Here is a 55,973-nt window from a genome sequence, read left to right as displayed (position 1 = left end):
GGTCACGGCCGTTGCCTCGCCAAAGCGGGTTCCGGTCATGACCAGGAACTCAGTGAAAGCCCTGTACCGCTCCCCCATACCCTCAAGGATCATGCCGAATTCAGCGTGCGTTAGGAACCGTGCCTCATCCTCAGCTTTTTCACCCGATGGGAGCTGAACGTGCCGACAGGGATTGTCTTTCCGGTAGCGCAGCATGACGGCGGTCTCCATGGCCGCGAAGATCAGGCCATGGTTGTTCTTGATGGTCTTCGGAGACCTGCCCTTTTTCTGCATCGTCTTGATCCAGTAGGTCAGGTGCCGGTAGTCGAGCTTGTCCACGGGAATGTGGCCGATGACGTCCGCGATGTGCAGCTTCAACATCGTCTGGTACGTGTGGACCGTCCCGACGGACGGGCGCACCAAGAGGTCGATGTGCTCCTGGATCACCGCAGCCACAGTCGGTGATTTGGTCTGGTTCTTGACCATCGCATGCTGGGCGATTTCGAAGGACTGATTGTTCGCGTCGAGGAGGCGCTTCAGCGTCTGGGCTTCAGCCGACGTAGCGAGGGTGATCCCCTCTTGTTTTCGCGTCTCGGGATTCCGCCAGCGGACCGTAAAGGACGTCGATCCATCCGATTTTTTTCGTTCCCAAACGCTGGCCATGCCCAAAATTCTAGGCTTCGTGTGCACAAAAAACGAGCTTTTGTGCACACTCTCGGGGTCGAAACCCCGCTGACCTGCGGAAACACTGTGCCCGAGGTGGGACTCGAACCCACACACCTTTCGATACCGCATTTTGAGTGCGGCGCGTCTGCCAATTCCGCCACTCGGGCGCGGATTACACGGAAGTAACAATCTTAGGCCCACAGCCAGGTTGTGAGCAACGCGATCGCCTCCAGTGCGCGGAATTACTCTACATGCAGATAGGCTGAATTCCAGAATCGCGCCAGTGAAGCCGCAACGAACCCAAGCAGTTCCAAGTACAACGGCGGGCACAACTAAGATGGACTAGTTCCCGCCGTACCTTTCAAGGAGTTCCCGTGTCAGAACAGACGGAGTCAAACCCCAACACCCAGCCGGCGCGCCGCGTTATTGTCGCCGAGGACGAGACCCTTATCCGCCTGGACATCATCGAAATCCTCCGGGGCGAGGGCTATGACGTCATCGGCGAAGCGGACAACGGCGAGAAGGCCGTCCAGCTCGCTGAGGAACTCAAGCCCGACCTCGTCCTGATGGACGTCAAGATGCCTGTCATGGACGGCATCTCGGCCGCTGAGAAGATCGTCAAGGCCCGCATCGCCCCCGTGGTCCTCCTCACGGCCTTCAGCCAGAAGGAACTCGTAGAGCGCGCCCGCGACGCCGGAGCCATGGCCTACGTGGTGAAGCCGTTCACCCCCGCGGACCTGATCCCCGCCCTGGAAATCGCACTCTCCCGCCATGAGGAGATCAAGGCCCTCGAAAACGAGGTCTCGGACCTCCAGGAGCAGTTCGCCACCCGCAAGCTCGTGGAGCGCGCCAAGAGCCTGCTCACCACCAAGATGGGCCTTACCGAACCCGAGGCCTTCCGCTGGATCCAGAAGACCTCCATGGACCGCCGCCTCAGCATGCGCGAGGTCGCCGAAACCATCATCAACCAGGTCAACTAAGCTCACGGCCCCGGCCGGCCACGTACGACGACGGCCTGCCGGGCGCCTGCCACCCGGCACCACCGGGTTAGCAGCAAGACAAAAAGGGAGGCTCCCCGCCAATCGGCAGGGAGCCTCCCTTTTGTTCTGCGTGCGACTCGCGCCGCACGCAGGGGACGTACTAGGCCTTCTTCTTCCTTTCCGGCCAGGGTCCGAGCTTTTCCTTGTTGCTAACGCCTTCGCCGGAGCGGCCGGTGTCGGTAAGGTCGCCCACCTTGTGCACCTTCAGCGAGTTGGTCGAACCGGCCTTTCCGGGAGGCGAACCGGCAGCGATGACCACCAGGTCGCCGTCTTCCACCAGGTTCAGTTCCAGAAGGCTGCGGTCCACCTGGGCGGTCATTTCGTCGGTGTGGTCCACCATGGGGACCAGGACCGGCTGAATGCCCCAGGTCAGTGCGAGCTGGTTCCACACCTGCTCCACCGGAGTGAACGCGAAGACCGGCCGGACCGGACGCAGGCGGGAGAGGCGGCGTGCCGAGTCACCGGACTGGGTGAACGCACAGATGTACTTGGCGTCCAGCTGGTCGGCGATTTCGACGGCGGCACGCGTGATGGCGCCGCCACGGGTCTTGGGCTTGGTGCCCAGCGGGGGTACGCGCTCCAGGCCGTGGACCTCGGTGGATTCGATGATCCGTGCCATGACCTTGACGGTCTCGATCGGGTACTTGCCCACGCTCGTCTCGCCGGAAAGCATAACTGCGTCGGCGCCGTCGAGCACTGCGTTGGCGCAGTCCGAAGCCTCTGCACGGGTGGGGCGCGGGTTGTCGATCATGGACTCGAGCACCTGGGTGGCGACGATGACCGGCTTGGCCCAGCGGCGGGCCAGTTCAATGGCGCGCTTCTGGACGATCGGCACCTCTTCGAGGGGCAGCTCCACACCGAGGTCGCCACGGGCCACCATGATGGCGTCGAATGCGTCGATGATCTCGTGCAGCTGGTCAACGGCCTGCGGCTTCTCGATCTTGGCGATCACCGGCACGCGGCGTCCCTCTTCGTCCATGATTTCGTGGACGCGCTTGATGTCCGAAGCGTCACGCACGAAGGACAGGGCAACCATGTCCACGCCGCGGCGCATGGCCCAGCGCAGATCGTCCTCGTCCTTTTCGCTCAGCGCGGGGACGTTGACGGCAACACCGGGCAGGTTGATGCCCTTGTTGTTGGAGACCATGCCGCCGACAGTCACCTGGGCGACCACCTTGACGTCGTCGACCTCAAGGGCCCGCAGGGCGACCTTGCCGTCGTCGATCAGCAGCGCATCTCCGACGTTTACGTCGTCGGTCAGGCTCTTGAGCGTGGTGGAGCAGATGTCCTTGGTGCCCGGGACGTCTTCCGTGGTGATGGTGAAGATGTCGCCGACGGCCAGCTCGTGCGGGCCGTCAACAAAGCGGCCCAGGCGGATCTTGGGACCCTGGAGGTCAGCCATGATGGCCACGGGCTTGCCGAGCTGCTTCGATGCCCTGCGGACGTTCTCGTACGTCACGTCGTGCACCGAGTAGTCGCCGTGGCTCATGTTCATGCGGGCAACATCCACGCCGGCTTCAACAACTGCGAGGGTGTTCTCGAAGCTGGAAATAGCCGGTCCGAACGTTGCCACGATTTTTGCGCGTCTCATATACCTACCCTATTGGTCTGTTTCTGGATTGAAGTTGTACCGCTGGTGAACTTCCGTGGTCCCCCGATTGTGACTGCAGAGTTGTGACTAGAGAACGGCGATCGCCCGATCGGTTGGGGCAACCGGGGCAGGCAGGATCGTGGTTCCCATCAGGAACTTGTCTACCGCCGCAGCGCAGGCGCGGCCTTCGGCGATGGCCCACACAATGAGCGACTGTCCGCGGCCGGCGTCACCGGCAACGAACACACCCTCGGTGTTGGTCATGTAGTAGCCGTCACGTGCCACGTTGCCGCGGCCGTCGAATTCGGCGTGGACCTGGTCGGTGATACCGGCAGGCTCCGCACCGGTGAAGCCCAGGGACAGGAACACCAGGTCCGCGGGAATGATCCGCTCGGTGCCTGCCTTGGGGAGCCGCTTGCCGTCCACGAATTCCGTCTCGGCAACCTTCACGCCGGTCAGCTTGCCGTTTTCGCCGACGAACTCGACGGTGGAGGCCAGGTACGTCCGCTCGCCGCCTTCTTCGTGCGCACTCGCCACCTCGAAGAGCGTGGGGAACGTGGGCCAGGGCTGGTTCGGGGTGCGTTCCACGGACGGCTGCTTGCCGATCGCCAGCGTGGTCACGGATGCGGCGCCGTGGCGGTGCGCGGTGCCGAGGCAGTCCGCACCAGTGTCGCCGCCGCCCAGGATCACCACGTGCTTGCCCTTGGCATGGATCTGGTCTTCGACCTGCTCCCCCGCCACCACACGGTTGGCGGGAACGAGGTAATCCATGGCGAAGTGGACGCCCTCAAGCTCGCGTCCCGGAATCGGCAGGTCGCGCGGCACGGTGGCACCGGTGGCAACCACCACCGCGTCGTAACGCCGGCGGAGCTGCTCCCAGGTCACGTCACTGCCCACGGCCACGCCGGTGCGGAAACGGGTGCCCTCGGCCTTCATCTGCTCAAGGCGGCGGTCAACCTGCTCCTTCTCCATCTTGAAGTCGGGGATGCCGTAGCGCAGGAGCCCGCCGATCTTGTCGTCGCGTTCGTACACGGCAACGGTGTGGCCCACGCGCGTCAGCTGCTGGGCAACTGCCAGGCCGGCGGGGCCGGAGCCCACCACTGCCACGGTCTTGCCCGTCAGGCGGGTCGGCGGCAGCGGATTAACCCAGCCATTGTCGAAGGCCTGATCGATGATGGAAACCTCAACCTGCTTGATGGTCACCGCAGGCTGGTTGATCCCCAGCACGCAGGACGCCTCACAGGGAGCCGGGCACAGCCGGCCCGTGAACTCCGGGAAGTTGTTGGTGGCATGCAGCCGCTCAATCGCTTCCTCGCCCTTGTCCCGCCATACGAGGTCGTTCCATTCGGGAATCAGGTTCCCCAGCGGGCAGCCCTGGTGGCAGAACGGCACGCCGCAGTCCATGCAGCGGCCGGCCTGGCTCTTCAGGACACCCTTTTCCTGGGCCTCATAGACTTCCTTCCAGTCCATGATGCGGACGGGAACGGGACGGCGCGGCTGGGTTTCACGCTGACGTACTTTCAGAAATCCGCGTGGATCAGCCACCGGTCACCTCCAGGATTCGAGACCATACTTCTTCGCCATCGGGGTCCAGGCCCTCTTCGATCGCGTCAAGACGTGTCTGCAATACGGCCGCGTAGTCGCGCGGCAGGACTTTGGTAATGCGGGCTGCGGTGTCGTCGAAGTTTTCGAGCAGCCGCTGCGCATGCAGCGATTCCGTCTCTTCAACATGCTTGACCAGGAGGCCATGGACGATGTCGCGGTCCTCGGCATCCAGTTCGCGCAGCTGCAGTTCGCCGGACTCCAGCGCCTGCTTGTTGACGCGGGTGGTCCGCAGGTCCAGCACGTAGGCCGTTCCGCCGGACATGCCGGCACCGAAGTTGCGGCCCGTCCGGCCGATGATCAGCGTCTGGCCGCCGGTCATGTACTCGCAGCCGTGGTCGCCGATGCCTTCGACAACTGCCGTGGCGCCGGAGTTGCGGACCAGGAAGCGTTCGCCCACTTGGCCCCGCAGGAACATCTCGCCGCTGGTGGCACCGTAACCGATCACGTTGCCGGCGATCACGTTGCTCTCTGCCTGGAACACGTTGGTGCGGTCCGGCCGGACGATGATGCGGCCGCCGGAGAGGCCCTTGCCCACGTAGTCGTTCGAGTCGCCGAACATGCGCAGGGTGATGCCGGCAGGCAGGAAGGCGCCCAGCGACTGGCCCGCGGTTCCGGTCAGCGTAATGTCGATCGTGTCGGTCGCCAGGATGTCCGTACCGAACGTCTTGGTGACGACGTGGCCCAGCATGGTGCCCACGGAGCGGTCCGTGTTGATGACGTCCACAGCGATCTTCACCGGGGTGCGGTCGGTCAGCGCCTCGGCGGCCATGGTGATGAGCCGCTGGTCGAAGTGCTTGTCCAGCTCGTGGTTCTGGCCGGTCAGGTTGCGCAGCGGGGCGTCGTCGTCGAACTCGAGTCCGTGCAGGATCGGATCCAGGTCCAGCCCTTCGGCCTTCCAGTGGCTGATCGCTTCACGGGTGTCCAGCATTTCGGCGTGTCCGATGGCCTCTTCGATGCTCCGGAAGCCAAGCTCCGAGAGGATCTCACGGACCTCTTCAGCCAGGAACTCGAAGAAGTTGACCACGAACTCCGGCTTGCCGCTGAAACGGGCGCGCAGCTCGGGGTTCTGCGTGGCCACGCCCACCGGGCAGGTGTCCAGGTGGCAGACGCGCATCATGATGCAGCCTTCAACCACCAGCGGGGCCGTGGCGAAGCCAAACTCCTCGCCACCGAGCAGCGCGGCGATCACGACGTCGCGTCCGGTCTTAAGCTGGCCGTCCACCTGCACCACCACGCGGTCGCGCAGGCCGTTGAGCATCAGGGTCTGCTGGGTCTCTGCGAGCCCCAGCTCCCACGGGACGCCGGCATGCTTGAGCGAGTTTAGCGGCGAGGCGCCGGTACCGCCGTCGTGACCGGAAACCAGTACGACGTCGGCCTTGGCCTTGGTGACACCGGCGGCAACTGTGCCGATTCCCACCTCGGAGACGAGCTTGACGTGCACCCGGGCCGAAGGATTGGCACGCTTCGCGTCATAAATCAGCTGGGCGAGGTCTTCGATCGAGTAGATGTCGTGGTGCGGGGGCGGGGAAATGAGTCCGACGCCGGGGGTCGAGTGGCGCGTGCGGGCAACCCAGGGGTACACCTTCTGCGCCATCAGCTGGCCGCCTTCGCCGGGCTTGGCACCCTGCGCCATCTTGATCTGGATGTCGTCGGCGTTGCTCAGGTACAGGCTCGTGACGCCGAAACGGCCGGAGGCAATCTGTTTGACGGCCGAACGGCGTTCGGGATCCAGCAGGCGGTCCACATCCTCGCCGCCCTCACCGGTGTTGGACTTTCCGCCCAGCCGGTTCATGGCGATCGCCAGGGTCTCGTGGGCTTCCTTGGAGATGGAGCCGTAGCTCATGGCGCCGGTGGAGAAACGCTTGACGATGCTGGAGACGGGCTCCACTTCCTCGAGCGGCACCACGGCACGTACACCGGTTTTGAACCTCAGCAACCCGCGGAGGGTCATGAGGTTCTCGGACTGGTCGTCCACGCCGCGGGTGTACTGCTTGAAGATGTCGTAGCGGCGTTCACGCGTGGCGTGCTGCAGCCGGAAGACCGTCTCAGGGTTGAACAGGTGCGGCTCGCCGTCGCGGCGCCACTGGTACTCGCCGCCGCCGAGCAGCGGGCGGTGCGGCTGCTCGATGCCGCCCTCCGGGTAGGCCATCTGGTGCCGCGCGGACACTTCAGCGGCGATGACGTCGAGTCCGACGCCGCCGAGCTGGGAGTGGGTGCCGGCGAAGAATTCGTCCACCAGTTCCTGGCCGAGGCCAAGGGCTTCGAACGTCTGCGCACCGGTGTAGGAGGCAACCGTGGAGATGCCCATCTTGGACATGATCTTCAGGACGCCCTTGCCGAGGCCCTTGATCAGGTTGTAGACGCCGTCCTGCGGGGTCACGCCAACAACGTCGCCGCTGCTGATGAGCTGTTCCACGGATTCCATGGCCAGGTACGGGTTCACGGCGGAGGCGCCGTAGCCGATCAGGACTGCCACATGGTGGGTCTCGCGGACGTCGCCGGCTTCGACCACCAGGGCGGTCTTGGTGCGGTTGGCGCTGCGCAGCAGGTGGTGGTGCACGGCGCTGACCAGCAGCAGCGACGGGATGGGCGCCCACTGGGCGTTTGAGTCGCGGTCCGAGAGCACCACGTACTGCACGCCGCGGTTGATGGCACCGGACACCTGCTCGCAGATTTCCGTGAGGCGGGCACGCAGGGCGTTTTCGCCGCCTTCGGGGCGGTACAGGCCGCGGACCTTCATGGCGATCCTGTCGCCGTCGGGCGTTTCGATGTTGGCGATCTTGGCGAGCTGGTCGTTGTTGATTACCGGGAACGGCAGCGAGACCTGCGGCTGCCGGACCTGCTTGGTGTCCAGCAGGTTGCCGTTCGGGCCGATGGCGCACATCAGGGACGTGACCAGCTCTTCGCGGATGGCGTCCAGCGGCGGGTTGGTAACCTGCGCGAAGGACTGCACGAAGTAGTCAAAGAGGAGCCGCGGGCGCTTGGACAGCACGGCCACAGGAGTGTCCGACCCCATGGCGCCGAGGGGCTCGGCACCGGTGCGGGCCATCGGACCCAGCAGGATCTTCAGCTCTTCAGTGGTGTAGCCGAAGGTCCGCTGGCGGATGTTCACGGACGCGGCGGTGTGCACCACATGTTCGCGTTCCGGCAGGTCGTTGAGGTCGATCAGGTTGTCCTTAACCCACTCCGCCCACGGGTTGGCGGCAGCGACTTCGGCCTTGACCTCCTCGTCGTCGATGATCCGGCCGGCTTCGGTGTCCACCAGGAACATCTTGCCCGGGGAAACCCGGCCCTTTTTGACCACCTTGGAAGGTTCGACGTCGATGACGCCCACCTCGGAGGCGAACACCACCAGTCCGTCTTCGGTGATCCAGTAACGGCCGGGGCGCAGGCCGTTGCGGTCAAGCGTTGCGCCCACCAGGCTGCCATCGGTGAAGGAAACGGCAGCAGGGCCGTCCCACGGTTCCATCAGCAGGGAGTGGTATTCGTAGAACGCCTTGCGGGCAGGATCCATCGTGGCGTGGTTTTCCCAGGCCTCCGGGATCATCATCATGATCGAGTGCGTGATGGGACGCCCGGAGAGCCAGAGCAGCTCTGCCACTTCATCGAACGACGCCGAGTCGGAGGCACCCGGGGTGCAGATGGGGTACAGCTCCTCGGGGGAATCACCCAGGAGCGGGTTGGCCAGCTGGGACTGGCGCGCGCGCATCCAGTTCCGGTTGCCCTTGACAGTGTTGATTTCACCGTTGTGGGCGATGGTGCGGAACGGCTGGGCAAGCGGCCAGGACGGGAACGTGTTGGTGGAGAAGCGCGAGTGGACGATCGCGAGTTTGGTCTTGAAGCGCTTGTCCGAGAGGTCCGGGTAGAACGGCTCAAGCTGGGCGGTGGTCAGCATGCCCTTGTAGACGATGGTCCGGGAGGACAGCGACGGGAAGTACACGCCGAACTTGTTCTGCGCGCGCTTGCGGATGCGCCAGGCCCGTGAATCGAGTTCGTTCCGCTCCAGCACTTCCCCGGTGGTGGAGGCAAAGAACGGCTGCGAGAAATAGGGCATGCATGCACGCGCCATGGCACCGACCAGATCGGCCACGATCGGGACCTCGCGCCAGCCGAGGACCGTAAGGCCTTCATCGGCTGCAAGGCCTTCGATGCCGGCTTTGGCGGCATCGGCTTCGCGCTGCTCGGCCGGCAGGAATGCCGTACCCGCTACGTACTGTCCGGGCGCCGGAAGCTCAAACTCGGTGACGGCGCGGAAGAACTCGTCCGGGATCTGCATCAGCAGTCCGGCGCCGTCGCCCGTTCCTTCGTCGGCGCCTACGGCACCGCGGTGCTCAAGGTTGCGCAGGGCGGTCAGGGCGGCGTCGACGATGTCATAGCCGGGCTCCCCGCGCAGAGTGGCAATGATAGCCAGGCCGCAGGCGTCCTTCTCCTGCTCCGGGTTGTAGAGCCCACCGGCCTCCGGCAGCGCCGCGAACCGCTTGAACGGCGACATGGCGGCTGCAGGCTGGTTCGGTTCGGACCAACTGGGGCTGTGAAGAGTTTGGGTCATGGGAGACGTCCTTCCTCCTGATCGAGCGTATGGAAGGGACAACGTTGGCCCCACTCGCGGTGCCTGTGTGATGGGCACAACAAAGTGTTACTTACTGGAAATTGTAGGTCAGCCCGGCCTGCTGAACTAACAGTTACGCAGGCCCTGACCCGGGCTTGACCCGTCGGCAGCTCTGTGCTGACGGGAACGGGGCCCTGGTGCCACGACGCTGTGGGAACGGGCGCTGCGGGCGGTAGCCCTGCTGCCCGGTTTGCCGGCCCTGACTACTTGGTGCGGTCAGTGTCCGGCGCGGATCCGGAGTCCTGGTGAGCGGAGTTGCCGGCTGCCGGCGGGCCCTGGGCGGGCCTGGTGCCGACGGCTGGATCCGTCACCGCTTCAGTTGGGGCGGAAGTGTGCCCCGGACCGCTTTGGTTATCAGGGAGATTATCACGGGACCCACTATCTGAGACACTCTTGTCCGAATGCCGGATGCTTTTGCCGTCCGCCGGAACAGCTGCCAGTTCGCCGTCTTCGCGGTCCCCGGCCGGGGCACCGTCGTTGTCAGCCGCAGCACCGCCCTCGCTATCGGTGTCGCCGTCCTTTGCGGCCGGAACATGGCCGGCAAGGTACGGGGTGTCCGGTTCATCGCGTTTGCGGAGCCCCAGTGCAATGAACACGATCAGCGCGGCAAGGAATACGAAGATGCTGGTCCAGACGTTGAGCCGGGTGGTGATACCGAACAGGTTGATCTGTTCGGCATCGTCGATCCGCATGGCTTCGATCCAGACCCGGCCCAGGGTGTAGTACATGGCGTAGAGCCAGAACAAACGCCCGCGGCGGAAGTTGAACTTCCGGTCGAGGGCCAGCAGGATCAGCACGCCCGCGATGTTCCAGAGGGACTCGTAGAGGAACGTCGGGTGGAAGAGCGTGTCGGCCGGCATGCCAGCCGGGAAGTTAGCATTGTCGGCGTCGATCTGCAGGCCCCAGGGAAGGGTGGTGGGACCGCCGAACAGCTCCTGGTTGAAGTAGTTGCCCCAGCGCCCCAATGCCTGGGCCAGCAGCAGCCCGGGAGCGGCGGCATCCAGGAACGCGGTCAGCTTGACGCCAGCACGGCGGCAGCCGATCCATGCGCCCACGGCGCCGAGCAGTACGGCCCCCCAGATCCCCAGTCCGCCGCGCTGGATCTGCGGAATCAGGGACAGGTCGCCGGTGCCGTCGAAGCCGGGGCCGAAGTAGGCGTCCGGGGATGAGAACACGTGGTAGAGGCGGCCGCCGATGATGCCGAACGGGATCGCCCAGATGGCGATGTCCCACAGACTGCCCTCCGGCGTGCCCCTCTTGGTCCAGCGGACCGACGTCAGCCACAGGCCAACAACGATTCCGGCCAGGATGCACAGCGCGTAGGCGTGGATGCGCAGGGACCCCCACGGCAGCGGGATATCGAACCCGGACCAGTCCGGGCTCGGAATGCTGGCGGGGAGCATGGCCGCCGCGTGGAGGACTGTCTGCATTGTTTAGGCTTCTTCCCTGGTCAGGCCGGTGCTGAGGTCTTTGGTCAGGGCGGCGACAGCGTCCACGCCGCCGTCGCGGATGGCGGCGACCAGTGCCGTGCCAACGATCACGCCGTCTGCGTAGGCTGCGATCTCGCGGACCTGGCCGGCATTGGAGACTCCGAGGCCCACGCATACACGTTCGGCACCTGCCGCATGCGCGGCGGCCACGACGCCTTCCGCTGCGCTGCTGACGGAGGTCCGGGCACCGGTGACGCCCATGATGGACACTGCGTAGACAAAGCCGCGGCTGGCATCCACCGTGCGCTTCATGCGCTCCGGGGAAGAGGACGGTGCCACAAGGAAGACCCGGTCCAGTCCGTACTTGTCCGAGGCAGCCATCCATTCGGAGGCTTCGTCGGGAATCAGGTCGGGGGTGATGAGCCCGGCTCCCCCGGCTTCGGCCAGCTGGCGGGAGAACTCATCCACGCCCATCCGGACGACAGGGTTCCAGTAAGTCATGACCAGGACGGCGGCGTCGGTCTTGCTGGTGATGCCGCGGACCACGTCGAACACCTGGCGGACGTGGAAACCCTTGGCAAGGGCCTCGGTGGTGGCAGCCTGGATGACCTGTCCGTCCATGACGGGGTCCGAGTAGGGGATCCCGATCTCGATCAGGTCGGCACCGTTCTCGGCCAGCGCGATGCCGGCTGCGATGGTGTCCTCCACGCTCGGGTAGCCGGCGGGCAGGTACCCGATGAGGGCGGCCCGTCCTTCAGCGCGTGCCTTGTCGATGGCGGCTGCCGATTTGCTGGTGCTGGTGATGTCCTGAACGCCGGTCACAGCTGTTCCCCTTCTTTGCCGATCTCGGCCTCAACGGAATCCTTGTCCAGCAGATCGAACCATTCGGCGGCCGTGGCCACGTCCTTGTCCCCGCGGCCGGAGAGGTTAACGATCACGATCTTGCTGTCCGCTGGCTTGCCTTCGGCGGCAGCCTCGGCTGCGAGGCGCTGACCCACCTTGATGGCACCCGCCAGGGCGTGGGCCGATTCGATGGCCGGGATGATGCCTTCGGTCCGGCACAGGACCCGGAAGGCGTCCATGGCTTCGGCGTCCGTGATGGGTTCGTAGCTGACGCGGCCGATGTCCGAAAGGTAGGCATGCTCCGGGCCGACGCCGGGATAGTCCAGGCCCGCCGAGATGGAGTGCGACTCGATGGTCTGTCCGTCGTCGTCCTGCATCAGGTACGAGCGCGCACCGTGGAGCACGCCAGGCTTGCCCAGGCTGATGGTGGCGGCGTGCCTGCCGGTTTCCACGCCGTCGCCGCCGGCCTCGAAGCCGTAGATCCGAACCGAAGGATCGTCCAGGAAACCGTGGAAGATGCCGATCGCGTTGGAGCCGCCGCCGATGCAGGCGCAGACGGCGTCCGGCAGCCGGCCGGCCTGTTCCAGGATCTGGGCGCGGGCTTCTTCGCCGATGACCTCGTGGAAGTACCGCACCATCGCCGGGAACGGGTGAGCTCCGGCGGCCGTGCCGAGCAGGTAGTGGGTGTGGTCCACGTTCGCCACCCAGTCGCGGAGCGCCTCGTTGATGGCGTCCTTGAGTGTCTGCGATCCGCTGGTCACCGGAATGACCGTGGCGCCCAGGAGCTCCATGCGGGCCACGTTCAGGGCCTGGCGCCGGCAGTCCTCGGCGCCCATGTACACCACGCACTCGAGGCCCAGCAGGGCGGCGGCCGTTGCGCTGGCCACGCCGTGCTGGCCCGCTCCGGTTTCGGCGATCACGCGGGTCTTGCCCATGCGCTTGGCCAGCAGTGCCTGGCCCAGGACGTTGTTGATCTTGTGCGAACCGGTGTGGTTCAGGTCCTCGCGCTTGAGGAAGATGCGGACTCCCCCGGCGTGCTCCGCGAAGCGTTTGGCCTCGGTAAGCAGGGACGGACGGCCGGAGTAGTTCTTGTTCAGGTCCTTGATCTGGGCGACGAATTCCGGGTCGGCCTTGGCCTTTTCGAAAGTGTCTTCCAGCTCATCCAGGGCCGCGATAAGGGATTCGGGCATCCAGCGCCCGCCGTAGGAGCCGAAGTACGGACCCGGCGCGTGGCGCAGGGACCGGTCTCCTTGCAGAAATGCGTCCGCGGTGCCCTCATCAGAGCCGGTTGTTGGCGCGTCGACCATCGGTCTCACCATCCTGTTCCACTGTTCATAAGAAAAATCGGGTGGCACCCGGCGTCAGCAGACTGATGCCGGGCGCCCCGGTCGTCAGACCCGTGCTGCGATGGCTTCCGCCCCGGCAGCGGTAAATTCGGCAATCCGCTCCCGCGGGGTTGCGTCGCTCACGAGCGCTTCACCCACGAGGACGGCGTTGGCACCGCTCGCGGCGTAATGCCGGACGTCGTCCACGCCGCGGACACCGGACTCGGCAACGATGACCGCCTCCGGAGGGATGCCGCCGGAAAGGGAGGCAAAAACGGAACGGTCGACGTCGAGCGTCTTGAGGTTGCGGACGTTGACGCCGATGATCCGGGCGTCCGCCGCTACGGCGCGTTCGATTTCTTCTGCCGTGTGCGTCTCCACCAAAGCGTTCATGCCCAGTTCACGGGTGAGCTGGCTGAAGTCGCGCAGTTCCGCATCGGTCAGCGAAGCGACGATCAGCAGGACCAGGTCCGCACCGTGCGCCCGCGCTTCCCAGATCTGGTATTCGTCGACGGTGAAGTCCTTGCGCAGCAGCGGAACGTCGACGGCTTTCCGGACGGCGTCGAAATCGGCGAGGGACCCGCTGAACCGGCGCTGCTCGGTGAGCACGCTAATAACGGACGCACCGCCGTCGGCGTATTGGACGGCCAGCTCGGCCGGATCGGCGATGCTCGCCAGATCGCCCTTGGAGGGGCTGCGCCGCTTGATTTCCGCTATGACCTTCAGCTGCTTCCGCGGCGAGGCATCCCCGCCGAGGGCTGCCCAGGCGTCACGCGCGGGTGCGGCCGCTGCGGCGCGCTCCTTCAGTTCGGCGAGGGACACCAGGCGCCGGCGGGCCTCCATGTCCTCCCGTGCACCGGCATTGATGTCATCGAGAACAGTCACTGCTAGTGGCCGGAGTTCTTCAGCTTGCTGCCGTCCACGCCGTAGCCGGCCTTCCGCATGATCCAGCCGAGCAGCAGGCCGATCACCATGACTGCCGCGCCGGCAATGAAGATCGGGGTGCTGGCGATGACAAAGGCGATGGACGCAATGAGAGCACCCACCAGCATAACGATCACGCACGTCCAAGCGGCCGGGCTGTTGCCGTGGCCGAGGTCTGCGCTGTGGTCGACGCCGGTGTTGACGTTCTGGGCAGCAGCGGATTTGGATGCGGAAACAGTGGCTTTGCTCATGGAAATCTCCTCAGGATGAATACTGCTTACATTCTGCCATTTTTTGGCGGCACCTTGGACATCGGCCGGGGACATCGGCGGTCCCGGCTTACGTGGGATCGTCGCCCCGCGACAGCCTGTCCCAGCTGTCGATCTCGTCCGCGGGGCCATCGGATGCACCGGCCGCTGCGGCGTCATATTTGGTCCGCGCTTTCCAGTGCCGGCCCGCCGGAATGATCAGCAGGGCACCCAGCCCCAGCAGGACGCCGGCGACGACGGCGAGTGCCGGGAAGGCTGAGACGCTCACCTGGACGCTGCTGCCGGTGATGCCGGTGGCGGCGGCGATGGACCCTTGGGCTGCTGCGAGGGGGTCCGCCATCACTGTCACGGCTGCGGCCACGATCCCTACCGATGCCAGGACGATGATCGCCGTGATGATCCAGCGGGCAATCCGGCCTGCGATCGAGGCGGCGAGGCCGCCGGCCAGCGCCACGAGTGCCAGCGCGGTCACGGTGGTGGCCGCTTTGCTGCCCTGTACCTGCAGGCCGTCCTGGCTGTTGACGGCCTGGCCCAGCTGGGCCGGGTCCAGGTGGACGGTCAGCCATGTCTGGGTTGTGGTGCCGAAGGCGGCCAGGGCCATCGCGGCTATGACGAGGACCAGCGTGGACTTCCGCGCCCACACCGGGGCACCGGCCCGTTTCCTGGCCGGTTGGCTTGCCTTATCGTCCATGACGCCCATCAACGGCCGGCTGTGTCTGTGCCAGCAGCATCGCCCGGCTCTGGAACGGAGTCGGCTGTGATGTTGTGCAGTGACCCTGCCGTGTGGACGGCGCGCAGCGGCGCGGCGGCCTTGTTGACGGTTTCCAGTGCCTCCGTCGGGTTCACCGAGTCGGCAACGATGCCGCCGCCGGCCTGGACGTAGGCACGGCCTTCGCGGAGCAGCGCGGAACGGATGGCGATGGCCATGTCCATGTCGCCGGCAAAGTCCAGGTAGCCCACCACGCCGCCGTAGATACCGCGGCGGTGCGGTTCCAGCTCGTCGAGGAGCCGCAGGGCGCGGGGCTTCGGGGCACCGGAGAGCGTCCCGGCGGGGAAGGTTGCCTTGAGGACGTCGTAGGCCTTGGCTGCCGGGGCGAGTTTGCCCACCACCGTGGACACCAGGTGCATGATGTGGCTGAAGCGCTCCACTTCCATGAACTGCGTGACATCCACTGTGCCGGCTACGCACACCTTGGAGAGATCATTGCGGGACAGGTCCACCAGCATGAGGTGCTCGGCGCGTTCCTTCTGGTCAGCCAGGAGCTCCTCGGCGAAAGCCTTGTCCGCCTCTAAGGTCTTGCCGCGGGGACGGGATCCGGCGATGGGGTGGGTGATGACTTCCTCGCCGGTGACCGTCACGAGGGCCTCCGGGGATGAGCCCACGATGGAGTACTGCCGGCCGGCGGCATCTTCAAGGCTGAAGATGTACATGTACGGGCTGGGATTGGTGTTCCTCAGCACCCGGTACACATCCAGCGGATCGGCGCCGCACTCCATTTCGAAGCGGCGGGAAATGACCACCTGGAAAACTTCACCGTCGACGATCGCTTCCTTGCCGCGGTCCAGGGCAGCAAGGTAGTCGGGTTCGTTCCAGCGTTCCTGGACGCTTGAGGCAAAGTCCAGTGCGGCCGGCTCCAGGACGGAAATCGGCTGTTCCACAGGGGTGCTGACCTTGGCCAGGAGTGCCTTGACCCGGGCCACGGCGTCGTGCCATGCCTCGTCCACACGCTCTGAGCTGTTGTCGAAGTTGATGGCGTTCGCGATCAGCAGGACGGTGCCGTCCATGTTGTCGTGCACTGCCATGTCCGTCACCAGGTTCAACGCCAGCTCCGGCAGTTCCAGGTCGTCTTCAGGCGGGCTGGTGAGTTTTTCCCAGTGCCGTACGGTTTCCCAGCCGAGGAAGCCAACCAGGCCCGAGGTGAACGGCGGCAGGCCCTCGAAGCGGTCCGTGCGCAGGGCTTCCACGGTGTCCCGGATGGCGTCAACCGGGTTCCCGTCGACCGGCACACCGGCCGGCGGCTCGCCCAGCCAGTGCGCCTGCCCGTCCTTGGTGGTCAGGGTGGCGCGTGACTTCGCGCCAATAAAGGAATAGCGGGACCATGAGCCGCCCACGGCCGCGGATTCCATCAGGAAGGTGCCGGGCTGGCCGTTCGCCAGCTTGCGGTAGAGCCCGATGGGCGTCTCGGCGTCGGCCAGGACCTTCAGCCGGACGGGGATGACGCGGCTGTGGCTGGCGAGCTCCCGGAATTCCTCGAGGCCCGGGCTGATGATTCCAAGGTCCTGCATGGCTATGGTTTTCCGCCTGTTCTTGAGTGGTGCCTGAATCGTGTGGTGGGTGCGCCGCACCCTGCCTGAACGGTGCTAGCTGGCGATGCCGGCGTCGCCGGCTACCACGGTAAGCCCGCGGCCGTCGAAGCAGGTGCGCGTGCCCGTGTGGCAGGCCGCTCCGACCTGGTCGACGCGCACCAGCAGGGCGTCGCCGTCGCAGTCCAGTGCAACGGATTTGACCCATTGCACGTGGCCGGAGGTGTCACCCTTGCGCCAGTACTCCTGGCGGGACCGGGAGTAGAACGTCACCCGCCCGGTGGTCATGGTGCGCCGCAGTGCCTCGTCATCCATCCAGCCGAGCATGAGCACCTCATTGGTGTCGAACTGCTGGACGATGGCGGCTACAAGCCCGGCGGCGTCACGCTTGAGGGCGTCCGCCACTTCGGCAGGCAGGACAGGTACTGGGGCGGGGGCGGGCTGCTCAGACATCAGACCAAGTCTAGTGCCTCACCGCAGTGTGACGATCAGGGTCAAAAACGGCGGCGCTTCCAGTGCGCAACTCGCCGCCTCTCGTGCTAGTTTCACAAGTGATGCATTTCGTCGATCCGTCCCGAGAAGTCCTGGCCGAAACCCTGTTGGCGGCCGGTCCTGACTCCCCCACGCTCTGCAGGGGCTGGCGCACGCGCGACCTCGCCGCGCACCTCTACCTGCGCGAACGCAAGGCAGGGGTCGGGCTTGGCCTGATTATCAAGAGCCTGGCCAAAGCCTCCGACGAGGCCACCGCGAAGCTCGCCGCAAAACTCAAGACCACCGAGGACTACACGCGGCTGGTCAATACCTTCCGCGCCGGTCCCCCGGCGTTGTCGCCGCTGCGGATCAAGGCCCTGGCCGAGAGCTCCAACCTCATCGAGTACTTTGTGCACACCGAGGATGTCCGCCGCGCCGTGGACCGTTGGGCACCGCGTGCCCTGGACGAGGCATACTCCGACGCCCTGTGGGATGAACTCATCAAACGCGCAGCCATTCTGTACCGCGGCGTGGACCTGGGCATCGTGCTGGTGCGGCCTTCCGGTCCGCGCCACGTCGCCAAACGCGCTCCCGTATCGGTGGCCATAGTGGGCGAACCGGGCGAACTCCTGATGCACGCCCATGGGCGCACCCGCCACGCGCTGGTGACCTTCGAAGGCCAGCCGGACGCCGTGGCGCTCCTCCAGTCAGCCGAAGTCGGACTGTAACAGCAGCCCGCTGATTGAGCTTCGGCCATGCCCGCCGGGTTCTCAACGACCGGAGAGTTCCAGGCTCAACCACCGGAGAGTTCCGCTAGCGGACTTCGAAGCCCGCTTCGCGGATGGCCGTCTTGACCTGCGAGATCATGTCCACCGGCCCGAAGTGGAAGATCGACGCAGCCAGCACGGCGTCAGCTCCTGCCGCGACGGCGGGCGGAAAGTGTTCGGGCTTGCCCGCCCCGCCGGAGGCGATGATGGGCACCCTGACGGCGGCACGGACCAGCCGGATCAGCTCGATGTCGAAGCCGTCCTTGGTACCGTCGGCATCAATGGAGTTGAGCAGGATCTCCCCGACGCCACGGTCCGCGGCTTCGCGCGCCCACTGGATGGCGTCGATTCCGGTCCCCTGCCGGCCGCCGTGCGTGGTCACCTCAAAGCCCGACGCTGTGGGCTCGGATCCGGGGCGGGTGCGCCGGGCGTCCACGGACAGGACCAGGACCTGGGACCCGAAATGCCGGGTGATTTCGTCGATGACATCCGGCCGTGCCACGGCCGCCGTGTTGATGGACGCCTTGTCCGCGCCGTAACGCAGGAGCTTGTCCACTTCGGCCACGCCGCGGACGCCGCCACCGACGGTGAGCGGAATGAAGACTTCCTCGGCAGTCCGGCGGACCACATCGAAGGTGGTTTCGCGGTTGCCCGACGATGCGGTGACGTCCAGGAAGGTGAGCTCGTCGGCCCCGCCGTTGTCATAGCGGTGGGCCAGTTCCACTGGATCGCCGGCGTCCCGTAGGCCTTCAAAGTTGATGCCCTTGACTACGCGGCCGGCGTCAACGTCCAGGCACGGAATAACGCGCACTGCTACAGCCATGATGTCTCCTGAGGATTTCGCTGGTGGAAGATGCGGTGGAGACCGCAGAAACGGGCAGGGCCTAAACGGTCAAGCTCAGATCCGGCAGGCGTGGATGCTGCTGACCAGGATTGCACGGGCACCCAGGTCGTAGAGCTCATCCATGATCCGGTTGGTTTCCTTCTTCGGCACCATGGATCGCACGGCCACCCAGTCGGAGTCGCGCAGCGGGGAAACCGTGGGCGATTCCAGGCCGGGTGTCAGCGCCGCCGCTTGCTCCACGAGTTCCTTGCGGATGTCGTAGTCCATCAGGACGTACTGCCGGGCCACGAGCACACCCTGCAGCCGGCGGATCAGGACTTCGATCTCCTTGGCCGTGCCGTTCGCTGCGCCTTCCTGGCCGGTGCGGCGGATCAGCACCGCCTCGGACTTGAGGATCGGTTCGCCGAAGATTTCCATCCCGGCCGCCTTGAGGGTGTTCCCGGTTTCGACGACGTCGGCAATCGCGTCCGCGACGCCGAGCCGCACCGAGGATTCCACGGCACCGTCCAAGCGGACCACCTTGGCGTTGATGCCTCGCTCGGCGAGGTAGCCGCGCAAGAGGCCGTCGTAGCTTGTGGCCAGGCGCTTGCCTTCGAGCTCTTCCACTTTGGTGAAGTCACCCACGGGACCGGCGAAGCGGAAAGTCGAAGCCGCAAAGCCCAGCGGCAGCAGTTCCTCAGCCTCCACCTCGGCGTCGAGGAGCAGGTCACGCCCGGTGATGCCGACGTCGAGCGTTCCCCTGCCGACGTAAACGGCGATGTCGCGCGGGCGGAGGAAGAAGAATTCAATGTCGTTGTCCGGGTCCACCATGACCAGTTCGCGGGTATCGCGGCGCTGGCGGTAGCCGGCTTCGGACAGCATGGCCGAAGCCGCTTCGGACAGGGATCCCTTGTTGGGGACGGCAACTCGCAGCATGGGGGTCTTTCTGGGTTAGGAAGTCTTGGTCACAGGCAATCGGCCACGCTCAGCATGGCTACAGATGCTTGTAGACGTCTTCCAGGGTCAGGCCTTTGGCGAGCATCAGAACCTGCAGGTGGTACAGGAGCTGGGAGATTTCCTCGGCGGCGGCCTCATCGGATTCGTATTCGGCAGCCATCCACACTTCGGCGGCTTCCTCAACGACCTTCTTGCCGATGCCGTGGACTCCGGACTCCAATTCTGCGACGGTGCGGGAGCCTGCCGGACGGGTGGCTGCCTTCTCACTCAGTTCTGCAAACAGCGTCTCGAAATTCTTCACGCCCTCCAGCCTACTTGCTCCGGGCCTGACCCCGCCTGTCGGGCCGTTCCATGACGGCGTCGATGTGAGGCAACGCACAGCAAACACGGCACCGGAGCAAGCAAGGCGAAGCCTAGCTGTACTGCTTCAGGATGACCGCAGTGGCCAGCGCGGCGGTGACGGCTTCGTGCCCCTTGTCCTCCTTGGACCCGGGCAGGCCCGCGCGGTCCAGGCCCTGCTGCTCGGTGTCGCAGGTGAGCACCCCGAAACCCACCGGAACGCCGGTGTTGACGCTGACGTCGGTCAGCCCCATCGTTGCCGCCTCGCAGACGTACTCGAAGTGCGGCGTTCCGCCGCGGATCACAACACCAAGCGCCACAACGGCGTCGAAGTGCTTGGCCAGCCGGGCGGCGGCCACGGGGAGCTCAAAGCTGCCCGGAACCCGCAGGACGGTCGGATCGCTGATTCCGGCGTCCTTCGCGGCACGCAGCGCGCCGTCCAGCAGCCCGTCCATAATCTGGGTGTGCCAGCTGGCGGCCACAATGGCCAGTTTCAGCTGGGACGTCTCCGCCGGGTTGAGGGTTGTCAGGTCAATCTCCGGTGCGCCGTGTCCACTCATCTAAAGTCTCCTGCTTCGTTCTTTTTCGTCAGTCTTATTCGTGCTGGTTCAGTCTTGTTCGTGCTGGTAGGGCCCCTGGCCGGCGGCCGGCAATGCCGTCACCGGTTCACCGCCCCGGGTGTCCAGGACGAGCCGGTGGTCCATCCGGTCTTTTTTGGTCTGCAGGTACCGGATGTTCTGTTCGCGTGAAGGGACCTCAGTGGGAACCATCTCGACGACGGTGACGCCGGCATCCGCCAACCGGTTCTGCTTGTCCGGGTTGTTGCTCAGCAGTCGCACTTCGTGCAGTCCCAGCTCGGCCAGGATCTGCGCGGCGGCGTTGTAGCAGCGTGCATCGACGGGAAGGCCCAGCTGTTCGTTGGCTTCGACCGTATCGAAGCCGGCTTCCTGCAGGGCGTAAGCCTTGATCTTGTTGGCCAGGCCGATTCCGCGGCCTTCCTGTCCGCGAAGGTACAGCAGCGTGCCGCCTTCCTCGTTGATCTTCTCGAGGGCGTAGGCCAACTGCTCTCCGCAATCGCAGCGGTAGGAACCAAAAACGTCCCCGGTGAGGCATTCCGAATGCAGCCGGACCAGCGGTGCCTTGCCATCCACAGGCGGAATCGGTGAACTCACGGCGAGGTGCTCGGCACCCGTCACCAGGTCGGTCCAGGCCTGGGCCACGAAGTCCCCGAATTCACTGGGCAGCTGGACAACTGGTCCGCCGCTGACCGGGTGCGGCCGGCGCCCGGCCTTAACGTCTTTTCGTGCCTCTGAAGCCGTCATCGTATCTCCTCATTCCCCGCCGGGACCGGCGCCTGTCCATCCCGCAGCCCTGCATCCAGGTACGCCACCAGATCCTCGATCGAGATCAGCGGGCATCCATGTTCTGCAGCGAAACCGCGAAGTCCGTCCAGACGCATCATTTCTCCGTTGTCGTGCACCACCTCGGCGATCACGCCCACCGGCTCCAGTCCGGCAAGCCGGCACAGGTCCACGGCCGCTTCGGTGTGGCCCGGGCGTTCACGCACTCCACCGTTAACGGCCCGGAGCGGGAAAACATGCCCGGGACGGGTGATCGATCCGGGGCGGCTCGCGGGATCCGCCAGCACGCGGGCGGTGAGTGCCCGGTCTGTTGCCGAAATTCCCGTGCTGACGCCAACGGCCGCATCGCAGGAAACCGTGTAGGCGGTGCCTTTGGAGTCTTCGTTGACTTCGACCATGGGCGGCAACAACAGGGCATCTGCCCGGGCTCCGTCGAGCGGCACGCAGATCACCCCGGAGCTGTAGCGGACTGTCCAGCCCATCAGTTCGGGCGTGGCGTGCTGGGCGGCGAAAATGATGTCGCCTTCGTTTTCACGGTCCTCGTTGTCCACCACCAGGACGGGGAGGCCGGCAGCCATGGCCCGGACGGCGTCTTCGATCGGGTCCAGTACCCTGCCCGTCGTCACTGCCACAGGGATGCCGGGTTCATCGTTGAGTTCATGGCGGCTCAGTTCATTGGTGTGCAGCTTGGGTGTGTTCTTGAGCTGGCTCACTTGGAGTCCCCCGTTCCGGTTGTGACATTCGCGGTGCCAGCGCCGGTGGCGGGGCCCCCGGCGAACGCGAGCAGGCGTTCGGTGTACTTGGCCAGCACGTCAACTTCGAGGTTGACCCTGCTGCCAAGGCTCTTCGCACCTAGGCCGGTTTCGGCCAGGGTGGTGGGAATGAGGCCCACTTCGAACCACGGCGCCGGTTCCGACGCGTCGCTGACTGCGGTCACGGTGAGGGAGACGCCGTCGACGGCGATCGATCCCTTTTCAGCGATGTACCGGGCAAGCCGCACGGGCACTCCGAACCGCAGGCGGTCCCAGTTGCCGAGGGCCTCGCGCTCGAGGAGCTCCCCGACGCCGTCCACGTGCCCCTGGACAACATGTCCGTCCAGGCGTCCGCCGGCCGGTACACAGCGCTCCAGGTTCACGGTGTCGCCCGCGTCGAGCTCGCCGATGGTGCTGCGGACCAGGGTCTCGCCCATGACGTCGACGCTGAAGTCCTGGCCGTCAATCGCGGTGGCGGTCAGGCATACTCCGTTGACGGCCACCGAGCCGCCCAGAGCCAGTCCTTCGGTGCTGCCGGGCGCATGGAGCCGCACCGTGGCGCTGACGTCGCCGTTGCGTTCGACGGACAGGACCCTGCCCTGTTCGGCAATAATTCCGGTAAACATCAGTTGCCTCCTGTGGCGGTGCCCGCGCCGGTGCGGTGCGGTAAGGATTCGGGTGAGCTGGTCAGGGATAGAGAGGGTTCGGGGGCAGCCGGTGCTGCCGGCAAGGGCGCCTCGGCCGATTCGGCGGGCCCGGCACTTCTTGCGGCTGGTTCGGCGCTCCCCGGAAACAGGTGGAGCCTGAGGTCCCGGCCCAGGCTCTGCACGGCTCCCCCGGAGGCCTGGTCCCAGTCCCAGGCCTGGGCGTCGGCGAGGGTCGTGATGCCGAGGTCGCCGAGTGCGGGAGTGCCGGATCCGAGCAGGGTGGGCGCCAGGTAGACGATCAGTTCGTCCACGAGGCCTGCGGCGAGGAATGCGCTCAGGATGCTGGACCCGCCTTCCACCATGACGTGGCGGACACCGGCGGTGAAGAGCTTCTCCAGTGCCTCGTGCGGATCCCGGGTGGGCAGGTGCAGGACACGGCCGTCGTCGCCGTGGATGGCGGCGTCGTCGGGAATTCCCCGGAGCCCCATGACCGCGCGCAGCGGCTGGCTCCCTGCCGGTTTGCCGGACGCGTCCCGGGCAGTGAGCCGGGGGTTGTCCACGAGGAGCGTTTGCGTACCCACCAGGATGGCATCGACCCGGCTGCGGAGTCCGTGGTTGTCCGCGAGGGACTCCGGACTGGAGATCCACTGGCTGGTGCCGTCCGACGCCGCGATGCGGCTGTCCAAGGTCTGGGCGATATGGAGGGTAACGAAGGGTCGCTGGCCGAGGACAGCCTCAAACCAGCGGCGGTTCAGCTCGAACGCAGACCGGGCGGCCAGGCCGGAACGAACGCTGACGCCTGCGGCCCGCAGCGTTGCGGCTCCGCCGGCGGCAGGGTCATGGGGGTCGTCCACGGCGTACACCACCGAAGCAATGCCGGCGTCGATAATTGCCTGGGCACAGGGGCCGGTCCGTCCGCAGTGGTTGCACGGCTCGAGGGTGACCACCATGGTTGACCCGGTCAGGTCGATGCCCTGCATGCCGGCCTGGGCAATGGCGTCAGCCTCCGCATGCGCCGTCCCGGCGCCGCGGTGGTAACCGGTCACCAGTTGCCGGCCATCAGGACCGACGACGACGGCGCCCACCAGCGGGTTTGCCCCGCGCGGCCCCAGGAGCGCAGCGTCGAGGGCCGCATCCATGGCATGGATCTCGGCAGCACTGAACCGTTCGGCAGTCTGCGGCGCTGTTGTCTTCGGCGTCAAAGCGTTCGTCGTTCCTTCCCTCGAGAACCGCGTGGGCTCCGGGGGTATACGACAGCGCAATGCCGCACAGCCCGAAGGGCAGTGCAGTAACAGCTGTACGTGCTTCTCTCATCCAGACTTTAACTGTCGGTACCGGAATTTCACCGGTTCAACCGTCCGCCGGAACAGTTCCTGGAGAGGATCTGTGCCGGCTCGCGGGTCGCGGACTGTCACCGCCGGTTCGGACTTACACCGACCCCGGAGCACGTATTGTGTGTTGTTATTCTGTCACAACTGAGTGACTGGTCCGTGTATTCCCGTCAGACTCCGTCATGATTCCGAAACAGTGTGTGCCACGCCCGGAACCGGGCGTGAGCCGGCTTCCCGGAGGCGGTCAATCGCTGCCGCCGGGTCATCAGCACCGTACACGGCCGAGCCTGCCACGAAGACGTTGGCTCCTGCCTCGGCCGCCCGGACAATGGTCTCCTCGGTGATCCCGCCGTCCACCTGCAGCGCCACTCCGGTGCCCGAACCGTCGATCGCCGCCCGGGCACGCCTGATCTTCGGGAGGGTCAGGTCCAGGAACGACTGGCCGCCGAACCCGGGCTCCACGGTCATGATCAGCAGGAGGTCCAGTTCCGACAGCATGTCCAGGTAGGGCTCCACCGGAGTGCCGGGACGCAGCGCCATCCCGGCCTTGGCGCCGCGTGCGCGGAGCTCCCGTGCCAGTTTGATGGGCGCGATCGACGCTTCAACGTGGAACGTCACGGAGGCGAGCCCGGCGTCGGCGAAGGCGGGCGCCCAGCGGTCGGCGTCGGCGATCATCAGGTGTGCATCCAGCGGCACGGGGCTGACGGCCTGTATGCGCTGGACCACGGGAAGGCCGATGGTCAGGTTCGGCACAAAGTGGTTGTCCATCACGTCAACGTGGACGGCGTCGGCGTTGCTGATTCTGCGCAGCTCCGCCTCCAGGTTGACGAAGTCGGCGGAGAGAATGCTGGGGTTGATGCAGCACTGAGCCATGTCGGCTCCTTTCACTCAAGCGGAGGGATCGGGTTTCGCGGAGGATCAGGGCTTTTTGTGGATGAGGGCCAGGAACATGGCGTCAGTCCGGTGCACGTGCGGCCACAGCTGGGCCGTCAGTTCGTGGCCGGCCTCAAGATGGCCGGGCAGGCTGACCTTGTCCAGGGCGGCGCCGGCATCGAGCAGTTCCAGGTCGTCGCGTTTGCGCAGCGCGTCGGTCACGACGGCGGTGGTTTCGGCGGGGTGCGGCGAGCACGTCACGTAGGCGACCACGCCGCCGGGCCGGACTGCGTCCAGGGCTGACTTAAGCAGTTCGCGCTGGAGCGGGCCCAGGTCCGCGAGGTCCTTGGGCGTGCGCCGCCACCTCGACTCCGGCCTGCGCCGCAGGGCACCAAGTCCGCTGCAGGGGACGTCGACGAGCACGCGGTCGAAAGTCCCCGCCATTTCAGTTCCGACGTCGCGGCCGTCCCCGGTCCGGACATGCCACACCTCGTGAGGGACGGCAGCCAGCGCCTGCCGGACCAGCTTGGCACGGTGCGGGGCGGGTTCGTTGGCCAACAGGGTTGCGCCCTGCTGCCGCGCCAGGGCGCCCAGGAGGGCCGCCTTTCCCCCGGGTCCGGCGCAGAGGTCCAGCCATTTCTCGCCGCCCTTGCCGGCGGACTGCCCGTCAGCACTCCCCGGACCCGCGGGCTGCAGATCCGCGGAATGCAGATCCACTGCCGCCATGGCCCGGGCCACCAGCTGCGAGCCAACGTCCTGCACCCTCGTGCTGCCGTCCCGCACGGAGGCCAGCCGGCCGAGGTCCCCGCCACTGGAGAGCGCCGAACCCTCGACGAGTTCCCCGGCTGTGGCCCCGCCTTCCAGGGCTTCGTCCAAACTCCCCAGGCCAGGCAGCGCAACCAGGTTGACCACCGGCGCAGCGTTGTCTGCTTCCAAGAGGTCGTCGATTTCGGTGACCGGGCGTCCGTGTGCCACCAGCGACTGCCGCAGGGCGCGGACAATCCACTCCGGGTGGGCGTAGCGGATGGAGGCCACCCGCGTTTCGTCCTGCTCGTCGCTGAGCAGCAGCTCCAGCCACTCGTCCAGCGTGTGGGCGGAGACCTTGCGCAGGACGGCGTTGATCAAGGCGGATGGCCCGGCGCCAATGACCGCACGGGCCAGTCCAACGGTCTGGTCCAGGGCGGCGTGGGCGGGTACGCGCATGGCCAGCAGCTGGTGTGCGCCGATCCGCAGGGCATCCAGGATGGCAGGATCCAGCTGGTCCAGCGGCCGGTCGACGCAGCGGGCCAGGACGGCGTCATAGGTTCCCTGCCCGCGCAGCGCCCCGTAGCTCAGTTCGGTGGCGAAGCCGGCGTCCCGCTTGTCCAGGCCGTGGTGGCGGATCCGGGCCGGCAGGACCAGGTTTGCGTAGGCGTCTTCCGATGCGACGGCACGCAGCACTTCAAAAGCCACCAGTCGGGCGGGGTCGGCACGCCGCGTACGCTGCGAAGGGGCGTTCTCGCTGAAGTTCCGCTTCGGCCCGCGGTTGCGTTCCCGGCCCTGAGCGTCGCGCTGGCCTCCTTGGCGGCGACCGCCGGAAGACCCGCCGGACTGCCCGCCGCCGCTTGCTCTCCCCTGACGGGGCCCCCCGCCGCGGCCGCTGCCGCCCGTTCCGGACTCACTCATTCGAATACCACGCCTTCCAGTGCTGCTTGTCCGCGCGCCCAGTCGGCGGCGGCCATCATCTTCTTGCCCGAGGGCTGTATCCGCGTCAGTTCAACGGGATGGGACCCCGTACCCACCAGAACTCTCTTTCCGTCGAGCAGCACCTGGCCCGGCTGCAGTGCCGGAGCGTCGGTCCGGAGCGCAACAGGTTCGAGCTTGACACGCTGTCCGTCCAACGTGGTCCAGGCGCCGGGTTCAGGCGTGACGCCACGCGCCCTGCGCGCGATGGCTAGGGCGGGCTCGCGCCAGTCGATCCGGCCGTCATCGATGCCCAGTTTGGGCGCCAGGGACACGTCCCCCGCCTGCGGTACGGCTACCGCCCGTCCCGCTTCGATAGCCGAAAGCGTTTGGGCGAGCAGCACCGCACCGCTGTGCGAGAGCCGTTCCAAGAGTTGACCGGAGGTGTCATCAGGCCGTACCGATTCGGTGAGGGTGCCGAAAACCGGGCCGGTATCCAACCCTTCTTCGAGGAGGAACGTCACGGCGCCCGTGATGTCGTCGCCTGCCATAACTGCACGCTGCACCGGTGCGGCGCCTCGCCAGGCGGGCAGCAGGGAAAAGTGCAGGTTGATCCAGCCGTGCCGCGGAACGTCCAGCGCCGCGCGCGGGATGAGGCCTCCGTAGGCCACGATGGCTGCCGCGTCCGGCGCTGCGGCGGCTATCCTGGCGGTCACTTCCGCGTCAACCTTCGCGGCGCGGATCACCTCAATGCCGAGTTCGGCGGCGCGCGCGGCAACGGGCGACGGCGTGAGCACGCGCTTGCGTCCGATCGGCGCGTCCGGCCGGGTCAGGACGGCAACGACGTCAAAGCCTGCCTGAACCAGGGCGTCCAGGGACGGTACCGCGACAGCCGGCGTACCGGCGAAGAGTACCCTCACTCGGCGGCGCCGAAACTGCCGCCGCCAAAACTGCCGCCCCCGAAACTGGAACCAACAGTCTTCGCCCGCTTCGACGTCGTCCGTTCGGTAATCGCGTCGTAATTGGCGTTGCGGATGGAACGCAGGGCAGCCTTGCGGTCTTCGCCCTCAAGCCTGTCCGTGAAGAGAATGCCGTCGAGGTGGTCTGTTTCGTGCTGGAAGCAGCGGGCCAGCATGCCCTCGCCGTCCACGGTGACGGGATTTCCATGCAGGTCGACTCCGGTGACCCGGGTGGCCCGGCGCCGGCGGACGGGGAAGCCGAGGCCCGGGATGGACAGGCAGCCTTCCACTTCATCAGGCTGGAAGTCGTCGCTGTTTTCCAGCACCGGGTTGATGATGTGGCCTTCCACTCCGCCGATGCGGTAAGTGAAAACCCTCTTGCTGACGCCGACCTGGGGCGCGGCCAGGCCGGCGCCGTCCACATCCTCCATGGTCTCGGTCATGTCGGCAACGAGTTTTGCGAGTTCCGGCCCGAATTCCGTCACGGGATCGGCAACCGTGCGCAGCACAGGGTCGCCGATGATGCGGATATTCAAAATGGCCATGTGAGATCTGTCCTTCGGTAAAACGGCGGTACGGGATCCAGTCCAGTTTAGTTGGCCGGCTACCTGCCGGGCACAGTCTGAAGTGCGGGCGGTCCAACGGGCATGGACGGCGGCGCCACCGGAAGAAGGGCGGTCCCGGCGGTGGAGGTATCTGCCGACATCTCCCACACCCGCCGGAGGGCGCAAAACTTCCACCAGTGGTGCTTGAGCACCTCCGGGTTGGCGCGCATCGGCCGGACCTCCGTCTGCCCGATCGCAACCGCCAGCAGGATCGGGGACTCGCCGTGCTGCCAAGGCTCCCACTCCCCCGCAACTGGATCAACGAGGCTTTCCTCCGCCTTCATTCCGGCCACCAACTGCATGACCACTTTGTCATCCAGCGGCTTGACGGTGCCGTCCCGGGTGGTGCCCTTGGTCTTGTAGTCGATGATGCAGGTCCTGCCGTTGATCCTGGCCACAAGGTCAAGGGTGCCTGCATAGCCTACGGTCTTGTTCCAGACGGTGACTTCCGGGGCAACAGGCTCCACGCCAAAGAGTTCCCACCACTCGTCGAAGCGCGCTGCGAAGGCCTCCTCGCCGTTTGCTGCCAGCGCCTCACGCATCTCCTTCATCTGATGCGGGCGGCCGAGCGCCCGGAGCGCAACCTGTTCGCAGTAGTTGTGCACGCGGTCTCCGCGCTTCGCAGCGTCGTCCCGGTAGGTTTCGGCGGCCTTGGCGGCGCGGCTGACTGCCTGCCGGACTTTGGCCGGGCTTCCCAGGATCCCGGGAAGAAGCGGATCGCTGGCAAGACTGTTCGCCCCCATATACCCGAACCAGCCGTCGAGGCCGTGCGGTTGCTGGCCGATGACGGTGGTGATGGACGGAACCGAAAACGAGTCGGAGGTTGAGCGTGCATACATCCGGCCATATTCCGTGGCGTGGGCAAGGAGTGGATCAGTCATGCAAACACTCTTTCATGAAGGGCCGACAGGATTGCGGGGCGCAAGAACCGTGACCGGAAAGCGAAATGGCCCGTCCCGCTGAGTCAGCGGAACGGGCCATTCATGGGTGGGCGATACTGGGTTCGAACCAGTGACCTCTTCGGTGTGAACGAAGCGCGCTACCACTGCGCCAATCGCCCCAATGCCATTGAATGCTAGCCCACCCCGGCACCATTTGGAAAATCGAGGCCCGGGCCGCCACTCCGGCACCGAATTGCGTCGCTGGAGCATCAGCCCGCCGGCAGTCGTATGGCGCTTCCTTGAGCGGCCGCCGCCGCATGACCGGGCCCGAATTACACCTCTGTAATTAGCAAAATCCCCTAGATTTCAAGGAAGAAGGGCTATCCGCAGCAGATGACGAGCTCCCGATTTGTAAGTTCCCTGAACCTCCTATAGAGTTCTTACTCGTTGGAACGCGAGGAAATGCCGAATGCGGCACGGAAATGCTGACAATATGCGGACGTAGCTCAGCTGGTAGAGCACCACCTTGCCAAGGTGGATGTCGCGAGTTCGAATCTCGTCGTCCGCTCGCAGGACACTGTCATGGCAAAGGTTTTTCGGAACCTGGCTTACACGGTGGGTTGGCCGAGAGGCGAGGCAGCGGCCTGCAAAGCCGTATACACGGGTTCGAATCCCGTACCCACCTCGGTGAAAACCTTGGTATCCGGTGTATTCCGGAGAACATTTGGGCGATTGGCGCAGCGGTAGCGCGCTTCCCTGACACGGAAGAGGTCACTGGTTCGATCCCAGTATCGCCCACCAAAGCAAGGAAACTTGCTTGTCGAAGTACCACCGGGTTGTTCGGTGTGTACTAAATGCGGACGTAGCTCAGCTGGTAGAGCACCACCTTGCCAAGGTGGATGTCGCGAGTTCGAATCTCGTCGTCCGCTCTCTTTTCTACAATTCCACTCCGGATCCTTCCGGTTGCGGGCGATTGGCGCAGCGGTAGCGCGCTTCCCTGACACGGAAGAGGTCACTGGTTCGATCCCAGTATCGCCCACCATCAAGCAGCTCTCCGGAGCTGCTTTTTTGTTGCCCGGATCCAACCGACGTCGGCGAATTAGGGGCCCTGGACCCTAGACAACCCGCGGCGCGTGCCCTTGGCACCTCCAGGGACTCCGGCTAGGATCGAAGGCGGAGGAGCGATCTGGCTCCGCGACAGAAGGGAGGTGCCCGTGGGTATTCTTGACGATCTAAAGGGCAAGGCTCAGCGACTGGTTGGTGGCAATGAACAGGCCATCAAGGACGGCATCGGCAAAGCCGGTGATTTCATCGACTCAAAGACCGGCGGAAAGTACGCCGACAAGATCGATTCCGTCCAGAAAGGCGCAGCCGGCCTCGTGGATAAGGTCGACCCGAAGCCGCACGCGGCTCCCGTGGACGAACCTCCCGTCGCCGGAGAGCCCCCTGTAGCCGGTGAACCCCGGCCGTAGGGCTAATAACCCAGGAACGTCAGCGAGGTGCCGGTCCCGCCGTGAGGCGGCGCCGGCACCTTTGGCGTTTAAGGGCTAGGACGGTTCGTGGTTCTGGCCTTCGCGTGCCAGCGCCGTGAGACGGGACACCGCGCGGTAGTACTTCTTGGTGTAACCTCCGGTCATCATCTCTTCCGTGAAGAGCTGATCGAACGGGACACCGCTGGCCAGGATGGGTACGTCCTTGTCATACAACCGGTCCGCCAGCACCACGAAGCGGAGGGCCACCGCCTGCTCGGTAATGGTTTCCACATCACGCCACACAACGCCCTCGATGCCGGCCAGGAGTTGCCGGTACCGGCTGGGGTGGACGCCGGCGAGGTGATTGATAAGGGTCTTGAAATCATCCCGGGCCACGGTCTTGCCGTGGAATTCAGCCTGCATGTGGTGCGTCAGGTCTTCGTTCTTCAGCGGAGCCGGCGCCGCCGGGAGTCCGCGGTGGCGGAAGTCCTCGCCGTCGATCCTGACGACGTCGAACTGGTCTGCCAGCACCTGGATCTCACGCTGGAAGTCGACGGCAGCGAACCTCCCGTCCCCGAGGGAACCGGGGAGGGTGTTCGACGTGGCGGCGAGCTTGACCCCGGCGTCAGCCAGTTCCCGCATGAGCCGTGACATCAGGACCGTGTCGCCCGGATCGTCGAGTTCGAATTCGTCGATGCATACGAGCTTGTAGTTGCTCAGCGCTTCAACAGTCTTACGGAAAGAGAGAGCGCCAACCAGGTTGGTGTATTCAACGAAGGTGCCAAAAGCCTTCGGCCCCGGGGACGCATGCCACAGCGACGCCAGCAGGTGCGTCTTGCCCACGCCGAAGCCGCCGTCCAGGTAGATGCCGGCGCGGGACGTGTCCTTCTTCGCAAACAGCTTTTTGAAAAGTCCGGAGCTTCCGTTGGCGCCAACGCCGGTTGCGAAGGATTCCAGGGCCGTCACCGCAGCGGCCTGGCTCGGCTGCGAAAGATCGGGCCGGTAGCTGGCAAAGGAAACCTCTCCGAACCGCGGGGAGGGATAGAAACCCTTGAGGAGTTCATCCACGGAAACCGACGGTGTCCGCGCGGAGAGCTGTTCGATCTGTACCAAGGTGGTCCGTTCTGCTGGTCTCGTGTCCCCAGAAAGGATACCGGCAATGCAGCACCGGCCTCATAACGCGGCGAGCCCACGTGACCAAGGCCATATTTCCCTCTGTGAACGCAGTGGCCCATTAGCGGCGGTGCGTGGTTAGTGTTGGAACTGGCCCGCCCGCAGCGACACCTCCCGGCAGCGGGCCCCATGACCATTTCAGTGAAAGGCCATCCACATGTCCTACCCAGTTGAAGAGAACAAAAAGTTCGCAGCGTATGCGCACCCGGAGCGCCTCGTGTCCACCGAGTGGCTGGAGGCAGCACTCGACGGCGGCGCCCTGGCCGACGGCAAACTCGTGGTGGTGGAGTCTGACGAAGACGTCCTGCTCTACGAAACCGGCCACATCCCGGGGGCCGTCAAGATCGACTGGCACACCGACCTGAACGACGAGGTCACCCGCGACTACGTTGACGGCAAGGCGTTTGCGGCGCTGGCCGCGGCCAAGGGCATTTCCCGGGACAGCACCGTGGTGATCTACGGCGACAAGTCCAACTGGTGGGCTGCCTACGCACTGTGGGTCTTCACGCTCTTCGGCCACGAGGACGTCAGGCTCCTCGACGGCGGCCGCGACAAGTGGATCGCCGAGGGCCGTGCACTCACCACGGATGTTACTGTTCCCGCACCAGCGGAATACCCTGAGGTCGAGCGCAATGACGCCCCCATCCGCGCCTTCAAGGAGGATGTGCTGGCCCACTTCGGCAAGCCCCTGATCGACGTCCGCTCCACCGAGGAATACACCGGCCAGCGCACCCACATGCCTGCCTACCCGGAGGAAGGCGCCCTGCGCGGCGGCCACATCCCCACTGCGGCCTCCATCCCCTGGGCCCGTGCGGCTGCCGAGGACGGCACCTACCGCAACCGCAGCGAACTCGAGGCACTCTACCTTGGCGAGGCAGGACTCACGGAGGGCGACGACGTGGTGGCGTACTGCCGCATCGGTGAGCGCTCCAGCCACACGTGGTTCGCCCTGAAATACCTGCTGGGCTTCGACACCGTCCGCAACTACGACGGCTCCTGGACCGAGTGGGGCAACGCTGTCCGAGTGCCCATCGCCAGGGGAACCGAGCGCGGAACGGTACCGGCGTAAACTGGGCTTGATGAATACCCACGCGCTTCCCGCCCCCCTTGCGGAAATAGTTGACGACTTCCAGGCCCTGACCGAACCCGAGCGGCTGCAATTGCTGCTGGAGTTCTCCCAGGGACTTCCCGAATTGCCGGACCGGTTGAAGGACCATCCTGAACTGCTGGAACAGGTTGTAGAGTGCCAGTCGCCGCTGTTCCTGACCATTGAGACGGAAAAGAACGACGCCGGTTCGCCGGACAGCGTACGGCTGTATTTCAAGGCACCGCCGGAGGCACCCACCACCCGTGGCTTTGCAGGTGTCCTGCACGAGGGGCTCGACGGTCTCACGGCACCGGAGATCCTCGCAGTTCCGGACGACATGCCGGAGCTTCTGGGGCTCACCCGTGCCATCACTCCCCTGCGCATGCGGGGAATGACGGCAATGCTGGGACGCATCAAACGCAAAGTCGCTGCGTCCGCTCCGAAGGCCTAGGCCCGGGCCCGGATTGGCACGCAAACAGGCTTCCCAGGGAACGCCGGCTACGGCAGCACTCGCTGCGGCCGGCGTTCCTTTCGTGTTGCATCCGTACAACCACGACCCCTCGGCCGCCAGCTACGGCATGGAAGCCGCCGAAGTTTTGGGAGTGGATCCCGCCAGGGTTTTTAAGACGCTGATGGTGGACGTGGACGGCCGGCTCGCGGTGGGGATAGTTCCCGTGCACGGAAACCTTGACCTGAAGGCCATGGCCGCTGCCCTGGGCGGCAAGAAGGCCGCCATGGCGGATCCCGCAACCGCGCAGCGCAGGACCGGGTACGTCCTGGGCGGAATATCACCGCTGGGACAGCGCCAGCCCTCCCCAACAGTCCTGGATGACAGCGCCCTGGGCCAGGAGAGCATCCTGGTGTCCGGCGGCCGGCGCGGCCTGGACATCGAACTGCACCCGGACCATCTGGTGAAGCTGACCGGCGCCATAACCGCCCGCATCGGAACCGGGCCGAAAGCTACTCCGGACCGTTAGCATCGGGACCGGCAGGCTCGGGGACCCGCGAACGTGAGCCGGGGTTGGCGCGCGGTGCCAACTGCCGCCGGAGCCAGGCGGTGACCAAGCCTTCCCAGCGCTCCGGATCGACATTCCATTCCTTGGTGTGCCGTGCTGTCTGGAAGGTCTCGAAGGTGACCATCTCGGGGTTCTTCTCCGCGATGCTGGCAGAGGGTCCGTAGGGTACATACTCGTCGTCGACGCTGTGCAGGATCAGCGTGGGCGTCCTGAGTTCCACGGCGCGGGAGACCCAGTCCATCGACTTCAGGTCCACCGGTGCCGCCAGCCCGGTCAGGCGCCTGCCCAGGGGGTGGCCCATCATCAGCTGTCCGTAGCGTCCCACGGCAGAGGGGATCCGGTTCAGCTGCGCATGGTGCGCCAGCACGTTCACCCAGTCCACCACCGGCGCGTCAAGCACCATCGCCCGGATCAAGTTATGGTGCCGTGAAAGATCCGCTGTCTGGAGGCAGATCGCGCCGCCCATGGACCAGCCGAACAGCACCACTTCCCTCGCGCCGTTGGCAATCGCAAAACTGATAGCTGCCTCGACGTCGCGCCACTCCGTGGAACCGAGGCCGTAACGCCCGTCGGGGGCCGAGGGCGCCACCCCGTCGTTGCGGTAGGAGATCACCAGGCTGGTCAGCCCGAGCTCCTGTGCCGGTCGCAGGGCGCGCAGGCACTCCTGCCGGGTGGCACCGCGGCCGTGGACCATGATGGCCCAGGTGTCCGAAGGCGCCGGCGCACGCACCAGCCACGCCGGCGCGGTCCCGCCTTCGACGGCGACTTCCACGTCCTCGGCGGACAGCCCGATGGACGCGGCGTCCGGATGGGCGGCGCCGCTCCAGTAGCCACGGCGGGCCGTGGTGAGATCACCGGCATAGACGGCTTCGACCTCACGCAGCACGGTGCGTTCCGCAGGCGAGTAGGAAACGATCCTGCCGATCCGTGCGTGTCCGCGTCCGCCGTCGAAGAACAAGCCGTACACGCCTTCCACGGTGGCGTCGTCGGTGGCGGCGAGGATGACCTGGAGGCCGCCCTCGGCACGAATGACGGCCAGCACCTCCTGGTTCTCGTCCCGGACCCGCACCGGCGTTATGACGCGGCGGGCGAAATAGAGGGCAAGGGCAGAGGATCCGGCCCCAAGCAGACCCGCGGCCGCACCTCCCGCGATGACTCCGCCCACGGCCCACTTCGCGCTGGAAGACATGCCGTCGTCGGTGGCGGTTCGGACCCTCTCCAGGGCTGGGGGCGGATTCGCTGGGGTGGCCGGGCGCAGCCCCGGGATGGATGCCATGAATCCATTCTTACCGCTGCCGGCCCCCGGGACATATTCGGGCACGCCACCGGCGGCGGATCAGCGTGCGGGAACCCCTGGCCGGGACTAGGCTGGGGGCATGAGCGATCCAATCGTCATTCTGACAGAAGAGCCGCTGGGTGCGGACGACCGCGTAAACATCGAACGCCTGGTGGACGGGGGTGACGCGCCCCTCGTCGTACTGGTCCCGGCCAACACTGAACGGCACCTCCTGGTGGACTTCCTCGAGAACCTGTCCCTCCTGGATGTCGCCAAAGCCTTCCGCGAACTCACTTCGCACGCCCCGGATCCTGCATCCGAGCGGGCAGCCGCCGCCGAAACCCTTGCGGTATCGCTCAACGCGCTGGCCGGAATCGGCGGCGGCGTCACCGGCGAGGTGGTGGACGGCGGCGCCGTGCAGGGACTGGTGGCCAAAGTCAAGGAAGTCGGCGCCGGCCAGGCCGTCGTCATCACGCGCCCTCATGCCATTGCCGACACCCTCCACACCGACTGGGCCAACAAGGCCCAGGACCAGCTGGGGCTGCCGGTGCTGCACCTGTACGCCGGCTCGGGATTTATCGGGGACTCCTGAGCGTTGTTGAAGCCATGAGCATCTTTAGCAACAAGCCGAAAGTAACGCCCGTCCAGGTCCAGCCAGAGGGAGCCGCTACGGCAAATGCCACACCGCGGGTTGAAAAGACCGACGAGGAATGGCGGCAGGAGCTGACGCCGGAGGAATACCGGGTGCTCCGCCAGGCGGGCACCGAGCGGCCCTATACCGGCGAGTACTGGGACACCCACACAGCCGGTGTCTACAATTGCCGCGCCTGCGGTACGGAACTGTTCACCAGCAATGAAAAGTTCGATTCGCACTGCGGCTGGCCGTCGTTCTGGGCGCCGCTGGCTGACGGCACTGTCCGCTATATCCATGACCGCACCATGGGCATGGACCGCGTGGAGGTGCGTTGCGCGAGCTGCGATTCCCACCTGGGCCACGTCTTCGAGGGCGAAGGCTACGGGACGCCCACGGACCAGCGCTTCTGCATCAACTCCGTCTCGCTGACGCTGGTTGAGGCGGACGACGCCAAGTAGAACATCGGCAGCCCTGCGACCGCTAGGGCTGGGGCAGGGCTGCTGATCCACTTGCACAAGTCTTTCTTACGCTCAGGCTGATTTTGCATTAGGAGATCTGTTTGCTTGCTACGCTCGCCGTAGAAGCTCCAAGCAACCAGAAAGGCGATCGCCGCGATGACCACGACCGCTCTCACCGCCCCTGCCCGGCTCACCGAAAACCACCCGGAATGGCTGCGTCTCAAGGCCGCTGCCACGGCACTCCAGGCCCTCCAGGTCCAGGACGGCTCCGTCCCGGATCCCGCCAACCATGAAGCGGCTGCCGCACACGTCCGCACACTCTGCGCTGCTGTGGAAGCACTGGCCCCGGCGTTTCCGCACGACGCCCGGTACCTCGAACTGCTGGTCAGCGACTTCGCCCGGTGGGCCGCCGCCGGCTTCGGCGTGCCGGATTTCCTGGACTCCCTGCTGGCCTTCCAGCCGCAGCAGCACCGCGTCAACGGGTTGCAGCACCTGGTGGTCTTCCCGATGTACACCCAGAACGGCAGCAGCAGCCGCCTCGTGGAGGCTGTCCTGATCGAGGTCATCTGGCCGGAGTTCATTGCCGGCCTCGAGGACGGCGAGTACTCCAACAAACTCTTCGTCCCGATCCGGTTCCTTGACTTCACGCCCGGCTACAACACCAATTCCGCAGTGCTGTTCCCGGAAACGGTCGCTGTCCGGGAAACCCCGACGTTCACGTGGGGGGCCATCTTCGCGGACCGGGAAGCAGCCCGTTTCCGCCGCGTCCTCGGAGCCGCGGCCGATATCACCCGGCTGGAACTCCCCGCCGAGGCGGCGGAGTTCCTGGAGAACCAGGAACTCACCCAGGAAACGTTCGTAATGTGGGACCTGATCCATGACCGCACCCACATGCGCGGCGACCTGCCGTTCGATCCGTTCATGATCAAACAGCGCATGCCGTACTTCCTGTACTCACTGGAGGAACTCCGCTGTGACCTGACGGCCTTCCGCGAATCCGTGAAGATCGAAAAGGACGAAGAGGCTGACCCCGAAGCGCGCCGGCACGCCAAGCTTGTTCAGTATGCCGTCATCTTCGACCGGATCTTCCGCTTCGCCATCACCGGCAGCCGCGTCCGTAACTACGACGGCCTCGGCGGCCAGTTGCTCTTCGCCTGGATGCACCAGCACCGTGTCCTGCACTGGACCGACAGCAAGCTCAGCATTGACTGGGCCGAGGCCGCCGACGTCGTGGTGGAGCTCGGCGCCAGGATCGAGGAGCTCTACTGGCGCTCCATTGACCGCCCGAAGATGGCCCACTGGCTGGCCGCCTACGAACTGATCTCCGGGACCGTCACACCGAACCCGGCGTCCGTCTGGGCGAAGGGCCCGGGCGCGCTGCCGCTGGCCGGACCGCCGCGCGCCCTCACCGACCAGGTGCTCGACGACGAATTCCCGCTGTCCATGTTCTATGAAGCCCTCGAGAAGAAGATGCGTCCCGTCATCGAGTCCACCGCCGGAATCACCGGATCGTCAGACACCGGCAGCGCCACGGCCGGCGACACGCGGGCACTGAACGCCGGATGAGTGGCGGACATCCCCTGAACGTGGTGGTCACGGGCGGCAGCGGTCCGGCCGGGATCGCCGCCGCCCGTGCGCTGCGCGAAGCCGGTCATACGGTCTTTACGGTGGGTTCGGACGGTCCCCGGATCGAGGCTGCCGCCGCAGAAGCGGGCGACGGCGTCACTCCCCTGGTCTGTGACCTCGCCAGCCTGGCCGACGTCCGGGCGCTGCACGCCGCCATTTCCGGCACTGCCGGAAGGGTGGACGGCATCATCCACCTGGTGGGCGGCTGGCGCGGTGCCAAGGGCATCACGGACCAAAGCGACGAGGACTGGGATTTCCTGGAGCGGACAGCCGTCACCACCGTGCGGAACGTCACGCGGGTGTTCTATGACGACCTCGAGGCTTCGGAAACCGGCCGTTTCGCCATGGTGACCTCCGCTGCCGCTGAAACTCCGACGGCGGCAGGCGCAAGCTACGTTGCCGCAAAGGCGGCCGCCGAAGCATGGACCCTTGCGGTTGCCGAGGGCTTCAGCAAGGGCACGCACAGCGCCGCGGTCATCTTCGTGGTGAAGGGTCTCGTGGACGATGCGATGCGCGAACGGTCCCCGTCCCGCAACTTCCCCGGCTTCACCGACGTTACCGACCTGGCCGCTGCCGCCGTCGGACTTTTCACCGCTTCAGCAGCGGAACTGAACGGCCGGCGGCTGGTCCTTAGCCGATAACGGCGCACATCCCTAGACTGAAAGCGTGACCAAAGCGATGACAACCACAGTTGAAACTGCCCCTGCCGCCACCGCGGGCCGGCTCCATGACCCTGCCGTCCGGGGATTCGCGTCCGACAACTATTCGGGCGTCCACCCGGAAGTCCTGGCGGCCCTGGCAGCTGCCAACGAGGGCCACCAGGTCTCTTACGGCGAAGACGATTACACGGCACGGCTGCAGGTTCTTATGGAGGAGCACTTCGGCGCCGGGATCGAGTGCTTCCCCGTCTTCAACGGAACAGGGGCCAACGTCCTCTCACTCCAGTCCCTGCTGCCCCGCTGGGGCGCGGCGATCTGCGCTTCGACGGCGCACATCAACATGGATGAGAACGGCGCCCCGGAGCGGATCGGCGGCATCAAGCTGCTCCAGGTCCCCACCACCGACGGCAAGCTCACCCCTGAGCTGATCGACAGGGAGGCCTGGGGCTGGGGCGACGAGCACCGGGCCCAGCCCCTGGCCGTGTCCATCACCCAGACCACCGAACTGGGCACCTGCTACACGCCTGAGGAGGTTCGCGCCATAGCCGACCACGTCCACGCGAAGGGCATGAAGCTCCACATGGACGGTGCCCGGCTGGCAAACGCCGCAGCCCACCTCGACGTGCCGCTGCGGACGTTCACCCGCGACGCCGGAGTGGACATCCTCTCCTTCGGCGGTACCAAGAACGGGCTGCTGTTCGGCGAAGTGGTGGTGGCGCTGAACCCCGGCGCCGCCCAGGGGTTGGTCTACCTCCGCAAGATGAACATGCAGCTGGCCTCCAAAATGAGGTTCATGTCCGCCCAGTTCATCGCACTGCTCGAGGGCGACCTGTGGCTGCGCTCGGCCAGGCACGCAAACGCGATGGCTGCCCGGCTGCGTGCCGCAGTCGACGGGATCGACGGCGTGGAACCCACCCAGAAGACGGAATCCAACGGAGTGTTCGCCATGCTGCCCGAGGGCGTTGCGGACCGGCTGCGGGAATCCTTCCGTTTCTACGATTGGAACGAAGCCGCCCGGGAAGTGCGCTGGATGTGCTCGTTCGACACGAGCGAAGAGGACGTCGATTCGTTCGTCGCCGCCATCAAGCGGGAGCTGGCGGCCAGTTGACAGGGGCGCACGGGGCGGCGAGCCTGCCGGGATCGGCGCCACATTTTGCGTAACCTGCGAATGTGAACGAACTCGCCCAGGTTCCCGCGGAGTTCCTTACCGCTTTGGGATCCCTTCGAAAAGCACGGTGCCGCAGTGAGCTGCACCTGGACGAGATCCCGGCGCCCTCGCGGCTGGCGCCCTACGCAGTGGCCCTCGGAGCAGAGGTCATCGGCCCGGTCCCGGGACCGGGCCCTGCCGCTGTGCACGGGCCGGTTTCCGCTGCCCTGGTCCGCGCTGCGGGAACCAACGACGACGATGCCGAGGAACTCGCCACCGGCCGGTTCATCCTGCTCTACGATCCGGACGGCTCGGCTGTTTGGGACGGGGAGTTCCGAATCGTCACCTACATCCGCGCCCAGCTTGAGGCGGAGATGGGGAACGACGAAATGCTTGGCTCGGTGGCCTGGACCTGGCTGGTCGAGGCGCTGGAAAACCACAAGGCCCCCTACCGGGCGGCGGGCGGAACAGCCACCAGGATCCTGTCCGAAAGCTTCGGCACCCTCGCCGACCGGCCGGGTTCCATCGACATCGAACTACGGGCGTCCTGGACGCCCGAGGGGCCGGATATCCGCTCGCACCTGGAGGCGTGGTCGGACATGGTCTGCACGTTCGCCGGACTCCCGCCGCTGCCGGAGGGTGTCTCCGCCCTGCCCCGCAGGCGGCGCAACTGACCATGGCTGGCTACGGCGGGGCGCCCTCCAGCGCGATGTCGGTAAACTGAAGGCATCATGACCCCTCAAAATCCGGAACACACCACAGCCGGCGTCCCGGCTGCTGACATTACTCCCCACATCACGGTGGAAGGCTTTGACAGCCTGGTCCCCGAGGTCATTGACCTGGACTCCCCCCGCGACGGAGTACCGCTAGTCATTGAAACTCCCGCAGGGCTGGAACGCTGCGCCGCCGCGATCGCCGCCGGGACGGGTCCGGCCGGGGTGGACGCGGAACGCGCGTCGGGCTTCCGCTACGGGCAACGGGCCTTCCTGGTGCAGATCAGGCGCGAAGGCTCGGGAACGTGGCTCATCGATCCTGAACCCTTTGGTGACCTGCAGATCATCAACGACGCTCTGGAAGGCGTCGAGTGGATCCTGCACGCAGCGAGCCAGGACCTTCCGTGCCTATCGGAACTGGGCATGTGGCCACACAAACTCTTCGATACAGAGCTCGCAGCGCGGCTGGCGGGACTGCCGAGGGTGGGCCTGGCAGCAGTCATCGAGCAACTGCTCGGGTTCGGCCTCGCCAAGGAACATTCCGCCGCCGACTGGTCCACCCGCCCGCTCCCTGAGCCCTGGCTGCGGTACGCGGCCCTGGACGTCGAGGTCCTCACGGAGCTGCGCGAAGAACTCATCGAGCTGCTCCAAGCCGACGGAAAACTGGAATACGCCGAGCAGGAGTTCGCCGCCATCCTCGCGGCCGGGCTTGCCCCTCCCCGCGTGGATCCCTGGCGCAAGACCTCCGGTCTACACCAGATCAGGGACCGCCGCCAGCTGGCTGCGGTCCGCGAACTGTGGCTGGAACGGGATTCCCTGGCCCGCAAGCGCGACGTGGCCCCGGGCCGGCTCATCCCCGATTCAGCCCTTGTGGCGGCCGCGAAAGCCATGCCCTCCACCGTGCCCCAGCTGCTCGGCACCAAGGGGTTCCACGGCCGGGCCGCACAGCGCGAGGCTCCGCGCTGGCTGCGGTGCATCGCGACGGCGAGGACGATGGAGGAGCTGCCTCCGCTGCATCTGCCGACCAACGCGCCGCCGCCGCCGCGGGTATGGGCGGACAGGGATCCGGCTGCGGCCGAACGCCTGGCTACTGCCAGGCCCCTCCTTCAGGACAAGGCCGACGAACTTAACCTGCCCGTCGAAAACCTGCTCACGCCAGACTTCCTCCGCCGGGTGGCATGGCGTCCGCCTGCCGAGCTCAGCGAAGAAGGGATCGCCGAGGAGCTCGGTGAGCTCGGTGCCCGGCCCTGGCAGATCGAACTGACGGCCCCGTTGATTACTTCCGCGTTCCTCAATCCGCAGCCGCTGCCGCCCAAGGAACCCAAGGCCGCGCCCGGCACCGGGAGCTAGGCTTCCCGGACCTGCCCCGCCTGCTGTCGGCCGCGCCCGGCCAAACAGTCCGCCGGGGTCCTTGCCAGCTAAGTTACTCACGAGTAACATTGGGATCAATGCCGCCCGGACCGCCGCTGCCACAGGCGTGCGTCCGGCACCCATGTCTCGATGAGGAGTATCACGTGAGCCAACCCCACAGCGGAAAAGACAGCAGCGGAGCACACAGCAGCAGAAGCCCCCGCACCGTCCGCGACGTCGTCTTTGTGGACGGTGTCCGGACCCCGTTCGGGCGCGCAGGCGAGAAAGGCATCTACGCCGGAACCCGCGCAGATGACCTCGTGGTCAAGTGCATCCGCGAACTGATGCGCCGCAACCCCTCACTCCCCGCGGACCGCATCGACGAGGTGGCAGTCGCCGCCACCACCCAGACCGGCGACCAGGGGCTCACCATCGGCCGCACCGCGGCACTGCTGGCCGGACTCCCCCGCACCGTACCGGGATTCGCCGTGGACCGCATGTGCGCCGGAGCAATGACCGCAGTGACCACCACCGCCAGCGGCATTGCCTTCGGCGCCTACGACGTCGTCATCGCCGGCGGAGTGGAGCACATGGGCAACCACCCGATGGGCGAGGGCGCCAATCCCAATCCGCGCTTCATGTCCGAGCGCCTGGTGGATCCGGCCGCACTGAACATGGGAAACACCGCGGAAAACCTGCACGACCGTTTCCCGGCTATCACCAAGGACCGTACGGACGCCTACGCGGTGGCGTCCCAGGACAAGCTGGCAGCGGCCTACGGAAAGGGCCAGATCCAGCCGGACCTGGTGCCGGTGGCCACGATGAAGCCGGGGCAGGGCTGGACGGTCAACACTGTTGACGAGCCGCCCCGGCCCGGAACTTCGCTCGAGGACCTCGCCGCGCTGCGCACGCCCTTCCGCCCCCACGGCCGGGTGACTGCCGGCAACGCCGCCGGTTTGAACGACGGCGCAACGGCGGCCCTGCTGGCCTCGGCGGATGCCGCCGCTGAGCTTGGGCTGCCTGTCAAGATGCGCCTGGTCAGCTACGCCTTTGCCGGCGTGGAACCCGAAGTCATGGGCATCGGTCCGGTACCTGCCACGGAGAAGGCGCTGAAGAACGCCGGCCTCGGCATCGCGGACATCGGGCTTTTCGAAATCAACGAGGCGTTCGCCGTCCAGGTGTTGAGCTTCCTGGACCACTTCGGTATTTCCGACGACGATCCCCGCGTTAACCGCTATGGCGGCGCGATCGCCGTCGGGCACCCCCTGGCCTCGTCCGGAGTGCGCCTGATGAACCAGCTGGCGCGCCAGTTCGAGGAAGACCCCGCAGTCCGCTACGGCATGACCACCATGTGCATCGGCCTGGGCATGGGTGCCACCGTCATCTGGGAAAACCCGCATCACTCGGAATACACAGGCTACAGCGGCGTCCTGTCACCAACCGACGATTCCGCCACAGAAACCGCCACCACCGAGACTGAAGGAGCCGCAGCATGAGCGCCGCAGATTTCCGCAAGCTTGCCGATCTCTTCCCCGACGAGACGGTCACGCATTCGTATGTGCAGGACATCCAGCTTCCGGCATCCGGCGGCAAGCCAAGCCCGGGAACCTTCGCCCTGATCACCCTGGACAACGGGCTGGACCACTCCAAACCCACCACGCTGGGCCCGAACACGCTGGTGGAGCTGGGCACGGTCCTCGAGGGGCTCAAGGACCGTGCCGCCCGCGGCGAGATCGTGGGCGTCGGTGTCACCGGCAAGCCTTACTACCTGGTGGCCGGCGCGGACCTGTCGGCGGTCAAGTCCCTCAACAACCGGGACCACGGCCTCTGGATGGCCCAGCTGGGCCATGATGTCTATGCCACACTGGCCAACCTGGGCGTTCCCAGCTTCGCCTTCATCAACGGTGTGGCGCTGGGCGGCGGGCTGGAGATCGCCCTGCAGTCCACCTACCGCACGGTGTCCACCGGCGCCGGCGCGCTGGCACTTCCCGAATCCTTCCTCGGGCTGGTGCCCGGCTGGGGAGGCGTCTACATCCTGCCGCGGCTGATCGGACCGGAAAACGCCGTCAAGGTGATGATCGAGAATCCGCTCAGCAACAACCGGACGCTCACCGGTCCCCAGGCCTTCGGCCTGGGAATTGCCGACGCCATGTTCGAACCTGCGGACTTCGTGGAACAGTCCCTGGCCTGGGCCGCGGACGTCATCTCCGGTGAGGCAGCCCCGGAACGGCCCCACGCCGTCGAGCCCTCCGACCCGGCGGTTGCCGAGCGCTGGACGGCGGCCGTTGCCGCCGGGCGCGCCTTTGTGGAGTCCAAGACGTCCAATGCCTCACCCGCGCCGGCCAAGGTCCTGGACATCATGGAGGCCAACAGGACCATGAGCCAGTCGGACTCGGCAGCGCTCGAGTGCGAGACCCTGGCCGGCCTCATGCAGACCGACGAGTTCCGCTCCACGGTCTACGCGTTCCTGGACCTCGTGCAGAAGCGCTCCAAGCGCCCGGCCGGCGCACCTGACCGCAAACTGGCCCGGCCGGTGACCAAGGTGGGCGTGGTGGGCGCAGGCCTGATGGCCAGCCAGCTGGCCCTGCTCTTCGCCCGGCAGCTCAAGGTCCCCGTCGTAATGACGGACATCGACCAGGCCCGCGTGGACAAAGGCGTGGGCTACGTCCACGCTGAAGTGGACAAGATGCTGGCGAAGAAGCGGATCAGTGCCGACGCCGCCAACCGCACCAAGGCGCTGGTCACCGGATCGGTTTCCAAGGATGCTTTTGCCGACGCGGACTTCGTCATCGAGGCCGTGTTCGAGGAACTGAACGTCAAGAAGCAGGTGTTCGCCGAGGTGGAGGCGATTGTCTCCCCCGAGTGCATCCTGGCGACCAACACGTCCTCGCTGTCCGTGACGGCGATGGCTGCGGACCTGGAGCACCCGGAACGCCTGGTGGGGTTCCACTTCTTCAACCCGGTGGCCGTGATGCCGCTCCTGGAGATCGTCCGCGCCCCCAAGACCGACGACGCCGTGCTGGCCACCGCGTTTGAGCTCGCCAAGGGGCTCAAGAAGACCGCGGTGCTGGTCAAGGACGCAGCGGCGTTCGTGGTCAACCGCATCCTGCTGCGCCTGATGGGCGAAGTGACCGCCGCGTTCGATGAAGGGACTCCGGCCGAGGTGGCGGACAATGCGCTGCGCCCCATGGGGCTGCCCATGACTCCGTTCACGCTTGGCGCTATGGTGGGCTTGCCCGTGGCGCAGCACGTCCAGGAGTCCCTGCACACCGCGTTTGGCGACCGCTTTACGGTTTCCCAGAACCTGCAGAAGCTCATCGACAACGGCGTCAAATCCCTCTGGGCGCCGGACAAGGGTCCGGACGGCAAGCCGTTCATTCCGGCGGAAACGCTGGCGTTGCTGTCTTTCGGCACGTCCCCCTCAACGGGTGAGGAAGTCCTCCGCCGGACGCAGGACGCGCTGGCCGAGGAAATCGGACTCATGCTGGATGAAGGCGTGGTGGCCGGACCGGAAGACATCGACCTCTGCATGATCCTCGGGGCAGGGTGGCCGATGTTCCTCGGCGGCATCACCCCCTACCTGGACCGGGTGGGAGCCTCAGAACGCGTCAACGGCAAGCGGTTCCTGGCGTCGGGTGTCGCGTCCGCAGCGGCGGCCGCCTAGCGTCAGACCCCGCTGTCAGACGGCGCCGCCGCCCTCACCACTCTCCGGTGGGGGCGGCGGCGCTGCTGTGTCCCGCGGCGGTCAGAGTTCCCGCAGCGTGCCGTTCCTGAGTTCCAGGACGCGGTGGGCCGTGGCACGGGCATAGTCGAGCTCGTGCGTGACCATCACGACGGCGGCGCCCCGCTTCGCCGCGGCGCACACGGCTTCATCGAGGCGTTCGAGGCCGTGGCGGTCCAGCCCCACGGTCGGTTCGTCCAGTGCGATAAGCCCCGGCTCGCGGGCAAGCACGGTAGCGAGGGCCAGGAGCCGCTGCCGGGATGCAGGCAGCTCATACGGGTGGATATGAAGCTGATCACCGAGCCCGACGGCCGCCAGGGCAGCCCGGGCCTTCGTCTCCGCCGCCACCCCGAACTTGCGGTCCAGGCCGAAAAGCACTTCGCGCAGGGCGGTCTGTTCGAAGAGCTGGTCCCGCGGATGTTGGAACAGCAGGCCCACCAGGTCCGCGACCCTTCCCGTGGGAATGCCGGCGATGTCCTTGCCCTGGATCCGGACGGAGCCCAGGTCCGGACGCAGCAGGCCGTTGAAATGCCGGAGCAGGGTTGATTTGCCGGCACCGTTCGGGCCCGTCACCGCCACGATCTCACCTGCCGTTACAGCGAGGCTCAGCCCGCCCAGCACGCCCGGCAGCGTTTCCTGCGTTCCCCGGCGTGCCCGGCGTCGGGCCGGATAGCCGAACGAGACACCCTCCAGTTCCAGGAGCGCAGCAGGGGCATTTGCCCCAGCGGGACGTCGGCTCGCCGAGGACGGGAGCGGGAACGGAGCAGCGGCAGGGAGGCGCGGGCCGGAACCGATGCCGCCCGGGGCGGCAATCACGACGCCGGATCGCAGCAACGCGGGGCCGCCCGCCAGCTCGCCGGGCGTGCCGCAGGCGGTGACAGTGCCGCCGTCGAGAACGAGCCAGTGCCCTGCCGAGAGGGCAAGCTCATCTGCGGTCTGGCTCAGGACGACGACGGCGGTGCCGGAGTCGAGGAGGCCGCGGACCAGCGCACGGACCGACGCGGCGCCGGCGTTGTCCAGTGACCCGCACGGTTCATCGAGGACCAGCACACCGGGGCGCGTAATGGCGGAACAGGCTACAGCCAGCCGCCGCAGTTCGCCGCCGGAAAGGGTGGCGGGATCGCGTTCCAGCAGGGCCGTCAGGCCGGCTGCGTCGGCGGCATGTGCCACTTCCGCGCGCATCAGCTGCCTGTCCATCCCCCGGTTTTCAAGGCCAAACGCCAGTTCCTCGGCGACCGTGGATCCCACGGTGGACAGCAGGGCCGCGGCATCCTGTGGAACGAAGCCCACCTGCTCCGACCAAAGCGCGGCATTGATCCGGGGATCGTCAGCGCTGCCGTGGAAATAGAGGGGCCCGCTGTCCACCGCCGCCGCCCCGCGGGCCGTGGCGGGCAGGTGCAGGCTGCCCTTGAACCGGCCGGAGTTCCCGCCGGACAGCCAGCCGGCCAAAAGCCTGCCAAGCGTCGACTTCCCGCTGCCGGAGCCGCCCAACACGGCAGTGAGCGTACCGGGCGCCGCGGCCATCGCCACGTCGTGGAGAACGGCCCCGTCCTCACCGTGGTAGGTGAATGCCTCAATCCTGGCTTCCAGCAGGGCAGCTGCCGTCATCCCGGGACTCCCACGGGCCAATGGCCGGAGATCCGCAGCGCCACCAGGATCAGGGCCAGCAGCAGGACCACGGCCCGGAATCCGCGCTGGGCGGCGGTATCCGGCACCTCGCGATAGCTGGTGCGCGCCCGGGTGCCGCTGAACCCGCGCGAATCAAGCGCCTGCGCCCGTTCCCCGGCATCCTGGACGAGCGACAGGACCAGCGGCAGCATCTGCAGCCGTGCCGCCGCCAACCGGGACAGCGGCCCGCCCCCGAGCACGAGTCCCCGGGATTCCTGGGCCTGCCGGATCCGCCCCAGCCTTCCGGTGATGGCCGGCGCCAGCGTCAGTGTGGACGCCAGGACGAAGCCGAGCTGCGGAGGCACACGGCGCGCTGACATCACCGCCACCAGGTCCGCTACGCGCACCGTGAACGAAAAGAGCAGGAACACCGTAACGTAGGCGGCCGTCCGCGTACCCATATCCAGCGCGAAACCGAGACCCTCAGCAGTAACCCGTGCCGCGCCCCACTCAGCCAGCACCGTCTTCCCTTCCGGGAAGAACAGCCCGTGCATGACCAGCAGCGACAGCCAAAAAGGCACCAGGATCACGGCGGCGGCGGGTGCCATCCGGCGTGCCACCCCGGCCCGCACAGCCGGCACGGCGCAGCCCAGGGCCACGGCGAGGGAAACCGCCCAATGGGACACCGCCGTCGTGATGGCCGCGGCCGCTACGGCGGCCGCCAAGGCGGTCAGGGGGTTGAGCGCGGATGGGGTGGTGGCTGGCGCGGCGGGGGTATTCAACGGGGCGGGCACGGGATCAGGCGTCCGGGGTTCCCTGCTTCTTGCCGGCCAGCACGTTGAAGCGCCGCACAAAAGCGAACTGCAGCGCGGTCCGGCGCGGCAGCGCGTACACCAGCACCGCGACGACTGCGAACACAATGGCCTTGTCCATGGGATCCGAAATCAGCGCCTGCTTGGTGATGGCGGCAAGGAGCGTATCGCCCATGGCCCGGAAAGCGCTGACAATGGCGCCGGTCCCGACGCCGGAGGTGCCGCCGAAGACAAAGGCCGCAATAGGTGCGGAGACAACGCCGGCCAAAATGCCCGTCACGAAGCCTGCCAACGGGGCAAGGTAAAAGCGGCGGAACAGTCCGTGGCGCGCGGCCACGCCCGCCAGGAAACCGATGAGCGCCGCGCCGGCGGCAAAGGGCAGCACCGTGGGATTGATGAAGGACCAGACCACGCTGCTGAGGGCGCCTGTTGCCGCCCCCGCCGCCGGACCCGCCAGGACGGCGATGAGGACGGTGCCGATTGCGTCGAAGTAGAACGGCAGTCCAGTGGATCCCATGATCTGGCCGAGGGCGATGTTGAGGACGAGTGCCACGGGAATCAACACCAGCGTGGACGTGGGAAGGGTGGGCAGCACTCCGACAATCAGGAGGATGGCTCCCAGCAGGAAACCGCCCAGGGCCACCAGGGCGGAGCCGCTCGCCAGCCCGTTGGTGATGTCCGCGGGCTGCGTCAGGACCAGGAAGATGAAGGTGGCTGCGATGGATACCGCGCCGAGCGCTTCGAGCAGGCGGCGGCCGCGGACCGCCGCCTGTCCAGGGGCGGGAAGGGTATGGGATTGCTGTGACATGGCTGTTCCTTAGGCTGTGGGTTGCGTTCCGCGGGTACACCCGTACCGGGATCGGCAAACGTGCGCCTATGTCACCTCGACGCAGCTACCATCTTAGGCCAGCCGCCTGGCCAGTGCGCCCACTGAACTGATGAGCTCATCAAAGCACTGCTTCGGATTGTTGGACGTCACAATACGGGCGTTCGGCGGCAGCCCCCACAGTCCGCGGTAATCGGCCACGGTGGTGCCCACCAGCAGCGGGGACCCGGTTTCGACGTCGACCGTCGCCAGCCGGGCGGTGTACTCCGTCCGCCCCACAGCCACACAGGCAGCGAAAGCATCGTGCACATGGGCCACGAAGCCCTGGTCGTAGAGCCGATGGAATTCCATGTAAAAACGGATGGCGTCGGACAGGCACGCCACCACGGGGCTGCCGGAGCTGCTGCGGAGTCCCTCCGGCTGGTCCGGAAGCACGAGTTCCGGACCGGTGCCTGCGGCTTCGGCCAGGCGCTGCAGGTGCTCGGGCCGCATCTCGATCAGTTCGGTGGTCTCAAGTGCGCACACCACCGGCAGCCTGTCCTCCGGGAGGCCGCGGTAGGCGGCAAACACCTCCTTCGCGGCATGCGGATCGACCGAGACGTTCCACTCCGCCGTCGGGGTGGTGTTGCCCTGGTAGTAGAAGCAGCCGCCCATGATCACCAGCCCCTTGAGCAGCTGCGGCAGTTCCGGTTCCCGGCGGACGGCGAGGGCGAAGTTGGTCAGCGGACCGGTGATGAGGCCGGTGATCTCGCCGGGGTGCTTCCGCACCTCGTCCACCCAGACGTCCACGGCGTGCCGGGCAGAGATCTGCTGTGCGGGCGGCGGCAGTTCCGCGTAGCCGATCCCCTGCGGCCCGTGGGTTTCCTCCGTGGTGACGAGCGGGATCTCCAGCGGCACTTCGGCCCCGATGGCCACCTCTACTCCTGATCTGCCGCACAACTCCAGCAGGGCAAGGTTGTTCAGTGCCACCTGGCGGGCGCCCACGTTTCCGGCGGTGCAGGTGATGGCCTGCAGCCGGACGTCCGGGCGGGACAGCAGGTAGACCAGGGCCAGGGCATCGTCGATCCCGGTGTCCACATCCATCAGGACCGAATGCATCAGAAGAGTGCCACCTTGGGCGTGCGGGGGAAGATCTCATCCAGCTCGGCACGTTCCTCCGCGTTGGGCACCCATGCCACCGCCGCTGCGTTTTCACGGATCTGCTGCGGCCGGGTGGCACCGGCGATCACGCTGCTGACGGACGGCTGGGCCGCCAGCCAGGAGAACGCCACCTGGATCTCGCTGAGGTTGCGTTCGGCGGCAAACTTGCTGAACTTATCCAGCTGCTCCCAGTCGGCGTCGTTGACCAGGTTGGTGCGCGTGTGGCTGAGGCGGGAGCCTTCCGGTGCCTTGCCCGGCGCGTATTTGCCGGTCAGCAGCCCGTTGGCCAACGGGAAGTACGGCAGCACCCCCAGGCCATAGGCTTCGGCGGCAGGCGTGACTTCCAGTTCAGCGCGGCGGTCCAGCAGGTTGTAGTGGTTCTGGGTGGAGATGAACCGGGCGCCTCCACGGGCGCGGGCCACAAATTCGGCCTCGGCGATCTGCCAGCCCGCCCGGTTGGAGTGGCCGATGTAACGGACCTTCCCGCTGGTCACCAGATCGTCGAGGGCGGCAAGGGTCTCGTCGATGGGGGTCAGCGGATCCGGGGTATGGAACTGGTAGAGGTCGATCCAGTCGGTGCCGAGCCGCCGCAGGGACGCTTCGGCAGCCTGGACGATATAGCGGCGTGACCCGCGGGCACCAAAGTCCTTGCCGTTGGCTCCGCGCATGTCCATGCCGAATTTCGTGGCGACAATTGCGTCCCCGCGCCGGCCGGCCAGGGCTTTGCCCAGCATGGTTTCACTGAGCCCGGGCTCCCTGCCGTAGGTGTCCGCGACGTCAAAAAGCGTAATGCCCGCGTCCAGGGCGGCACGAACGACGGCGTCGGTCCCCTCCTGCGACTCCGTCGCGGTATTGGCCCGGCCCAGGTTGTTGCAGCCGAGTCCCACAACGGAGACGGTCAAACCGGAATTTCCAAGGCGTCGGTATTCAGTCATGAAATCAGCCTATAACGGCCGCCTCGAAGGTCCGGACGCCCTCCTGCCTCAGGCGTCAGGGGCAGCGCCCGGTCCGGAAGAGCTGTCAGGCAACCGGGAACTCGAGTCCGTGCTCGTCCATGGCATCCTCAAGCTGGGCCATGGTCTTGACGCCCATTCCGTGCAGTTTCAACAGCTCCCGTTGACCGAACTGGACCACCTGCTCCAGGGTTTCCAGTCCGGCATGGGCCATGGCCCGGCGGGCAGGCGCGCCAATTCCGCGGGGAATCGGGGTGTGGCCTGGTTGAACGGATTTTGGCGCCATAACGGATGCCTCCCAGTGAGTCGGTTGCCCCCTCTTAGAGAGTAAAGCCCGAAGCCGGTTTCGGCGAGTGCTTGAGCCTAAACGCTGACGGATCGCCGAACGGTGCCGCCGCGATGCTGAGTTTCGTGAAGTCCAGGTCCTCGCCGCGGATGCAGACCTTGATCGCGTTAACAGCTTTGTTGACGTCCGGGCACAGGCAGAAGATATTGAGTTTGGCGTCGCTGAATTCGCTTCGTTCCACGGTGCCGAGGCCGCGCCAGGCGAGGTGGCTGATGAGGGCGTCCTTGGCCTTTTCTTCCAGGTAGCGGTCACGGTCGGTGCCGTCCTTGGTCTTCAAGGCATACTGGGCTACCACCCAGAACTGGTCTTCGTCGGCAAGCTCGGCATAGCCGTCCTCGGCGCACTGCACCGCGAAAGCGTCCATGAGGCCCTCCGCGGCCGCAGCATCGGCAACATCCGTTTCGTCCGTCTTGCTCTGGTGCCCCACCACGCCGTGATTCATCACGAACTGGCTGTAGTCCTCATCGAACCAGGCCTCCCGGAACAGCAGGACCCCTTCGTCGTCGCGTTTGTAGACCCTGATAATTCCGCTCATGCCCGCCCTCTCCTGAACCACTCGGCGTCTGTGCCGTCGAACGGTGCCTGCTGTGCCTTAACGGCCTGGTAAAGCTGTTCTGTCTCCGCGAGCATGCGGTCCACGAGGTCCCGGGGGTACTTCATGCTCACCTGGTGTTCCGCGAATTCGTCCTCGTCATCGATGTAGACGCCGCGGGTCACGGACCGGATCACGTCCAGGTCCATGTCAACGACGTGGAATTCCATGGTGCCGGGCCGGATGACGTTCCAGCCGTGGCCCACGGCGAGGTCCACGTACACCCGGAAGTCCCCCGGGTAGGTGTCGTCGTAGAACGTGGCCACGTAGTCGCCCGTGCGGGGAACGAGGAGGACGGCATCGGACCTGGCGTGGAAGGCTGCCCCGGGCCGTGAAATGAAGGATCCCTTGGGCTGGAAGATCCACCAGCCGTGAACGTCCTCGCCGAGGTAGTTCCCGGGTACCACCCAGTGGGCGCCGCCGTCCCATTTACGGTTCCGCGCCACCACCAGGTCTCCCGGTTTGAGGCTCTCCGGGGGTGTGGCCTCGTGCAAAATCACAGTTTCGGCAGGCTGCCCGTAGTCGGATGTTCCTGGCCGGGCAGGGGACGGGCGAAAGGCACCTTGGTCCCCAAAACCTGCGCAACGACGTCGTGCGTGATCTGGCGGGCGGTCAGTCCGACACGTTCCAGAACCTGCGCACGGGTGCCGTGGTCCAGGAACTCCACCGGCAGCCCCACTTCGTTGAGGGCAGTGTCCACGCCGGCCGCGCGCATTTCCTGGCGGATGCGTGAACCCACACCGCCGGCCCGCACGCCGTCTTCGATGCAGATGACCAGCCGGTGGCGGGCGGCCAGCGCAATGATGGATTTGCGTACTGGCAGCAGCCAGCGGGGATCCACCACGGTGGAGCTGATGCCTTGGGCTCCCAAGCGGTTGGAGACGTCCAGGGCGAGTTCGGACATGGCTCCGACGCTCACGATCAGCACATCGTTTTCGTTGGAGCCGGCAGGACGGCGGGCGAGCACATCCACGCCGTCGCTGAGGCGCTCCAGGGCTTCCACTTCGGCGCCCACGTTGCCCTTGGAATACCGGACCACGGTGGGCGCGTCCTCGATGGCCACGGCCTCGCGGAGTTCCTCACGGAGCCGGGTGGCGTCCCGGGGGGCGGCCAGGTGGAGGCCGGGCACAATCTGCACCATGGCCATGTCCCACATGCCGTGGTGGCTGGCGCCGTCGGGGCCGGTGACGCCGGCACGGTCCAGGACAATGGTGACCCCGGCCTTGTGCAGCGCCACGTCCATGAGCAGCTGGTCGAAGGCGCGGTTCAGGAACGTCGCGTAAACGGCAACCACGGGGTGGAGACCTCCGAAGGCCATACCCGCGGCGGAGGTGAGCGCGTGCTGTTCGGCAATGCCGACGTCGAAGACGCGTTCCGGGTGCCGTGCGGCAAACTTGTGCAGGCCCACGGGAATGAGCATGGCACCGGTGATGCCCACGATGTCCTTGCGCTCATCGGCGATGGCTGCGATTTCGTCGGCGAAAACGGACGTCCACGACTGGGCGCCGCCCGCCTCGGTGGGCACCCCGGTTTCGGGATCGATGATGCCCACAGCGTGGAACTGGTCGGCCTCATGGGCGCGCGCCGGCGCGTAGCCGTGGCCCTTTTCCGTCATGGCGTGCACGATGACCGGACCGGCATAGTTCTTCGCGGTGGACAGTGCGTGCTCCATGGCCTGGAGGTTGTGTCCGTCGACAGGTCCGATGTACTTCATGCCGAGGTCCTCGAACATGCCCTGCGGCGCCCACCAGTCCTTGATGCCCTTCTTCATGGCATGCAGGCTGCGGTACGTAAACTGGCCCGCCGGTCCGCCGTTTTGGAGCTTCCTCTTCCACCAGTCCAGGGTGCCCTCGTAGGCCGGGGCCGCACGGAACGAATCGATGGTGGGGCGCAGCGACGCGAGGTAGTCGGCGAAGCCGCCCACAGTGGGGGCATAGGACCGGCCGTTGTCGTTCACGACAATGACCACGCGGCGGCGTTTGTCCGCCGCGATGTTGTTGATCGCTTCCCAGGCCATGCCGCCTGTCAGCGCGCCGTCGCCCACCACGGCAATGACGTAACGGTCGCCGTCGCCGGTCAGCTGCCGGGCCCGGGAGATTCCGTCGGCCCAGGACAGTGATGAGGAGGCGTGGGAGCTTTCCACGATGTCGTGCTCGGACTCTGCACGGTCCGGATAACCGGACATGCCGCCTTCCTGGCGGAGGGTGCTGAAGTCCTGGCGTCCGGTGAGGAGCTTGTGGACATACGACTGGTGCCCGGTGTCAAAGACAATGCTGTCGCGGGGAGAATCAAAAATACGGTGCACGGCCATGGTCAGTTCCACAACGCCGAGGTTCGGTCCGAGGTGGCCACCCGTCTGTGACACGTTGCCGATCAGGAAACTCCTGACCTCCGCAGCCAGCTGGGACAGCTGTTCTTCGGTCAACTTGCTCAGGTCCTGCGGATTCCGGATGGTGTCCAAAATTCCCAACGGGGCCTCCTTCGGGTGGTAGACATGCCTTTTAACTCTAACGCCTCGAAAGCGGGGCGCACGCAGGGACGGGCCGCCGCAACGCAAAAGCCCCGGCCTGTCAGTGACAAGCCGGGGCTTTTGGTGGTGCCGGTTGTGACCTTGGCCGCTAGTTGCCGGAGATCTGGCGCAGCACGTACTGCAGGATGCCGCCGTTGCGGTAGTAGTCGGCTTCACCCGGGGTATCGATGCGGAGGACCGCATCGAAGGACTTGGTGGAGCCGTCTTCAGCCGTGGCCGTGACCTTGAGGGTCTTCGGGGTGGTGCCTTCGTTGAGGGCGGTGACGCCCTCGACGGCGAAGGTTTCCGTGCCGGTCAGGCCCAGGGTTGCGGCAGATTCGCCGGCCGGGTACTGCAGCGGCAGGACGCCCATGCCGATCAGGTTGGAGCGGTGGATGCGCTCGTAGCTTTCAGCCACCACAGCCTTGACGCCCAGGAGCGCGGTTCCCTTAGCTGCCCAGTCACGGGACGAGCCGGAGCCGTATTCCTTGCCTGCCAGGACCACCAGCGGGGTGCCGGCTGCCTGGTAGTTCTGGGCGGCGTCGTAAACGTACGCCTGGGGACCGTCCGCCTGGGTGAAGTCGCGGGTGAAGCCACCCTCGACGCCGTCCAGCAGCTGGTTCTTGATGCGGATGTTCGCGAAGGTGCCGCGGATCATGACTTCGTGGTTGCCACGGCGCGAACCGTAGGAGTTGAAGTCCTTGCGCTCCACGCCGTTTGCCAGCAGGTACTGGCCTGCCGGGGTGTCCGACTTGAAGGAACCGGCCGGGGAGATGTGGTCGGTGGTGACGGAATCGCCGAGCTTGAGCAGCACACGGGCACCGGTGATGTCCGTGACGGGCTCCGGCTTGGCCTTCATGCCTTCGAAGTACGGGGGCTTCCGGACATACGTGGACTTCTCATCCCAGGCGAAGGTGTCGCCGGCCGGGGTGGAGAGTGCCTTCCAGCGGTCGTCGCCGTCGAAGACGCCCTCGTAGCCGCGGGCGAACATTTCCTTGTCGATCGAGGAATCGATGACCTGCTGGACTTCAACCGGGTTCGGCCAGATGTCCTTCAGGAAGACGTCGTTGCCTGCTTCGTCCTGTCCGAGCGCGTCCGTGTCGAAGTCGAAGTCCATGGTTCCGGCCAGGGCGTAGGCGATGACCAGCGGCGGGGAGGCCAGGTAGTTCATCTTCACGTCCGGGTTGATCCGGCCTTCGAAGTTGCGGTTGCCGGACAGCACGGCGGTGACGGAAAGGTCGTTGGCCTGGATGGCCTCGGAGATTTCGGCGTCAAGCGGTCCGGAGTTGCCGATGCAGGTGGCGCAGCCGTAGCCCACGATGTAGAAGCCGAGCTTCTCCAGGTACGGGGTGAGGCCGGACTTCTCGTAGTAGTCGGTGACCACCTTGGAGCCGGGGGCGACGGAGGTCTTGACCCACGGCTTAGCAGCCAGGCCCTTGTCCACGGCGTTGCGGGCCAGCAGTGCTGCGGCGAGCATCACGGACGGGTTGGACGTGTTGGTGCAGGACGTGATCGAGGCGATGGATACCGCGCCGTGGTCCAGCTCGAACTCGCGGCCGTCCGCGGTGACAACGTGCACCGGGGTGGACGGACGTCCGTGGGCGCCGTTGGCGGCGGACTCGACCCTGGCTGTTTCCGTGGTGTGGGAATCAGCGTGGGTGAACGAGGGCGGATCGGAGGCCGGGAAGGACTCTTCCAGGGACTCGTCCACGCTGCCGTCTTCGATGCTCACGTAGTTGTGGATGTCCTTGCGGAACTGCTCCTTGGCATCCGTGAGCTCGATGCGGTCCTGCGGGCGCTTCGGGCCGGAGATCGACGGAACAACCGTCGACAGGTCCAGCT

At 66.2% G+C, this 55,973-nt stretch carries 52 protein-coding genes, 7 tRNA genes and 1 riboswitch (2 of these 60 cut by a window edge); of the genes, 20 read left to right on the top strand and 39 right to left on the bottom strand.

All coding sequences use genetic code 11. The features are described 5' to 3' along the window. Both ACSQ12_RS08710 and ACSQ12_RS08705 read right to left on the bottom strand, forming a co-directional pair. Positions 1 to 642: the 5' portion of a tyrosine-type recombinase/integrase gene (locus tag ACSQ12_RS08710; RefSeq protein WP_436065050.1), read on the bottom strand. Its footprint begins 489 nt before the window's first position; 642 of the gene's 1,131 nt are visible here — the first part of the coding sequence; the start codon lies at positions 640 to 642; its stop codon lies beyond the left edge, outside the window. A gap of 88 nt (positions 643 to 730) precedes the next feature. Beyond that, positions 731 to 812: transfer RNA gene (locus ACSQ12_RS08705), tRNA-Leu, on the bottom strand. Positions 813 to 1,019: 207 nt separating this feature from the next. Between ACSQ12_RS08705 and ACSQ12_RS08700 the strand changes: the two genes are divergently transcribed. After that, entirely contained in the window at positions 1,020 to 1,625 is a 606-nt protein-coding gene (locus ACSQ12_RS08700) for an ANTAR domain-containing response regulator (protein WP_011691554.1), read from the top strand. A gap of 160 nt (positions 1,626 to 1,785) precedes the next feature. Here ACSQ12_RS08700 and pyk read toward each other — a convergent pair whose 3' ends face one another. From pyk to hisI, 11 genes are all read right to left on the bottom strand, one after another. Then, a complete protein-coding gene (gene pyk / locus ACSQ12_RS08695) occupies positions 1,786 to 3,276 on the bottom strand; it encodes a pyruvate kinase (protein WP_436065049.1) in 1,491 nt (496 codons plus the stop codon). A gap of 87 nt (positions 3,277 to 3,363) precedes the next feature. After that, on the bottom strand, positions 3,364 to 4,821 hold the full coding sequence (locus ACSQ12_RS08690; protein ID WP_436065048.1) for a glutamate synthase subunit beta: 1,458 nt from the start codon (positions 4,819 to 4,821) through the stop codon (positions 3,364 to 3,366). Then, positions 4,814 to 9,430, bottom strand: coding sequence for a glutamate synthase large subunit (gene gltB / locus ACSQ12_RS08685; protein ID WP_436065047.1), 4,617 nt, complete (start codon positions 9,428 to 9,430; stop codon positions 4,814 to 4,816). Before gltB ends, ACSQ12_RS08690 begins: the two co-directional genes overlap by 8 nt. A 263-nt stretch (positions 9,431 to 9,693) precedes the next feature. Then, positions 9,694 to 10,920, bottom strand: a complete 1,227-nt coding sequence (gene lgt, locus ACSQ12_RS08680; protein ID WP_436065046.1) for a prolipoprotein diacylglyceryl transferase — start codon at positions 10,918 to 10,920, stop codon at positions 9,694 to 9,696. A 3-nt stretch (positions 10,921 to 10,923) separates the two neighbouring features. Beyond that, a complete protein-coding gene (trpA, locus tag ACSQ12_RS08675) occupies positions 10,924 to 11,742 on the bottom strand; it encodes a tryptophan synthase subunit alpha (protein WP_209745787.1) in 819 nt (272 codons plus the stop codon). Further along, a complete protein-coding gene (gene trpB / locus ACSQ12_RS08670) occupies positions 11,739 to 13,070 on the bottom strand; it encodes a tryptophan synthase subunit beta (protein ID WP_209745791.1) in 1,332 nt (443 codons plus the stop codon). Before trpB ends, trpA begins: the two co-directional genes overlap by 4 nt. 84 nt (positions 13,071 to 13,154) lie before the next feature. Continuing rightward, entirely contained in the window at positions 13,155 to 13,973 is an 819-nt protein-coding gene (trpC, locus tag ACSQ12_RS08665; RefSeq protein ID WP_436065045.1) for an indole-3-glycerol phosphate synthase TrpC, read from the bottom strand. A 2-nt stretch (positions 13,974 to 13,975) separates the two neighbouring features. Next, positions 13,976 to 14,263, bottom strand: coding sequence for an HGxxPAAW family protein (locus tag ACSQ12_RS08660; RefSeq protein WP_011691546.1), 288 nt, complete (start codon positions 14,261 to 14,263; stop codon positions 13,976 to 13,978). Positions 14,264 to 14,351: 88 nt separating this feature from the next. Beyond that, positions 14,352 to 14,981 carry a Trp biosynthesis-associated membrane protein gene (locus ACSQ12_RS08655; protein ID WP_436065044.1) on the bottom strand — a complete coding sequence of 210 codons (630 nt, stop codon included), beginning with the start codon at positions 14,979 to 14,981 and terminating at the stop codon, positions 14,352 to 14,354. Then, entirely contained in the window at positions 14,981 to 16,567 is a 1,587-nt protein-coding gene (locus ACSQ12_RS08650; protein ID WP_436065043.1) for an anthranilate synthase component I, read from the bottom strand. Before ACSQ12_RS08650 ends, ACSQ12_RS08655 begins: the two co-directional genes overlap by 1 nt. A 75-nt stretch (positions 16,568 to 16,642) precedes the next feature. After that, on the bottom strand, positions 16,643 to 17,038 hold the full coding sequence (gene hisI / locus ACSQ12_RS08645; protein WP_209745803.1) for a phosphoribosyl-AMP cyclohydrolase: 396 nt from the start codon (positions 17,036 to 17,038) through the stop codon (positions 16,643 to 16,645). 101 nt (positions 17,039 to 17,139) lie between these two features. Here hisI and ACSQ12_RS08640 point away from each other — a divergent pair, with 101 nt between their 5' ends. After that, positions 17,140 to 17,784, top strand: coding sequence for a TIGR03085 family metal-binding protein (locus tag ACSQ12_RS08640; RefSeq protein ID WP_209748458.1), 645 nt, complete (start codon positions 17,140 to 17,142; stop codon positions 17,782 to 17,784). 85 nt (positions 17,785 to 17,869) lie between these two features. Here the strand turns inward: ACSQ12_RS08640 and hisF are convergent, their stop codons facing one another. From hisF to ACSQ12_RS08570, 14 genes are all read right to left on the bottom strand, one after another. Then, positions 17,870 to 18,646 (bottom strand): imidazole glycerol phosphate synthase subunit HisF, encoded by a 777-nt coding sequence (gene hisF / locus ACSQ12_RS08635; protein ID WP_436065042.1) that lies wholly within the window; start codon positions 18,644 to 18,646, stop codon positions 17,870 to 17,872. Between the two features lie 75 nt (positions 18,647 to 18,721). Beyond that, a complete protein-coding gene (gene hisG, locus ACSQ12_RS08630; RefSeq protein WP_011691540.1) occupies positions 18,722 to 19,582 on the bottom strand; it encodes an ATP phosphoribosyltransferase in 861 nt (286 codons plus the stop codon). A 58-nt stretch (positions 19,583 to 19,640) separates the two neighbouring features. Further along, positions 19,641 to 19,904: a phosphoribosyl-ATP diphosphatase gene (locus ACSQ12_RS08625; RefSeq protein ID WP_028270786.1), complete on the bottom strand. Its 264-nt coding sequence runs from the start codon at positions 19,902 to 19,904 to the stop codon at positions 19,641 to 19,643. A 112-nt stretch (positions 19,905 to 20,016) separates the two neighbouring features. Beyond that, positions 20,017 to 20,502 carry a 6,7-dimethyl-8-ribityllumazine synthase gene (gene ribH / locus ACSQ12_RS08620; protein ID WP_209745809.1) on the bottom strand — a complete coding sequence of 162 codons (486 nt, stop codon included), beginning with the start codon at positions 20,500 to 20,502 and terminating at the stop codon, positions 20,017 to 20,019. Positions 20,503 to 20,550: 48 nt separating this feature from the next. After that, positions 20,551 to 21,264: a GTP cyclohydrolase II gene (ribA, locus tag ACSQ12_RS08615; RefSeq protein ID WP_209745812.1), complete on the bottom strand. Its 714-nt coding sequence runs from the start codon at positions 21,262 to 21,264 to the stop codon at positions 20,551 to 20,553. Continuing rightward, on the bottom strand, positions 21,261 to 21,941 hold the full coding sequence (gene ribB, locus ACSQ12_RS08610; RefSeq protein ID WP_436066962.1) for a 3,4-dihydroxy-2-butanone-4-phosphate synthase: 681 nt from the start codon (positions 21,939 to 21,941) through the stop codon (positions 21,261 to 21,263). The genes ribA and ribB overlap by 4 nt, the downstream gene beginning before the upstream one ends. 71 nt (positions 21,942 to 22,012) lie before the next feature. Further along, the gene (locus ACSQ12_RS08605) at positions 22,013 to 22,681 is read right to left on the bottom strand and encodes a riboflavin synthase (protein WP_436065041.1); all 669 of its coding nucleotides are present in this window, start codon (positions 22,679 to 22,681) and stop codon (positions 22,013 to 22,015) included. Beyond that, complete coding sequence (gene ribD / locus ACSQ12_RS08600) at positions 22,681 to 23,841, bottom strand: bifunctional diaminohydroxyphosphoribosylaminopyrimidine deaminase/5-amino-6-(5-phosphoribosylamino)uracil reductase RibD (RefSeq protein ID WP_209748461.1); 1,161 nt, start codon at positions 23,839 to 23,841, stop codon at positions 22,681 to 22,683. Before ribD ends, ACSQ12_RS08605 begins: the two co-directional genes overlap by 1 nt. Before the next feature lie 158 nt (positions 23,842 to 23,999). Then, positions 24,000 to 24,154: riboswitch (FMN riboswitch) on the bottom strand. A 59-nt stretch (positions 24,155 to 24,213) separates the two neighbouring features. Further along, positions 24,214 to 24,906 carry a ribulose-phosphate 3-epimerase gene (gene rpe / locus ACSQ12_RS08595; RefSeq protein WP_436065040.1) on the bottom strand — a complete coding sequence of 231 codons (693 nt, stop codon included), beginning with the start codon at positions 24,904 to 24,906 and terminating at the stop codon, positions 24,214 to 24,216. A 45-nt stretch (positions 24,907 to 24,951) separates the two neighbouring features. Next, positions 24,952 to 26,571, bottom strand: coding sequence for an RsmB/NOP family class I SAM-dependent RNA methyltransferase (locus ACSQ12_RS08590; RefSeq protein WP_436065039.1), 1,620 nt, complete (start codon positions 26,569 to 26,571; stop codon positions 24,952 to 24,954). Further along, positions 26,568 to 27,488 (bottom strand): methionyl-tRNA formyltransferase, encoded by a 921-nt coding sequence (gene fmt, locus ACSQ12_RS08585; RefSeq protein ID WP_436065038.1) that lies wholly within the window; start codon positions 27,486 to 27,488, stop codon positions 26,568 to 26,570. The genes ACSQ12_RS08590 and fmt overlap by 4 nt, the downstream gene beginning before the upstream one ends. Then, positions 27,485 to 28,072, bottom strand: a complete 588-nt coding sequence (gene def / locus ACSQ12_RS08580) for a peptide deformylase (protein WP_209745827.1) — start codon at positions 28,070 to 28,072, stop codon at positions 27,485 to 27,487. The genes fmt and def overlap by 4 nt, the downstream gene beginning before the upstream one ends. Positions 28,073 to 28,131: 59 nt before the next feature. Next, the gene (locus ACSQ12_RS08575; protein ID WP_436065037.1) at positions 28,132 to 29,013 is read right to left on the bottom strand and encodes a cytochrome; all 882 of its coding nucleotides are present in this window, start codon (positions 29,011 to 29,013) and stop codon (positions 28,132 to 28,134) included. Between the two features lie 107 nt (positions 29,014 to 29,120). Then, positions 29,121 to 29,192: transfer RNA gene (locus ACSQ12_RS08570), tRNA-Val, on the bottom strand. Between the two features lie 316 nt (positions 29,193 to 29,508). Between ACSQ12_RS08570 and ACSQ12_RS08565 the strand changes: the two genes are divergently transcribed. The 6 genes from ACSQ12_RS08565 to ACSQ12_RS08540 all read left to right on the top strand — a co-directional run bounded on the left by ACSQ12_RS08565 (position 29,509) and on the right by ACSQ12_RS08540 (position 30,485). After that, a tRNA-Gly gene (locus tag ACSQ12_RS08565) sits at positions 29,509 to 29,581 on the top strand. Positions 29,582 to 29,627: 46 nt separating this feature from the next. Further along, positions 29,628 to 29,698, top strand: a tRNA-Cys gene (locus ACSQ12_RS08560). Between the two features lie 41 nt (positions 29,699 to 29,739). Further along, positions 29,740 to 29,814, top strand: a tRNA-Val gene (locus ACSQ12_RS08555). Positions 29,815 to 29,869: 55 nt separating this feature from the next. Then, a tRNA-Gly gene (locus ACSQ12_RS08550) sits at positions 29,870 to 29,942 on the top strand. 38 nt (positions 29,943 to 29,980) lie between these two features. Beyond that, positions 29,981 to 30,055: transfer RNA gene (locus tag ACSQ12_RS08545), tRNA-Val, on the top strand. Between the two features lie 172 nt (positions 30,056 to 30,227). Continuing rightward, positions 30,228 to 30,485, top strand: a complete 258-nt coding sequence (locus tag ACSQ12_RS08540) for an antitoxin (protein WP_209745833.1) — start codon at positions 30,228 to 30,230, stop codon at positions 30,483 to 30,485. 75 nt (positions 30,486 to 30,560) lie between these two features. On the opposite strand, the gene zapE is transcribed toward ACSQ12_RS08540, so the two are convergent. Then, the gene (gene zapE, locus ACSQ12_RS08535) at positions 30,561 to 31,598 is read right to left on the bottom strand and encodes a cell division protein ZapE (RefSeq protein ID WP_209745836.1); all 1,038 of its coding nucleotides are present in this window, start codon (positions 31,596 to 31,598) and stop codon (positions 30,561 to 30,563) included. Between the two features lie 217 nt (positions 31,599 to 31,815). On the opposite strand from zapE, the gene ACSQ12_RS08530 reads away from it, so the two are divergent. Genes ACSQ12_RS08530 through ybaK form a run of 3 tightly spaced genes read left to right on the top strand, consistent with a single transcriptional unit; the run spans position 31,816 to position 33,722 of the window. Further along, the gene (locus tag ACSQ12_RS08530) at positions 31,816 to 32,727 is read left to right on the top strand and encodes a sulfurtransferase (RefSeq protein WP_436065036.1); all 912 of its coding nucleotides are present in this window, start codon (positions 31,816 to 31,818) and stop codon (positions 32,725 to 32,727) included. Between the two features lie 10 nt (positions 32,728 to 32,737). Beyond that, positions 32,738 to 33,196, top strand: coding sequence for a SufE family protein (locus ACSQ12_RS08525; protein WP_209745840.1), 459 nt, complete (start codon positions 32,738 to 32,740; stop codon positions 33,194 to 33,196). Positions 33,197 to 33,209: 13 nt separating this feature from the next. Continuing rightward, entirely contained in the window at positions 33,210 to 33,722 is a 513-nt protein-coding gene (ybaK, locus tag ACSQ12_RS08520; protein WP_436065035.1) for a Cys-tRNA(Pro) deacylase, read from the top strand. On the opposite strand, the gene ACSQ12_RS08515 is transcribed toward ybaK, so the two are convergent. Continuing rightward, positions 33,706 to 35,037: an alpha/beta hydrolase family protein gene (locus ACSQ12_RS08515; protein WP_374100847.1), complete on the bottom strand. Its 1,332-nt coding sequence runs from the start codon at positions 35,035 to 35,037 to the stop codon at positions 33,706 to 33,708. The two genes, ybaK and ACSQ12_RS08515, sit on opposite strands and share 17 nt — an antisense overlap. Before the next feature lie 100 nt (positions 35,038 to 35,137). Here ACSQ12_RS08515 and ACSQ12_RS08510 point away from each other — a divergent pair, with 100 nt between their 5' ends. The 9 genes from ACSQ12_RS08510 to ACSQ12_RS08470 all read left to right on the top strand — a co-directional run bounded on the left by ACSQ12_RS08510 (position 35,138) and on the right by ACSQ12_RS08470 (position 45,288). Then, positions 35,138 to 35,629: a hypothetical protein gene (locus ACSQ12_RS08510; protein ID WP_436065034.1), complete on the top strand. Its 492-nt coding sequence runs from the start codon at positions 35,138 to 35,140 to the stop codon at positions 35,627 to 35,629. Positions 35,630 to 35,643: 14 nt separating this feature from the next. Beyond that, complete coding sequence (msrB, locus tag ACSQ12_RS08505; RefSeq protein WP_436065033.1) at positions 35,644 to 36,129, top strand: peptide-methionine (R)-S-oxide reductase MsrB; 486 nt, start codon at positions 35,644 to 35,646, stop codon at positions 36,127 to 36,129. Positions 36,130 to 36,285: 156 nt separating this feature from the next. Beyond that, entirely contained in the window at positions 36,286 to 37,695 is a 1,410-nt protein-coding gene (locus ACSQ12_RS08500) for a DUF6421 family protein (protein WP_436065032.1), read from the top strand. Next, positions 37,692 to 38,396, top strand: coding sequence for an SDR family oxidoreductase (locus ACSQ12_RS08495; RefSeq protein WP_436065031.1), 705 nt, complete (start codon positions 37,692 to 37,694; stop codon positions 38,394 to 38,396). The genes ACSQ12_RS08500 and ACSQ12_RS08495 overlap by 4 nt, the downstream gene beginning before the upstream one ends. Before the next feature lie 37 nt (positions 38,397 to 38,433). Next, the gene (locus tag ACSQ12_RS08490) at positions 38,434 to 39,522 is read left to right on the top strand and encodes a threonine aldolase family protein (RefSeq protein WP_436065030.1); all 1,089 of its coding nucleotides are present in this window, start codon (positions 38,434 to 38,436) and stop codon (positions 39,520 to 39,522) included. Positions 39,523 to 39,584: 62 nt separating this feature from the next. Beyond that, on the top strand, positions 39,585 to 40,235 hold the full coding sequence (locus tag ACSQ12_RS08485; RefSeq protein WP_390250029.1) for a DUF3000 domain-containing protein: 651 nt from the start codon (positions 39,585 to 39,587) through the stop codon (positions 40,233 to 40,235). A gap of 57 nt (positions 40,236 to 40,292) precedes the next feature. Further along, positions 40,293 to 41,624, top strand: a complete 1,332-nt coding sequence (locus tag ACSQ12_RS08480) for an HRDC domain-containing protein (RefSeq protein WP_436065029.1) — start codon at positions 40,293 to 40,295, stop codon at positions 41,622 to 41,624. Positions 41,625 to 41,788: 164 nt separating this feature from the next. Continuing rightward, positions 41,789 to 43,120, top strand: coding sequence for a thiolase family protein (locus tag ACSQ12_RS08475; protein WP_436065028.1), 1,332 nt, complete (start codon positions 41,789 to 41,791; stop codon positions 43,118 to 43,120). After that, positions 43,117 to 45,288, top strand: coding sequence for a 3-hydroxyacyl-CoA dehydrogenase NAD-binding domain-containing protein (locus tag ACSQ12_RS08470; RefSeq protein ID WP_436065027.1), 2,172 nt, complete (start codon positions 43,117 to 43,119; stop codon positions 45,286 to 45,288). The genes ACSQ12_RS08475 and ACSQ12_RS08470 overlap by 4 nt, the downstream gene beginning before the upstream one ends. An 81-nt stretch (positions 45,289 to 45,369) precedes the next feature. On the opposite strand, the gene ACSQ12_RS08465 is transcribed toward ACSQ12_RS08470, so the two are convergent. The 10 genes from ACSQ12_RS08465 to acnA all read right to left on the bottom strand — a co-directional run. Next, positions 45,370 to 46,953, bottom strand: coding sequence for an ABC transporter ATP-binding protein (locus ACSQ12_RS08465; protein WP_436065026.1), 1,584 nt, complete (start codon positions 46,951 to 46,953; stop codon positions 45,370 to 45,372). Next, on the bottom strand, positions 46,950 to 47,747 hold the full coding sequence (locus ACSQ12_RS08460) for an energy-coupling factor transporter transmembrane component T (protein WP_436065025.1): 798 nt from the start codon (positions 47,745 to 47,747) through the stop codon (positions 46,950 to 46,952). The genes ACSQ12_RS08465 and ACSQ12_RS08460 overlap by 4 nt, the downstream gene beginning before the upstream one ends. 4 nt (positions 47,748 to 47,751) lie before the next feature. After that, on the bottom strand, positions 47,752 to 48,573 hold the full coding sequence (locus ACSQ12_RS08455; RefSeq protein ID WP_436065024.1) for an ECF transporter S component: 822 nt from the start codon (positions 48,571 to 48,573) through the stop codon (positions 47,752 to 47,754). 93 nt (positions 48,574 to 48,666) lie between these two features. Further along, positions 48,667 to 49,689 (bottom strand): nucleoside hydrolase, encoded by a 1,023-nt coding sequence (locus tag ACSQ12_RS08450; RefSeq protein WP_436065023.1) that lies wholly within the window; start codon positions 49,687 to 49,689, stop codon positions 48,667 to 48,669. Further along, entirely contained in the window at positions 49,689 to 50,666 is a 978-nt protein-coding gene (locus ACSQ12_RS08445) for an aldo/keto reductase (RefSeq protein WP_436065022.1), read from the bottom strand. The genes ACSQ12_RS08450 and ACSQ12_RS08445 overlap by 1 nt, the downstream gene beginning before the upstream one ends. Positions 50,667 to 50,751: 85 nt before the next feature. Continuing rightward, positions 50,752 to 50,970: a hypothetical protein gene (locus tag ACSQ12_RS08440; protein ID WP_011691508.1), complete on the bottom strand. Its 219-nt coding sequence runs from the start codon at positions 50,968 to 50,970 to the stop codon at positions 50,752 to 50,754. Positions 50,971 to 51,004: 34 nt separating this feature from the next. Further along, a complete protein-coding gene (locus ACSQ12_RS08435; protein WP_436065021.1) occupies positions 51,005 to 51,565 on the bottom strand; it encodes a hypothetical protein in 561 nt (186 codons plus the stop codon). Then, positions 51,562 to 52,116 carry a DUF402 domain-containing protein gene (locus tag ACSQ12_RS08430; RefSeq protein ID WP_436066961.1) on the bottom strand — a complete coding sequence of 185 codons (555 nt, stop codon included), beginning with the start codon at positions 52,114 to 52,116 and terminating at the stop codon, positions 51,562 to 51,564. The genes ACSQ12_RS08435 and ACSQ12_RS08430 overlap by 4 nt, the downstream gene beginning before the upstream one ends. Before the next feature lie 2 nt (positions 52,117 to 52,118). Then, on the bottom strand, positions 52,119 to 54,092 hold the full coding sequence (gene dxs / locus ACSQ12_RS08425; RefSeq protein WP_209745874.1) for a 1-deoxy-D-xylulose-5-phosphate synthase: 1,974 nt from the start codon (positions 54,090 to 54,092) through the stop codon (positions 52,119 to 52,121). 148 nt (positions 54,093 to 54,240) lie between these two features. Further along, on the bottom strand, positions 54,241 to 55,973 hold the 3' portion of the coding sequence (gene acnA / locus ACSQ12_RS08420) for an aconitate hydratase AcnA (protein ID WP_209745876.1). Its footprint extends 1,078 nt past the window's final position; the window shows 1,733 of its 2,811 coding nt (coding positions 1,079–2,811); its start codon lies beyond the right edge, outside the window — the gene reads right to left on this strand; the stop codon is at positions 54,241 to 54,243.

It is taken from the genome of Arthrobacter sp. LjRoot14 (assembly GCF_964253905.1).
In the GTDB taxonomy this organism is placed as follows: Bacteria; Actinomycetota; Actinomycetes; order Actinomycetales; family Micrococcaceae; genus Arthrobacter.
Note: the sequence above shows the minus strand (reverse complement) of the source record. Positions and strands in the feature narration are given on the sequence as shown.

Excerpts from the sequence above, each read along its gene's own strand:
- ACSQ12_RS08500 (WP_436065032.1), top strand. The coding sequence starts at position 36,286 with ATGACCACGACCGCTCTCACCGCCCCTGCCCGGCTCACCGAAAACCAC.
- lgt (WP_436065046.1), bottom strand. The coding sequence starts at position 10,920 with ATGCAGACAGTCCTCCACGCGGCGGCCATGCTCCCCGCCAGCATTCCG.
- ACSQ12_RS08510 (WP_436065034.1), top strand. The coding sequence starts at position 35,138 with ATGAGCGATCCAATCGTCATTCTGACAGAAGAGCCGCTGGGTGCGGAC.
- ACSQ12_RS08480 (WP_436065029.1), top strand. The coding sequence starts at position 40,293 with ATGACCCCTCAAAATCCGGAACACACCACAGCCGGCGTCCCGGCTGCT.
- pyk (WP_436065049.1), bottom strand. The coding sequence starts at position 3,276 with ATGAGACGCGCAAAAATCGTGGCAACGTTCGGACCGGCTATTTCCAGC.
- def (WP_209745827.1), bottom strand. The coding sequence starts at position 28,072 with ATGGCCATTTTGAATATCCGCATCATCGGCGACCCTGTGCTGCGCACG.
- ACSQ12_RS08515 (WP_374100847.1), bottom strand. The coding sequence starts at position 35,037 with ATGGCATCCATCCCGGGGCTGCGCCCGGCCACCCCAGCGAATCCGCCC.
- trpB (WP_209745791.1), bottom strand. The coding sequence starts at position 13,070 with ATGGTCGACGCGCCAACAACCGGCTCTGATGAGGGCACCGCGGACGCA.
- ACSQ12_RS08575 (WP_436065037.1), bottom strand. The coding sequence starts at position 29,013 with ATGACTGATCCACTCCTTGCCCACGCCACGGAATATGGCCGGATGTAT.
- gltB (WP_436065047.1), bottom strand. The coding sequence starts at position 9,430 with ATGACCCAAACTCTTCACAGCCCCAGTTGGTCCGAACCGAACCAGCCT.
- rpe (WP_436065040.1), bottom strand. The coding sequence starts at position 24,906 with ATGGCTCAGTGCTGCATCAACCCCAGCATTCTCTCCGCCGACTTCGTC.
- ribH (WP_209745809.1), bottom strand. The coding sequence starts at position 20,502 with ATGAGTGGACACGGCGCACCGGAGATTGACCTGACAACCCTCAACCCG.
- ACSQ12_RS08660 (WP_011691546.1), bottom strand. The coding sequence starts at position 14,263 with ATGAGCAAAGCCACTGTTTCCGCATCCAAATCCGCTGCTGCCCAGAAC.
- ACSQ12_RS08440 (WP_011691508.1), bottom strand. The coding sequence starts at position 50,970 with ATGGCGCCAAAATCCGTTCAACCAGGCCACACCCCGATTCCCCGCGGA.
- hisF (WP_436065042.1), bottom strand. The coding sequence starts at position 18,646 with ATGGCTGTAGCAGTGCGCGTTATTCCGTGCCTGGACGTTGACGCCGGC.
- ACSQ12_RS08450 (WP_436065023.1), bottom strand. The coding sequence starts at position 49,689 with ATGCATTCGGTCCTGATGGATGTGGACACCGGGATCGACGATGCCCTG.
- ACSQ12_RS08590 (WP_436065039.1), bottom strand. The coding sequence starts at position 26,571 with ATGAGTGAGTCCGGAACGGGCGGCAGCGGCCGCGGCGGGGGGCCCCGT.
- ACSQ12_RS08650 (WP_436065043.1), bottom strand. The coding sequence starts at position 16,567 with ATGCAGGACCTTGGAATCATCAGCCCGGGCCTCGAGGAATTCCGGGAG.
- ACSQ12_RS08490 (WP_436065030.1), top strand. The coding sequence starts at position 38,434 with ATGACAACCACAGTTGAAACTGCCCCTGCCGCCACCGCGGGCCGGCTC.
- hisG (WP_011691540.1), bottom strand. The coding sequence starts at position 19,582 with ATGCTGCGAGTTGCCGTCCCCAACAAGGGATCCCTGTCCGAAGCGGCT.
- ACSQ12_RS08605 (WP_436065041.1), bottom strand. The coding sequence starts at position 22,681 with ATGTTTACCGGAATTATTGCCGAACAGGGCAGGGTCCTGTCCGTCGAA.
- ACSQ12_RS08470 (WP_436065027.1), top strand. The coding sequence starts at position 43,117 with ATGAGCGCCGCAGATTTCCGCAAGCTTGCCGATCTCTTCCCCGACGAG.
- ACSQ12_RS08640 (WP_209748458.1), top strand. The coding sequence starts at position 17,140 with ATGCATTTCGTCGATCCGTCCCGAGAAGTCCTGGCCGAAACCCTGTTG.
- hisI (WP_209745803.1), bottom strand. The coding sequence starts at position 17,038 with ATGTCTGAGCAGCCCGCCCCCGCCCCAGTACCTGTCCTGCCTGCCGAA.
- ACSQ12_RS08530 (WP_436065036.1), top strand. The coding sequence starts at position 31,816 with ATGTCCTACCCAGTTGAAGAGAACAAAAAGTTCGCAGCGTATGCGCAC.
- ACSQ12_RS08455 (WP_436065024.1), bottom strand. The coding sequence starts at position 48,573 with ATGTCACAGCAATCCCATACCCTTCCCGCCCCTGGACAGGCGGCGGTC.
- msrB (WP_436065033.1), top strand. The coding sequence starts at position 35,644 with ATGAGCATCTTTAGCAACAAGCCGAAAGTAACGCCCGTCCAGGTCCAG.
- ribD (WP_209748461.1), bottom strand. The coding sequence starts at position 23,841 with ATGGATGCGGCCCTCGACGCTGCGCTCCTGGGGCCGCGCGGGGCAAAC.
- ACSQ12_RS08465 (WP_436065026.1), bottom strand. The coding sequence starts at position 46,953 with ATGACGGCAGCTGCCCTGCTGGAAGCCAGGATTGAGGCATTCACCTAC.
- ribA (WP_209745812.1), bottom strand. The coding sequence starts at position 21,264 with ATGACGGCTTCAGAGGCACGAAAAGACGTTAAGGCCGGGCGCCGGCCG.
- ACSQ12_RS08495 (WP_436065031.1), top strand. The coding sequence starts at position 37,692 with ATGAGTGGCGGACATCCCCTGAACGTGGTGGTCACGGGCGGCAGCGGT.
- ACSQ12_RS08435 (WP_436065021.1), bottom strand. The coding sequence starts at position 51,565 with ATGAGCGGAATTATCAGGGTCTACAAACGCGACGACGAAGGGGTCCTG.
- ACSQ12_RS08525 (WP_209745840.1), top strand. The coding sequence starts at position 32,738 with ATGAATACCCACGCGCTTCCCGCCCCCCTTGCGGAAATAGTTGACGAC.
- ACSQ12_RS08655 (WP_436065044.1), bottom strand. The coding sequence starts at position 14,981 with ATGGGCGTCATGGACGATAAGGCAAGCCAACCGGCCAGGAAACGGGCC.
- ACSQ12_RS08445 (WP_436065022.1), bottom strand. The coding sequence starts at position 50,666 with ATGACTGAATACCGACGCCTTGGAAATTCCGGTTTGACCGTCTCCGTT.